Source organism: Candidatus Babeliales bacterium (assembly GCA_035944115.1).
In the GTDB taxonomy this organism is placed as follows: domain Bacteria; phylum Babelota; class Babeliae; order Babelales; family Vermiphilaceae; genus DASZBJ01.
Window position 1 is genome coordinate 1 of the sequence record DASZBJ010000012.1, and the last position, 57,671, is coordinate 57,671.

A 57,671-nucleotide genomic window follows, 5' to 3' on the forward strand; every position below is an offset into this window, starting at 1 on the left:
GGTCCACTGCACGCTTTGCTTCCTGTGCCTGAGCCTGCTGACGCGCTACTATCCCTTGTTTATTTGCTTTGGCAGCTTCAGCTCTCTCTACTTTTATAAGAGAATCAACTGCTGGCGATTCTTGTAATATCGTTGGCGATATATCTGACGCTTCTAGCTTTGGTGCCTCTGGAGCCACCATTACAGGTTCTACATACTCAGGGCTTCCCAATCGAGCCTCTTGTATACGTGTGTGTCGCGCTTGCGTTATATCTGCCAAATATTTTTCTCCAGCAGCATCAACTACTGTAGAATCACTTTCAGTTCGTTTTCTATATATTTGCTGTTGCCTCATCGCCGCTTCTTGCTCATGTGCAGCTTTACGGGCAAGCGCTTGTCTATCATCTTGATCAGCTTGCATTTCTGCCAATTGAGCTGCTAATTCAAACTCGGATAATGATTTCTCTTGCACTTTACGTGCATCTAAAATTGCGACTTGCTCCTGCCTAGCTTTACGTGCGGCAACAAATTCTTCAAACTCCGCTGCTAGTTCTGCATCTCGCGCATAGAGTGCTCGTCTACGATCTGCTGCTATTTGATCATCTGTCAATTGTTGATCGCCCTCTACCACAGCATCCCATAAGAGATCATCGCCTTTACGTTCTACTTTTAATTGCTCTACTTTAACACCAGATTTTGCATGTCCAAGCAGCACTTCATCTCGTTTCAATTGAGCCGTTAAATCACTTTCATCTTGTGCCAAATTCTTTTCAGAGTTCACTAGCTCTACATAAGCGTCTGCTAACTTGCCAACATTCTCTAATGCAGTACGCTCTTGAGTTGCTGCTTGAGCCTGTTGACGCGTTATTACCGCTTGTTTATTCGCATTGCTCGCCGCTATTCGTTCTGTTTTTATAAGAGAGTCAACTGCTGGCAATTCTTGCAACATCGTTGGCGATAGATCTGGCGCTTCTAGCTTTGGTGCTTCTGGAGCAACCATTACAGGTTCTACATACTCAGAGCTTCCCAATCGCGCCTCTTGTATACGTGAGTGTCGCGCTTGCGCTATATCTGCCAAATATTTTTCCCCTGCAACATCAACTACCGCAAGATCATTTTCAGTTCGCTTTCTATATATTTGCTGTTGCCTCATCGCCGCTTCTTGCTCATGTGCAGCTTTACGTGCCGCAACAAATTCTTCAAACTCCGCAGCACTCTTCGCTTCTTGCTCATACAACGCGAATCTACGATCTGCTGTTATTTGATCATCTGTTAATTGTTGATCGCCCTCTACCACAGCATCCCATAAGAGATCATCGTCTTTACGTTCTACTTTTAATTGCTCTACTTTAACACCAGATTTTGCATGCCCAAGAAGCACTTCATTCCGTTTCAATTGAGCTGTTAAATCACTTTCATCTTGTGCTAATTTCTTTTCAGAGTCCACTAGCTCTACATAAGCGTCTGCTAACTTGCCAACATTCTCTAATGCAGTACGCTCTTGAGTTGCTGCTTGAGCCTGCTGACGTGTTATTGCTGCTTGTTTATTAGCATTGCTCGCCGCTGTTCGTTCTGTTTTTACAAAAGAATCAACTGCTGGCGATTCTTGTAATATCGTTGGCGATATATCTGGCGCTACAGGCTGAACGGCTTCTGGAGCAACCATTGCTGATTCTACATACTCAGAGCTTCCCAATCGAGCTTCTTGTATACGTGTGTGTCGCGCTTGCGCAATGCGGGCTCTTTCTTCTGTTGCCCATTCTTGTTCTGCTTTTAAACGAGCTCCTTCTGCAGCAAAAGTCTCCCCTGCCACTTTTTCTCTTTGTTCTTGTTCTTGTGCAGTTTTACGCGCAAGCAACTCTTGCAGTTGATCTCCCCATTGCGTCCCATCTTCATGAAAAGACACTGAATCTCCAGCAGGGTAATCCTGAAGGCTTTCAAGTACTTGCACTCTCGCTCGTTCTTCTTCTGCTTTACGCTCTGCAATGCGGGCTCTTTCTTCTGTCGCCCATTCTTGCTCTGCTTTTACACGAGCACCTTCTGCAGCAAAAGTCTCCTCTGCTACTTTTTCTCTTTGTTCTTGTGCCAAGCGTGTCTCTTGCGCAACTCCTGTCGTCCATGCTTGTTCTGTTTTTAGACGAGAAGTTACAAACCCATCACCAAATAAAGAATTTTCTGAAAACAATGCGCTTATTATGAAAAGCGCCGTCACCATTAATTTTTTTAATATCTGATTCATAAGCAACACCTGCATAATAGAATAAAAAAAATAAATTTAAGATTTAATAAAAAGTATACCCCATCCGACAATAATAACAACTGGCACAACAGCAAAACTATTCAATATCACCATTGCATCAAAATCACATTTTTTGACAACCTGAATCTATATTTTATCACCACAAACCCCCTATTTAACCCCTCACCCTCGCTCAGGATATATGAGGCTACGCTATCGCGCCCACATTGAGCAAACCGCAAAAAAAAGACGTGGGTTTTACGCCACGTCTTTATATTTTGCTTAATCAAAAATGCTAATTAGCAAGCTGCTTCTGCAAGCCACTGAGTGATTCTTGGTAATACATATTTGTTACCACCAACTGCCGCTGCTGCCACAACCACTGCACCAACTAAAGCTTTTTTATTAGTTTGTACAAAATTTGCTACTGCTTTATATTTTGGAGAGTTTGCGATTTGTGCACGAACTTTTTGTCCACGCTGAGTATTTGCTGCCGCATATACAGCTGCTACTACTGCAGTCCCTGCAACTACTTTTGATGCTCTTGGGTACTTAGTAACTGTTGCTTCTACATATTGTACTGGTCTAGTTGCGCGTACTGCTTCTACTGCGTTACCACAAGCAGCTTTAAAACGTTCAAAACGAGTTAAAGTAACTGGCATTAAAGAAACTGGCATTAAGGCTTTCGTCCATTCAACATCAGCTGCCATATCTGGTGAAAGTTGCTCGCTACCTACTACGAATCTAACAGCCGTAGACATTGGTGCTGGAGCAAAGTTTTCTCCTGCACAGTTAACAACCCCTGCAGTTGCCAACATTAACATTGATAACAATGCTTTTTTAGAAATTGAGTTCATATCGAACCTCCTCATAATTGAATTAAAAATAAATTTAATATTCATACCACCAGTATAAATGGAATGTTGGGGATCGCAACAGCCCCCCTGGCTAGGCACAAAAACCGGCATTTGCGTCCCCATAGAAAAGGCGCAGTCTTTACACCACGCCTCTTATTTACTCAAATCTAGTTAGGCACAAAAAAAGTGGCGTCGTTTGCCTAAAAATAAAAATGACGTGGTTTTTACGCCACGTCATTGTATATAACTATCTTTAAAAGATCGTAATTAATTACGCCTTTTTAGCAAAATACTGCCAAGCCTTTTTACCACCAAAAGCTGCTGCCAAAACCGCTGCTGTACCAAGCGCTACTTTTTTAAGAGTATCTTGGTGTTCTTTTACAAAAACTTTAGCCGATTGTATTTTTGCAGACTGCGCTAGACGCGTACGTACTGCTTGAACAGTTGCAGTGACTCCAACTTGCTCACGAAGCTCATCAGAAGCCATTACCGCTCCAATTGCTGCTACTGCAACAACTGCTGCTACTGATTTCTTACGGTGGTTACCTAATGTAGCCCAGATAGATGCTAATTGATTTTTTGCGCGATCTTTGTAACCAAGCCCAAAATCTGATTCTACAAAATCATTAAACGATGTAGTATCTAAAGCCATCTCAGGAGTGTCGCCTGAAGTAACTTCTCCAGCAAATCTAGAAGTGTAATACTCGTCGCTTAAACCGTGCCCTTTCTCTATCTTCTCTAAATCTGATCGCTCAGCAACATCAGCACCTGCAGAAGAAGATGACCCTGCTTGAAGGCTATCGCCACTTACAGGACCTGTTCCCGTTAGCTCTCTTCCAGAATCTACAAGCGCAGGTTTGTCTGTGTTTCTGAATGTGTAACCTGCATTTATCATACCGTCCACTTTTTCTGGCAGTGCTGTGGTTTGGCGATCACACTCAGAAAGTGCACTCGCTGCTGCAGATCTTGCGTTTTCAAAATTCTTGGTTGATTGTATCACGTTAAAACGAGCTCTTATAGAACTCTCCTTTGTCCGCTCTGCTTGCGACATCCCTTCAGCAGCTTCCCAAAACTTAACCTGTGCCTGCTCCTGCTCATTAATCCCAAAAGCAACATTTGTCTGCATAGCTGCAAACGCAAGCATCGATAACAATGCTTTTTTAGACATTAAGTTCATAATTGAACCTCCTATAATTGAATTAATCATTCTACATTAATACATTCAATCAGTATAAATTAAATGAACCATTAAGCAAGTGCCGCGCCTCTATCAATAAAAAAAACAACGCCAGTTGATACAATCTGAAAACCTTGCTTCTAGCAAACCATAAAAACGCTTGCCTGTCACTATCAGCAACTATGCTTTCACGTTGATATTATTACCATTTCTTTGTTATAGTACCTACAATCTATACCAGAACTCTCACAAACAAGGAGAAAGTCATGAAACAGATCCTACATACAACCCGCATAAGTATTCCAGAAAGAGAGCGCATTGAGCTGATAGAACTGCTCAATAATACATTGGCATCCACTGCCGATCTTTACGCACAGTGCAAACATGCGCACTGGAACGTCAAAGGAATGAACTTTATTGCTCTGCATAAACTATTTGACGAACTGGCCCATGATCTTGAAGAGCAGGTAGATGTGGTCGCCGAACGGGTAACAAGCTTAGGTGGTACCGCACTTGGCACTATTCAATCAACCGTACAAAATACCGGCCTACGCCCCTATCCAACAGGAACATTAACCGCAGAAAAACATCTTGAGCACCTTGCTCATAATTTTGCTATTTTAGGTGAACTATCACGAAATGGTATGAAAAAGTCTGAACAACTTGAGGATATGGCAACCAATGATCTGTATATCGATCTTGCCCGAATGCTTGATAAAAATCTTTGGTTTATAGAAGCACACCTACAAAATTAATCCGTCTACGCTTATAGTTCTACCCTACTTCGCACAAGGCTTCGTCGGGCAAGCTGCCGGACCCTACTACGCTCTTTTAGGACTACGAAGAGGGCTAAGGCTGCGCCCATCCATATCCGTCTACACCCTTTTGGGGCTACGCCGGACTGCGCACGCTGCCTTTAGGCAGCATGCTTGAAATACTGCTGAGAGCGCTGCAAAATGCGATCAAATTCATGATCATTATTCATGTATGCCTTGCGGCCACGTAGAAAGCTAATACCCAAAATGCCTTCATCTTTGGGAGCATAATAAATCAGTTCATAGCGAGGCAGGCCATCTAAATCAGTAGTAAGTACTTTGACATTAATCATGTATTGCAATTCCTGTGTCGGCGGTTGATCTTTTAAGGTAATCAGATGCCCTTGCACAGGAATTACCGTTTGGTCATCCGTTAAATCTCGCGCGCCTAATCCAGCACAATTAAAAATGATACGTTCTGGAATTTCATTAAAATCGGTTATCGATGCGCTTATAATCAGTATGTTTAGTTCCCTAATCAAACGGCGCAGTTCAGCCATAATTTCAGATGGATTTACAAATACCGTATGATACTCCATAGCTCTATGCTGCGTACCATTACCAAAATCGATAATAACCTGTTCGGGTTTCTGCATAAGCCCATGCGCTACATAAGGCGCAAAACCGGGATCAATATCAAGCCCATAATAAGCTGGTACTATTTGGGGACCCTGTTTAATAAACGGATGCACCCCTTGTATGATCTGCTGGTATAGTGCATATGACTCCATTCCGACCGATTCAAAAAGCTCTTGCTCTTCAGGCGTCGCTCGTTTACGCACTCGCGAGAAGAAAAATCCAGCAGCATTATCAGACGGCAAACCGCTCGTTTCACGCGCAAGAATACGCACATTGCGTCCAGCGCGCGCTAACGTTATAGCAGTGAGCAATCCATAACATCCTGCACCAATGACAACAACTGGTTGATCTTTGCCGACCGCTGATGATGACACAATTGCTTGCTGAAATTGCTTAATTGACCGCTCAACCGAACCAAACAGAAACGTCCATCCCGCACCACCTTGGCCATAATTATGGAAAATCAACTTGTCTTCCCGTTGATCCATGGCTATCAAAAATTGACGCTCACGATGCCCACGAATGCAGACAATTTTTTGCTTAACATGCTCAGGAGAAATGCGCGGAGGAGTAAGAGATACAACACGTAATGAATTCATACAGATACAGGCTCGTTATATATGAAAATAGAGTAACCAACAGATTCATTCTACTACCAATATAGATAAAATGTCGATTTTTACGCCCAAAAACAACCCCCGTTGTTCAAATAGAAAATTAATATAAACTGTTTACATACACTGCAAATAAGGATTTATTAAAAATAGAATGGGGATGTTATCATGCATACATCTATGGGAAAAAAATTATTATCTATACTTTTGTTTATAACTGCCCTGCAAACAGGAACCAGTTACTGCACTAGCCTAGAGCAGACAATGGCTAGCGTAGGTAAAAGTCTTGACGAGCTAAACCTTTCTACAAACAATTCTCTACGCAAAAACATATCAAACGGGGCAAGGCTAAGCGCGATAGCTGGATTCGGCTTTTATCTATTATATGAATACGAAAGATTAGGCGAATCTAAAAAAGATGTTGCAGATATTGGCATGGCCTACATCTTTTATCCCAAAAAAACCGCGATGACAATCATAGCCCTTATAGCTGCTAAATTAGGATATAGACATTGGCCCAGTCCAAACCTAGGATATGAAATACCGCCATCACATAGCCAATACGATGAAATAATGAAAAGACCTGACATAAAAAAAACAGTAACCGGTTGTTTATCTGTATCAAGCAGTATTTTATCAATAATAAATTCGTATCACTTTGCTAAATCATTGAAAAGTAATAATTTCAACATCTTGAAAGCGACTATTCCTTATGGATATTTAGCATTCATTATCAATTGTGCAATACGACAACTTACCTGTATTTAAAAAAAGATTACTATTGCCCTATACCAGGCCCACCAAAACATCGATTTTTATGCCTAGCGATAGAGCCTTTTGCACAAATAGAAAACCATTATAAACTGATTATAGAATGGAAAACGGTATTAATTAATAAAACCATGGAGGTTATTATGAAATTATTTAAACTAATCACACTTTTAACAGCCGGGTCGCTTGCGCTCCCTGCTCATTTACAAGCGAATATGTTCTCGGAACTTCAAACAAATGTATCAAAAGCATGGGGTACAACACGCGCTACTACCGCTAAAGCATATGAAACTGTTACTAAAAAATTCACGTGGACTGATACAGAAAAGACAGATGCTGAAAAAACTGAAGATCAACCAACACCATGGTATATCAGACACAAAGGCAAACTGATTGCCACTGGTGCAACTGCAGCTACTATGGCTGCCGTATATGCGTATGTTCGGTTAAACCCTACATCTAATACATCCATCCGCATAAAAGAAGCGTACAAAAACAGCATGCGGTTTCTTAAACGAACGTTAGGATTGTATGGAAAAGAGCAACCATTGCCAGATCATTTAAAAAGCCTCAATGAAGCGCTTATCAAACGAAGTATTTCCAGAGAAGATCGAGAACTTATTTTACAAGGCGCGCAGTATTATAACGCGACTCCAGAACAAATAAAAAAATACTGTCTAAAAACTCCTGGTCACCTTCTTTTTTACGGTCCGCCAGGAACAGGAAAAACATCGATTGTTGCAGAATTGGCCAAAATTATCAGCCCTGATCAAAAGTTTGAAGCGGTTCTTCCTGCCGACTTAGATAGCACGAGCAAAATTGCAGACTTGTTTGCACACTGGAGAGAGCAGGCGAAAAAGGCAAGAAAATTCATATTATTCGATGAGGGAGATGCTGTATTTACTCGAACGGAAGCAAATGCAACATTGTTTAACACTTTATTACAAGAAATAGCCAGCAAGCAAAACACAAATATTACCTTTGTTGCTGCTACGAACTTTAAGGATGCATTCCCAGAATCCATACTCCGTGCAGAAAGAATGGAAAGTCATATTCTAATTCCTAATCCAAACGGACGATCTCGCATGATGTTGCTGCAAGAAAATCTTGGGAAACTACCTGCTGCGAGCTTAGCTTTATCATGGATTGATAAAATAAGACTTGCAATATTAACGCGCGGCTTTAATATCGCAGATATAAATGCGTTAATACAAAAAGCTGGATTTAGCGCTCTAAAACATAACCGAGCAATATCTATGGCAGACTTCAATTTTGCAATCAACATGATTCGCAAAAGTAAGGGATTATAATTTCACAATAATGCACTTTGCCTATACAGGAGCTACCAATTGGTGGCTCCTGTTTTATTTACGCGCTAGACATAGCGCTGATGCAAGTCTGCAGTAGAAAAGTGATAAAACCACAACGCCTATTATTGACTTTCTGAATTTGCAATTGTTATTTTGATATCAGATTGCGATCTGTTTATAAAATAAAAAAGGGGTAATGATGAACGTTTATACATGGTATCGAACATTATTAGCAATCATAATTAACCTTAGTTTCGGCTTGTCTGTACAAGCTGGCTCGCCAAAACAGCACGCAAACAAGCGTGTACAGCGAATAGTTGGACACATGCAGTCAGAAAAACAGCGCCCAATTGTTGAGCCAAGCGACGTTGGAGCGAGTCTGGGCTTGATGAATATACGCTGTAAAAATATTAAACAAGGCCGATTTGATCAGATCGTGGCCCATCGTGAAATAGCTGAGGCTATGCTAGAGAATGAAGCAAAATATGGAGATACCTACTTTGTAGTATTTCACGCACAATGGCAGGAATATAAATTGTTAGCTGAATTTCTCAGACATGTATATGGCTTTGTTCATAAAAGGCCATTACGTTCAGATTTTGAATATCTTCGCTTTTGGGGCGATGGATCAGACGTTTCCACTGTTAATGATTATTTAGATAGTTTTGGCATTCCCAATCCATTTGTTAGCGGCGAAGGGCAGCTCAATGATAATAGGCCAGATATTGCACAACTTCTTTTATCAACAAACTCAACATTGTTTAGCAACTATCGATGGTCAGGCGAATGCACTTGGGATTATTTTATGAAAAATCGCAGTGGAGTGGATTATATTAGAAGCGTGTTTAGTAAAATTTTTGAGCGGTATGAATTTAATCCAGAGTACATTCAAAAGCTACTTGATGTTGCCAAAGAACTTCGCGCAAATACAGGAGACCTTTTACAAATTTTTATACCAAAAGATTTAGTGAATACATGTGCATATCTTTCAAAAGCGTGGGGCGTTCCAGTAAAAGAGCATATTCTTGATACAAATAATAATCCAATTTTGGATGGCTATGATAACAAACGCATGCGGTACACAGAAAGCAGACCAATTTTAGAGATTTTGCAGACACAGATCAATAAGATTAAGGCTCCAGAAGATATCCAGTTAAGACTCTTCTTTTCAAAAACAGGACCACTCTTAAATCCGAGCATGGGACTGAGAGTGTTTAGATTTACTACACTATCGGCAGAGCAGTTACAGCAATACAAGAATCGTGTTAAAAAAATAGCAGAGGCTATATTTGCAGAGAAGGTTCTTGAAGGTTCTCTTTCTCACTATGTTGTGGAAGCACCACCGAGGAAAAAAAATATCTCTATTGAGACTGTTGTACCGCCAATCCCACCAGTGCGAGCTATTGACCCTACAGAGCAGCAAGAAATACAATACACTATTGAAAAAATGGTTACACCATTGGATATATTTGAAGCAATTGATCATGCTGATGCAGTTACCTGGATTAAGAAATTTTTAGTGAATACAGAGATTCTTGATGAAAGTAACGATTATGGACAAACTCCATTATTATATGCAGTTTCTCGTGGCAAAATGGACGTTGTACTATTTCTGATACAACATGGTGCTCGGGTGGACGCTAAAGAAGCGCGAAAAGGACTAATGATTGCGATTCAAAATGGAAATTTTGATTTCGTACGGTTTTTTGTAGAAAAATATGGTGCAGATGTAAATGAGGGATATATGAGAGAAGGAGAGCCAATATTGGCTGCCGCAGCTCTTAGAGATCTGAGGATCATAGAATACTTGGTAAAGCACGGAGCAAGAATTAATGTTGCCGCTGGTTATTCTGAAACAACTCCGCTGATGGAAGCAGCTAAATTAGGATTGTTAAACGTTGTACAATTTTTGGTGCGTCATGGCGCGGATGTGCATGCGTATGATGACAAACACAGAACAGCATTGATGTATGCAGTGATAGGTTCAGAGCATGGATTTAGAGAATCAGAATACATAGCAGTTATAAAGCTTCTAAAAGAGGCTGGGCTTAGCATCGAAGATCCAGATAAATACGAAGTGACACCATTAATGATCGCTGCTATGGATGGCAACTTAAACATGGTACAATTTTTGTTGCAAGAAGGAGCAACATTTGATGTTGAAAAAATTATGACTGAAAAAAAGATAGCCCATTCTATGCGCATAACTGAGATAGGGTTGGATTTACCATTTAACCCAGGAAAAGCATTTATGGGTGTTATTGCATATTTACAAGAATTGCAGAGAAAACAAGGTAAACCGGCTAAAAAAAGTAAATTATAAAAGTTTAGATTTTTAATTTTGTATGAAATAAGAGGCTATATTTTGTAGTCTCTTATTTCATATGCACCATGAAAGGAAGACGATTGCTGATTATATGAAAAAATAAAACCTACACCTTTCTCACATGTATCATCTGTGATGGCCCCGCTGCATAAAACGGCGCTTCATATATGTTCACGATTTCAAATCCTGAAAACTGTTGATTAATAATCAAATGCCATCATACAATACACCTATTGATCACTTCTTTATATAGTAGTACACTAGGAAAGAGTGGGTTGATTTTTTAAAGGATGTAATTAACGATGCAGTGGCAGATAGAGTACTGGGATGCTGAAGCTGGTAAAAGTCCTGTTGAAAAATGGTTGGATAAGTTGACCGACGAACAACTTAAATCTGTTTCTAAAGAAATTCACATGCTTTGCTGGCTGGCAATATGCTAAAACTGCCACACAGCAAAGCCCTGGGAAAGGGGCTATTTGAACTAAGAGAACGCAAATACGGATACCGTGTTTATTATGGCTTTCTGAAAAAATATATAATAATTTTACTTGCCGCTGGGGACAAAAACAGTCAAGAAAAGGACATTTTAATCGCTCGTGGACGATTGGCAGAGTATAAAAAGGAATAAACAATGAAAACAAAAAGCTTTCAAACATATCTTGAAAAACGGCTTGATAAAAATGAGATTGCAGATATCAAACAGCAAGCGCAACGTGAAATAAAAATACTTGAATCTTTTCAACGCATGCTTGCAGATATGACTGCTGATTATATGAAAAAAAATAAAATAGGTTTTAATGAATTGGTTCGATTATTAGATATCAGCCCTTCTCAAGTTGCAAAAATACAACGTGGTGAAGCGAATTTAAGGCTTTCAAGCTTAGCGCATTTATTTGCATTAATGGGAAAAGATCCTAAAGATATCTTTTAAAAAAGACCAAACCCTATCATTGAACTACACCGCTTTGGCATGTATCACCTGTGATGGCCCCGCTGCATAAAACGGCGTTTCGTGTATGTTCACGATTTCAAATCCTGCGTGCCGCAACAGCCCCCTCCATTGTTCATCATTGTACCAAACCAACTGAATCAACTCATCTTCTCGCTCTTGAACCACACCATCAACCGTAAGCTCATATACGCGAAATGAATCTACTGATTGATTCTGATCATCAAAAACAGACCGCGTTATCAAAGAAATGATAGTGTGATCATCAAGACGAATCGACCGTTTTCTCGGAACGACACTGGCACGGTCAGGAATAAAACAATCAATCAATACATCGCCGAATGGCTCCATATGCGCATGTATTTTTTTAAGTGCCTGCAAAATAACCGCACGATCCGCAATCAATTGCAAGGATCCAAAAGCAATGATAGCAACCGCATATCGATGAGTAAGTGATAAATCTTGTAATAACTGTGAATGCAGCTCCGGTTGCAACCCTAATACCACCGCTCGCTGACGACAACGGCCCAACATATGCTCAGAAGCATCAACCCCATCCACAACATATCCACGCTGCATTAGCGGCAACTGCAGCCGTCCTGATCCAGACATCGCCTCCAGTACCCTACCTGGATGCCCATCAAGAAAGTCCGCATAAAAATCAACTTCTTGCTCGGATGCATAGTGCTGCGTTACGTCGTAATAGAGCGCTGATAATTTTCCATATGATGCATGAGTCATAATACAAACATACCTCTTATCGAGAATCTACAAACTAAAAATAACAACTTTATACAGTAGTAATGGAAAAATAGTAATATAAAAACAATTATGCCATAGCAACTACAAAAACCAATATTAAAAAAGGAAATAGTATGAAAGACGATTTATCAGTTAAAGATGGCATTATCATTCCTGCGCACGAACTGGATATCGCCAGCAGCAAGTCCGGTGGTCCGGGGGGACAACATGTTAATAAAACAGAAAGTCGCATCACTGTCCGCTGGAATATCCGCACCACAACAGCACTGACCTATGAGCAAAAGCAAGTTGTTTTACAAAAGCTACAGTCGCAGGTTACCACCGAAGGAGAAATTGTAATTCACAACAGCTCATCCCGCAGTCAGCAGCATAATAAACAGGCAGCGCTCCTTGAACTTGCGCATAGAATACGCAAAGCGCTCCATGTACCCAAAAAACGCCATAAAACAAAAATCCCACAATCAATTGTAGAATCTCGACTGCGCGCCAAAAAAGTACGCAGCTCGGTAAAAAAGACACGAAAAAAAGATATTGATTTTGATTAAAAATTTATCCGACTTAAAGAAAGAGGCGTGAGAACAATCCCACGCCCTTCTGCCTTTACTCGTTCTAAGATTTAGAACTGCTTAGGGAACTGTGCCACAATGCCATCAGCCAGATCTTTACCCATCATAAGCGCTTGTGTGATAACAGCATCATAATTTCCAACATCTGCCTTCCAATCACCCTTTATGCGCAAAAACAACTCTTGTGTTGTTAGGGTCAAATGTTCATTAAGCATGCTCGTAAGCGCCTCAGTGGTCCAATATGGATTCGCTTTGCTTAAGAATGCTGCAATATCAGATGCATTGGTATGCCATTTTGCATCCAACTCTTTTACCGTTGCATCATCTTTAGCAAGTGCTGCTTTTACAATTTCAGCCGCAATATTAATATGGTCTTTTAACAATGTCGCTAGCTGATTACCTGCATCTGCTCCATAAAATGGCACAATCGCAGCTCCAATATCATCCTGATTTTTCAGTAACCGCTCAGCTGCCACACCAGCATCAGCAAGACCTGCAACAGACGAAACGATAAATTGACGGGTCCAAACCACATGCTCCATCCATAATTTATCCATTCCCCGACGTAAGGCACAATGTTGCTCATTCATAACACAATGCGGCTTTTTAAAATAACACAGCCCAAAAGCACCAAGAGCTACTCCCAACGCCAAGTACAACATATACTTCATACTACTCCTTTGAAAAAATGGGTTAAAACGACAAATGATACACAACCGCGTATCACCTATTATCTTCTACAAAAATTATTTGAAAGGTGCCAGTTTTATATAAAATCTTATGATAACTTTCCTACCCCACCCAGGCACAAACCCACAAATATTATATTCTTTTTGTCGTTTTATGAAAAAGCGCCTTAATTCTTTAAATCTACAGCTCATAATGCACAATCAAAAATATCAGGCATAGATAACACATACCCCTTGCAATCAAGAAAAAATAGCATACATTATTACAAATTATGCATACAGAACTGCACCAACAATGATTACAAGATGAATTATTGCCGCATCACGTGACAATCAAATGGCAAGCATCTGAAGCATAACGAGGTATAAAAACATTCTATGTCCATATTAGGGGAACCGATGAATTTACGCGCACGAGCACATCAACACAAAATAAAAGGCATTCTCACAATCAATGTCCTTTCTCTATTTTTAAACAGCTTTGCATGCGCACTAACTCCTGGAGAAATCGCACTGCAAAAAGCACAAGCTCCCATTACCTATGCAGAAATTGGCGAACAACTTCTTGCATCATATGGTATTGTGAGTAACGCACCAACAACACCACAAGAACTGAGCCTTGATCAAAAGCTTAACCCAACAGTCAAAGAAATATCTGATCAAGAAAAGCTGCAGAAGCTATACGACATCCTGAGACAACAAGAAATCCAAAACCCATCTGCAATCCCAATGTTACCAAAAAACAATCGAGCAACACGAACTGTTATAAAAGATTTGGAAGTGTATCATTCATCAGACGCAGCAAACCATGCAAACCACACATTTTCTCGTATTAATCGCACACAAACCTGCTTTGGCCAAGCAGAACTTGCTGCCTGGCTAACCCAGCCAACAACCGACATCACTGTGTTACAAAACCGCCAACAAGCTATTCAAGCCTTAATTAATGATGAAAGTCTCATGAACGAATGTTCAGCACTGGTTGCACAAGCAGAACGGGCAACATCTATAATGTTCAGTAATTGGATTGCCGAAAATGAAACCACAAAATTTCTGATCGATAGCTTTTACATTAAAAAGTACGAAAAAAATCCTGCCGCATTAGAGGCATACACCCGATTGAGCAATCTCGGACTAGCTACTGCAATGTTCTTCAATTTACCTGCAATACCCCAACTTTTTGGATATTGGGCAGGATCTAACGTCGCCGCTGCTATAGCGGAAGCCTTTGGGCAAAAGGCAGATGCCCCATCTTTATCAGAACTGGGGAAAGAAATTAAGCAGCTTCCGAAAGAATATGTCGCATTCATGAAACAACTACGCTCTGTTGATACGCCCAAAGCAAAATATATTGCAGTCGCTGCAGCACATGCTTTAGCAGCAGCTTACATACTCTACAGCCTCTCCCAAATCAAAGCGATATTTCAAGCCACACAAATATACAATAACATTGCAAACTATGTACACACAAAACTGATTGGAATGGGAACACTGGTACGCAATACCCATAAAATACATTCCATTGCAGAAAAACATCCTGCCTTAGCAGATAGTTTGATGTACAAAGACTTCAATACTGGCTCAGCTGACTATATGCGTCTTAATAAGATGCTTCAAACCAATACCTTCAAAGGCCAAGCTTCGTTCTTTTCTCTCACCGGAAAAGTTTTTGCTGCACACGCCCTGATGAATGAATGCAGAAATGAGTTCACGAAATACATGAAAGCGATTGGAGAAATTGATGCATTGCTTTCATTGGCAATACTCATGAAAGAATTTGAAGGCAAACCAAACGGATTAACATTTGTACGATACGTGCAACAAGATACACCATACATCAACCTGACTGGCTTCTGGAACCCATTAGTAAATCCAGAAACTGCGGTAGCCAATAACTTAGAACTTGGCTCACTCGATGGCAACCCAGGCTATACATGCAATATCATTTTGACTGGTGCAAATACCGGTGGTAAATCAACTGCATTAAAAGCCATTCTGACTGATATCTTTCTTGCTCAAACATGCGGTATAGCATTCGCAAAAGATCTGGTAATGACTCCATTTGCATACGTAAACTCATCGCTTAATATTGTTGATAACACCGCCGGCGGTAAATCACAGGGGCAAGCGGAAGCCGATCGTGTTGCAATGCTTATTAATGATGCTCATACACTTAAAACTGATGAAAAGGCTTTAATCGTTGGAGACGAACTATTTAGAGGCCTTTCAGCAGAAGCTGCAAATGAAGAAACATACAAATGCATCCAACGGCTCATTGATTGCCCAAATACAGTAAGTTTAATTGCAACCCATACAAAACGAGCAACCAACCTTGAGCAAGAAACAAACGGAATGAGCAAGAACTATCGCATGGAAGCAATCATTCACGAAGATAGCAGCATCACGACACCATACATTCTTGAACCGGGCATCAACCGATACGATATCGCAAGCAATATTGTAGGTAACGCAATAGCACAAGCAGCATAATAAAGAACAACAGGGAGCGATTTAAAACCGCTCCCTGGCAGTATAAAAAATGTTAGTTTCCTGATTTGAAAACTGTTATCTTAGCTAACAAGAACTACTATCGTGAACACTATATATTTCTAAAGACCATCATATATAGAGAAATTTATGAAAAAAAACATTCTACGAACAGTATTAAAATTAAACCTTGTTAGCCTAATTTTTAGCAACGTTGCATTTGCTATCAAGCCATCCTCCTACGCTGAAGGAGCAAAGGGCACAACAGAACAAATAACATTAGATATACAATCACCCATAACCTACGCAGAAATTGGCGAACAGTTGCTTGCTTCGTACGGCATTATCAACAACACCGCTTCATCCACAGAAACAGAAAATAATGACCCCAAAGATCAAACAATTGATTTTAATATCCCTCAGCTTTGTGACAAAGAAGCATTGCAACAACTATACTCTCTCATTGGAGAAGAAACGCTCTCTCCTACAATAAACTATCAAACAGTGCGCACCCTTATTAAAGATTTAGAACTGTTTTACGCAACTGATAGCAATGATCACACAAATCATCTTTTCTCTTGCATAGACCGCACACAAACAGTGTTTGGTCGTGCAGAGCTTGCGGCTTGGCTTGCACAACCTACTAATAACATTGAGCTATTGCAAAAACGTCAAAATGCGGTTAGAACAATTGCAGAAAATCCCGCTTTGATGGACGAATTATCAACATTCATTGCTCACGTAAAAAAATCAACATCCGCTCTATTTAATAACTGGAACAAAGAGCATGATGTTATTACATCATTAATCAAAAATTTGTATCCAAAAGCTTTTTCAAAATTTTTTAGTACACGCACTGCGCCACTTGAAGTTTACACTCGCTTAGGGAACCTAAACACTGCCTATTCTATGTTTTCATCATGCAAACTACTCAGTTACCCGATTTATATTTGGTTAGGACTGAAAGCTACTAATGCTGCCACGCAATATGCTGTTGAAACCGATTTATGCCCAACTCCGCCAATTTCAAAAATTATGGAAGTGGCAAAACTCCTTACATCAAAATATGCCGGCACTATGAGATCGCTCACCGATGTACAAAAGCATTCAAAACTGTTTTACCTCATGGTAGCTGGTGCACACGGCGCCGCTGCACTGTATGTCTACTTGACTGCAAAAGCACAAGCAGAACTACTCAAAGTGCCTCGGTTGGATGCACACCTTACTAATTATATGCAAACAAACCTAATCGGCATGGGATCAATCGTACAAGCAGTAGAAAAAACACACGCGTTAGAAAAAAAACATCCAGAACTAACAAAAGGTTTAACACAAAAAAGCTTCCGAAAAGGATCTAAAAACTTCTTGCACCTCGCTACAATGTTACAAAAAAACACCTTTACTGGATCAGCATCATTCTTTTCTTGTTCAGGAAGAGTACTGGCAGCACACACATTACTCCAAAGCTGCAAGCAAGAATTTACTAAATACATGCACGCTGTGGGAGAAATTGATGCACTGGTATCTCTTGCAAAGCTCGTGAATGAATCAAAAAACAAACCAGTACAGTATTGTTTCGTTACTTACATGGATCAAGACACACCGTACCTACAACTTACTAATTTTTGGAATCCACTCGTTGGTGCAGATCATGCAGTACCTAACAGCCTCACCATGGGTAATACCGAAAATGCTAACGGCCCGCGTGGGATTGTGCTTACCGGCACAAATACTGGTGGTAAATCAACTGCATTAAAAGCGATTCTCTTTTCTACGCTACTTGCACACACCTGTGGTATCGCCGCTGCGCAGCAGGTGGCTTTAACACCATTTGCATACATTGGCTCATCGCTCAACATTATAGATAGCATTACCGCTGGAAAATCACTTTCTCAGGCAGAAGCAGAACGAATTGCATTCTTGATAAAGCATGCACGCGCATTAAAAAATAAAGAGTTCGGAATCGTGATTAATGATGAACTATTCCATGGCCTTGCAGCACGTACAGCGGATGAAGAAACCTATAAATGTATTCAATATCTTCTGGAATGCCTAAACCTACTTCATATGACCGCAACACATACTGACCGTGCGACCAACTTAGAAAAAGAAACAAACGGGTTGAGTCAAAACTATCGCATGGAAGCATACATCAATGAGCAAGAGGAAGTGGTGCGACCATTCATTCTAGAACCGGGCATTAACCGATACCATATTGGCAGTCATATTGTACAAACAGCCATAAAGAATGCATAGAATCGATAAAGTAAAACAAAAAAGAGCAGAGCGATAAACACACAGTCGCTCTCTTTTTTTTATAAACTGTACTCATTTTTCACGCGAGAGCATGATGAAGCAACAAACAAATCACTTCTTTTTTATTTTACATCTTATTATCTGCACATTCTTTAATAGTATTGTGTTTACCCTTGCCCCAACTGCAGCAGAACAAGGACAACAACTGGAACAAGCCCCTATCACCCATCAAACTATTGCCGAGCTCCTTCTTACATCATACGGAGTCACTACCACCGAAAAACCTAAAGAAAAAGATCCTGATAAAAAAACAGAACCATCTGATCGTGAAAAATTACAAAAATTTTATACGCTTCTTATAGCAGAAGAACCGCTCTATAACGTTACGCCTGCAAAAAACAGAGAAATGCGTACCTTCATAAAAAATTTAGAACTATTTTTCACGCAAGGAAATGAAGATCACTCGAAACATTTTTTCTCTGCTATTGATCGTACACAAACCGTTTTTGGCCGTGCAGCATTGGCTGCCATGCTCGTACAACCAAGCAGTGATATTGCCATACTAAAAAAACAACAAGATACAATCCGATTACTTGTGGAAAATGAAGCGTTAATGAACGAGCTTTTGGCTCTCGTTGATCAAATAAAACAGGTAGAGACCGCCATACTAAATAATTATGAACATCAAGATACTGCCTCCAAACAACTGTACCCTGATATTGGCCGTCAGAATGTCGTTTTTTTAGAACTATTTACCCGTTATGTTCAATGCCATACAGCGCTAACAGGCCTAGTAAGTCTTACTCTTATACCTGGAAGGGCTGCTCACAACATTATTCAATCTTTAAGACGCTCACGTTCCATCACAATACATCACGCATATGAAGGGATACAAGCGCTATTTGGCTTACTTGGTGGTACATTGTTCATAAGCCTTGCTAAAGCAAGTGCAGACAAAATTAAAGAGTTACAAACTAATGTAATGGGCGTGAGAACCCTACTAGATATTGTTCAAAAAATAAAAAACATTACTCATAGTAATACAAAACTTAATCTTATAATTGCCCCTGCCACTTCTGCTCAGAAATCTAAAAATTATAAACAACTACTACAATTACTCAGTAGCAATACGTTTACAGGAAAAGCATCATATTTTTCATCAGCCGGAAGAATACTTGCTGCTGGTCATTTAATGGTAGGTTGCAGAGAAGATTTTATTCCGTTCATGAAAACCATTGGAGAACTGGATGCGTTACTTTCGCTTGCAAGACTCATAAAAGGATCAAAAAACAAATCGGTCGGCTATTCGTTTGTTACCTACACACAACAGGATTATCCATATCTAGAACTCAATGGTTTTTGGAATCCAATTGTAACCGCTGAGCATGCAATACCAAACAATATCACTTTTGGGGGAGTAGATGATTGCCGCAATGCCACCAATATCGTTTTAACTGGTGCAAATACGGGCGGAAAATCCACTGCATTAAAAGCAATATTATGTGCAATTCTTCTTGCACAAACCTGTTGTATTGCACCCGCTGCCAGCCTTACCATCACACCATTTACATCAATCAATGCCTCTTTAAAAACCATCGATAACACCGCAAAGGGTGTTTCGCAATTTCAAGCAGAAGCAGATCGCATTGTCGATTTAATGTTTGAGGCGGATGCGCTCAAAGATAATGAATGTATGTTTATTGCAACTGATGAACTGCCTAATGGAACCTCTGGCGATCAAGCAGAAGAAGTGATGTATACTTTTGTTAAATATCTTGCAGCAAATCCACACGTCCTCAGCGCGGTTGCCACACACTTTCCTAAACTTGTCACACAACTTGAACAAGAAACAAATGGCCTGTGCAAAAATTATCGCATGGAAGCGTATGTCAATGAGCACGGAGAACTCATACGGCCATTTATATTAGAACCTGGCATTAGTGAGTCCAAAATCGCTCAAATAATTTTAGAAAAAACATTCGAAAGAAGAAAAGCTGAACGAGAAAAACAAAAAGTGCAAACAGCGTCAGTCGATTAAAAAACACACGGCGTGCTAAATACTCAGGGAACAATGAATCGCTCCCAATCTCTTCACCTACACCACAATGGCAATAATGCCGCTGTAGTCATCAAAAAAAACGTTACAATGCCCAAAAAGTTAATCCCATATCCATTGCTAAATTCCCCCATTAACTCTTTTTTATTTGCCAAAATCAGTAAAAACAGAATAAACGGTACCGCTGCGAAACAGTTAACAATCGCTGCATACAACAAGGCCTGAATCGGATTAATCCCCATAAAGTTAATACACAATCCCAACAATGTTGAAATTGCAATAACGCCGTAAAAAAATTTAGCTTGATGAAATTTGTGTGCCAAGCTTCTTGGATAATCAAAAATTTCGGCTAACGCATATGCTGATGCACCTGCAAGAATTGGAATCCCTAAAAGCCCTGCTCCTATGATGCCGACAGAAAAAATAATATACGCAAATTTTCCTGCAAATGGCTGCAAGGCAATTGCTGCATCATATGCTGAATCAATAGTAGTAATGCCATTTTTATGCAACGCACTATAACAAGTAAGTACAATAAACAACGCAACAAACTGAGAAAAAAACATACCAATCCAAGTATCTTTTGGCATTTTCTCTATCAACTCCTTAATTTCATCTTCTGTTTTGTGGTCAAGTTTTTCTTCTATTTCTTGCGATGCTTGCCAGAAAAAAAGATAGGGAGAAATGGTGGTACCGACAAAACCCGCTGCTATCAATAAAAATTCTTTATCACATTGGATATAAGGCGTAAACGTATGCTGAATCACCTTCCCCCAATCATCGGTGGTCAATAAACCAGTGATAATATACGCAATTAAAAAACTAGAAAGAAACAAAAGTAATCTTGAATAGGTACGATACGAAACAAAAATCTCTAATGCAATCATAATCAGGGTGGTAAAAATAGCCCAAAAATAGATCTGGTATCCAAAGACTAGTTGCATTGACGCTGCCATAATAGAAATATCTGCACCAATATTAATGGTGTTGGCAATCACTAAAATTGCAATCGCGCTATATAAAATCGGTTTTGGAAAATAATCTTTCATGTTTGCAGCAAGCCCTTTGCCCGTTACCAATCCAATACGCGCGCTCATAATCTGCACTGCATACATCAGTGGCAATTGAAACGGCAATAACCATAACATGAGGGGTCCGTATTTTGCTCCTGCAAGTGAATAGGTTCCTATACCCGATGGATCATTATCAGCAGATCCTGTTATAAACCCAGGCCCTAATGCTCTGAATTCTTTTTTTATCCCATCATACAGTCGTTGTAACAGCGAGCGTTTTTTAATCGTATTTTTTACGTGCATAACATCTACCTACTTTTTTAAAATTTTTAATCCACTATAAACACGAATACAGTTATGCCCCCGTTTGCAATCGCCATAACTTTGCATATGTACCGTTCTTTTGCACCAGATCACTATGTGTGCCAGATTCTAGTATTGCACCTTTTTCCAGTACGAATATGGTATCTGCGTTACGTATTGTTGAAAGCTTATGAGCGATGATAATAATCGTTTTTTTATTAGCAAGCGTTTCAAGAGAATCCCGAATTGCCGCTTCAGTTTCATTATCCAGTGCTGATGTTGCTTCATCAAATATTAAAATTGACGGATTTTTAAGCAGAGCTCTTGCTATAGCAATTCTTTGTCGCTGACCCCCAGATAAATTTTTACCATTTTCACCAACTATAAAATCATAATCGCCGGGCACACTCATTATAAATTCATGCACTTCTGCCATTTTGGCAACTCGTATAATCTCTGCATCTGACACGTGTGTCATACCATATGCTATATTTTCTCTTACTGATCCATTGATAAGATACAAATCCTGGCTTACAAGACCAATATGCGCACGCAAATCATGCAGTTTTATATCACTAATGCTCACATTTTCAATACGTATAGCTCCTCCGGTCATCTCATAAAATCGTAATAATAGTTTGACAATAGAACTTTTACCGGATCCCGTTGTACCAACAAATGCCACCGTTTTATTTTTTGGTATAACAAATGAAAGATTATGATACAGCTGGGTTCCATTTGGATACACAAATGCCACTTCATCAAATACAATATACGGTTCTATCAATTTACTCTGTGGATAGGTATGCATAGCATCTTTAATACCAATCGGATGATGCAAGATGTCTTTAATTTTACGCAAAGACGCCATTGCCCGTTCATACATATCAGTAATCGTAGTTAATGTGGTAAATGGCCATAAAAAACGCTGGGTTAAAAATACGAGAATACTATATTCGCTCAAGGATATTGATCCTTGCAAAGCGGCAGTTCCTCCAATAACAAGCGACGCTACAAAGCCACATAATATCCCCATCCGGACGATTGGTATATACAATGCGCTAATATTACTCGCCGCATGATTAGCGTTTGTATAGGCAACACTTTCTCTGCTCAAAGCAGCAAGCTCATATTCTTCGGCTGTATAACTTTTAATGGTAGTCATACCAAACAACCGATTACTAATATGACTGTTTAACTTTTCAATATGATCTCGCACAATTGCATATCGACGCGCCAATACTTTTTGAAAGAAAAATGCCATTACAACCACAAATGGAATCGGTATTATTGTCACTACTGCCAGCGATGGAGAGATATAAAAAAATATACCCCCCATTGCAATAACATTTACACACAATTGTATGAATGCGTTAGGCCCTTCACTTAAACACTGTTCCAATTGATTAATATCGGCATTAAGAATTGCGGTAAGACCTCCCGTTGTTTTATTTTCGAAATAAGACATTTCAAGTTGTTGTATATGATTGTACGTATCAAGCCGTAGTGAGTGCTGAATATCTTGGGCAATTTTCCGCCACAACACAAGATGTACATACTCAAATATCGATTCTAAAATCCAAAAAATTGAAACTAGAGCTCCCACCACATACAATTGTGTAAACGGATCAGATACGCCTAAATAGGCAATAATCGATGCATCTTGCTTAACAATAACATCGATTGCAACACCAATTAATACCTCAGGAACAATATCGCACAATTTATTTAATATCGAGCTAAAAGAAGCAATAAGGATTGCCCATCGATGCGGCTTTATATACTGACTAAAAAAAGAATTTTTCATAATTATTCTCTGATACATGACTTGTTTTATTTCAATCAAAAAACAATAACGTAATACATAGTATATAAACTATATAAATCTATTTTTTCAAGAAAAAACAATGATTAACACAGAACCATTTTGTTTTTTTGTCACGATCAACCAGCAGACAACTTGCAGCTGGTTCTTATAAAAAAAAGAATTCTCCTTAATCTGTATTGACTCTCTTCTTGTAACGTGTTAATTCATGATCATGATAAAAATTATATATTTTTAAAAAATCGATAAGGCGGAGTGAGATATGAAGCACCAGTTTTTAATACATAGTTTATTTATTGTACTGTCTATTACAGGCAATCTACTATGCAACACAACGATACATGATATAAAACAAGAAACCTACACCCATATTGAATGCACAGTACATCCAATAACTGAAAAATTAGCACGAGACTCTCATATACATATACCTGGTCCAAAGATCAGTTCACGTATGCGATCAGGAACCGTTGTAGAATCAAGTACAAACTGGAGTGGTTATGTAGCAGTATCAAACATAAATAATCCCGCAAAAAATTCTGTTTCTGCAGTGACCGGATCATGGGTAGTCCCTTCAATCATTGCATCTAGAAATAATAGTTACTCAGCTTTCTGGATAGGTATAGATGGTTATACAAGTCCAACGGTTGAGCAACTCGGCACTGCACATGATTGGTCAAGTGGAGCGCTAGAAAGTTATGCATGGTTTGAAATGTATCCAGGAGGTAGTTACAGCATTGGAGGATTCCCTCTGCGTGCAGGAGATATAATTAGTGCAACAATTGTATACTCGGGAAATGGCATTTTCACTATGCATTTATATAATGATACTGAGCAGAAATATGTTTCGATACCAACTCAATACACAACATTAAGAACTGCTTTAAGAAGTTCCGCTGAATGGATTGTAGAAGCTCCGTATTATAATGGCATCCTACCACTCGCAAATTTCGGTGTAGGCCATCTTAACAACTGCACGGCAACCATTAATGGCGTTACTAATGGCATAGGATTATTCCCTAATATTGCTTTAACAATGGTAACACCTAAAGGTGGACTCAAAGCGGTTACTTCTCCGTTATTACCAGACAAAAAATCTTTTTTTGTAACCTGGAAAGGCCAGTAAATTTTTTATATCAGCATGCGCTCATTTTTAAAATAAGCGCATGCTGATATAACGTAGAGATTTTAGTTATCTCTTGCACATCATTCTCCATGACTTTTTCAAAAAAATTGAGTAGTGTTGGTTGTAAGTAGAAACAATCAAAACTACTTTAATGTAAAGGGAATTGGATGAAATTATATCAAACAACAATATCCGCCTATTTGCTACTCAGCGCACTCCTGGCAACAAGCATGATTACCTATGCAGGTTCTCCTGAAAATGAAGATCCTCAACCACGATTTGCAATAATTATCGATCCTATCGCAGAAATGCATAACAGCTTTCCTCCTCCATTACATCCTTCTGCTGCACCTCAAACCAAAAAATGTCGGCGCGCTCATCAGGGGCTTTACAATGAAATTATCTTCTGCAGCGCACAAGCGTTGAGCTTTGCTCAAGTCTATTGCCCGAATGCAATATATGGATTTGATGAAACCACGGGAGAATCACGGAACAGCTTTTGGCTCTATCAAAATCAGATACAACTATTTACTGATATTGATAAACACCTTCTGCAAGCAATTCCTAATCCTGCATATGGCGCAGAACCAACAGTGGTACTCATCTATCCATGGAACAATTTTTCAATCGGTACGCGCTTTAACTATCTTCCAGAACAAGACACGCATAACGCATATGCAATTGTGTATGCTGATTACCATAACAATGAGCTGCTCTTTGATTTTATTCCAAAACATGATGCGATTATTGAAAAAAACCAAGATGAAGATGCGACACGCAATCTCATGGTCACTATTGCACAAAATCTTATCGATCGCGTAGCACTGAGTGCAGAACATGCGGTAATTCCATTCGTGTGGGGTGGTAGTAGTTTTATCCGTTTCGCCACTGATTATGATTTTTACCAAGAGAATGGCGTATGGCATAGAAATGACATTGAACAACCATACACCGGATACGACAATTCAGAATTTGTTATGCGCATGGCACAAATGGCTGGCGTATCATTTCCGTATAAAACAACTACTGCTATTGGCTTAGGCTTAGCACAACAAGCACTACAAACGCATGATACACTCAAAGAAGGTGATCTCATTTGGGCACCTGGATATGTTGCAATAATCAGCAATATTGAACGAAATGAAATTATCCAAGCGCGTGGATATTCAAGCGGATATGGATGCATACACCGTTGCACATTGAGCGAATGCTTTACCAATATCACTACCTATGATGAACTCCTTGACGCATATTTTTCCGAAACACCAATTCAATTTAGAGATAGACAGGGCAATCCTATTGGACAAAGCATCAATTTCAAAATACTAAAACTTATAGATTAAAATTCATACGAAATAGGTTTTATAGTGTTATCTGACCTATTTCGTTTACATAAAGCACAGATTTAAAAGAATCCACAATGATAGCCCTACAGTCATTTTATTTCCTCCGTCACGGTCAAACAGATCACAACCTACAACAAATTTATATGGGACACCAAGATATTGCCTTGAATCATCTTGGTAAGGAACAAGCATTAAACGCGCGGCAACTCGTTGAGCAATACAACATTGCAACAGTATGTTATAGCCCATTAGCCAGAACATATGAAACAATGTTACTTGCCACAGCAAATCTTTCTTGTGACAAAACGCCGCTGCACGCACTACAAGCAATCAACGGACAAACAGAAACAGAACAAGACTTTTGTCATCGAATACAAACCGGCATAAACCAAGCACTTGTCTATCCTGCACCTGTACTGATTGTTTCTCATGGAGATGTGTATAAACGGTTATGCCATTTATTAGGTCTTGCCTATCATGCAATCGAGAATGGAGAAATCGTATATTTTAAACTAAACAATAATAACTCCTGGGAAATCAAAAGAGATTTAATATGAACAATCTACATGGGATACTAATTATTATCGTTATAGTAGGCGTCGCCATTATAACAATAGAAAAATCACTCAACAAATTTATACAACTGAAAAATGCTAAAAATAACGACATTACCCCTTTGATTCTCGCAGTCTGGAATGAGAACTTAACAGCCGTACGATCCCTCATAAATGCTAATGCCGATGTTAATGCCCGCAATGCACAAGGCGAAACTGCATTAATAGTCGCCGCTTCAACAGGGAACACCAATATTATAGCATCACTAATCAAAGCTGGCGCCGATATCAATGCTCAAGATACAGGCGGATTTACCCCTTTGATGACTGCAGCTTCCAATGGATGCTTAACAGCGGTACATTCACTAATCGATGCCAATGCCACTATTGATGCGCGCAATGAAGACGGTCGAACCGCATTAATACTTGCCGCCTCAATAGGAAATCTCCCTATTATGTCATCGCTGATCAAGGCTCACGCCGATATTAATGCTCAAGATTCAACCGGATTTACCGCTCTAATAACCGCTGCTGAATGTGGACATCTAAATGTAGTAAGGCTTTTAATAGAAAAACAAGCTAATATACATGCTAGAGTTGATGATGGACAGACTATACTTATGTGTTGCGCCTCCATATCAGGAAATATAGATATTTTAAAACTTTTAATTAATTTAAATGTTAGCCTAGAAGATAAAAACTTAAACGGCCAAACTGCTTTAGCAATGGCGGTCAGATATAAAAAATTAGAAGCCGTAAAATTTCTTATAGAACAACATGCCAATATAGAAACCACAGATCAATGGGGCCAAACACCACTAATACACGCAGTCAAATCAAAAAATATAGATATCATAACGCTACTGATCAATTCTGGCGCCAATGTTCATGCTCAAGATGAGGATAGACGTACACCACTTATGATCGCATCTGATATTGGTATCGTAGAGATCATACAACTTTTAATCAATACACAATAAAGCCGCAAGCTCTGAAGAAATAGTATGCAACTACACACATCGATCCATCCTGATCTTCTGACCGCTGAAAGCCTTGCTTACAAAACAATCGGGCTATCATACAGTAACTACAAACAAGAAACTGAAAGCCAAGAATATGGTGCATGCGGTTTTGAACTCAACAACAAACATATAAAGTTTAGAGTTGCAAAAATCACTCCTACAAAAATTGGTCAATTTGTTACATTCTGGAAACGCATTAATAATGGCCCTATCATGCCATACGATATGAGCGACTCCTTCGATTTACTCATCATAAGCGTTCGCAATCAACAACATTTTGGACAGTTTATTTTTCCAAAAAATATACTTCGGCAAAAAGGACTTCTCTCTCAAAATAATAGTGGCGGCAAACGAGCTATGCGAGTCTATCCACCATGGGATATAACTGATAATCCACAAGCTAAAAAAACACAGGCATGGCAACTGCACTATTTTGTCGAAATACAACCAAACTTTGATATAATCCTAATGCAGCAGTTAGTATCTAACGAGTAGACCTTTTATTGCAGCCGAAAGGAATAAAAATGCATGTTAAGCACAGAAATATCTATGTAATGATACTGCTTTCTGTAATAACCGGTTTTTTATACACTATTTATTGGGTCTTCCAAACAAAAAAAGAGATAAACGATAGAGGTGGAAATATCCCTACCATCTTCTTGTATCTCATTCCGTATATCTCTTTTATCATTCAAATAACAATCTCTCATTTTTTTGAAAACACTTGGAAAATCATGGATCATTCTTGGGCTATACGCGCTGTGAGTTTGATATTTCCTATTTTATTTTGGTATATATATATAACCAATTTTGTAATGCATGTTTTAAAACAAAACTCACTATCTACTACATTAAAATGGTTTTTTTTAACGATCGTAACACCAATAACACTATCAATGTTTGTACCAATTTTGATGCTCGCTATGACATATTTTATTCTTCATAGGCAAGATGCTTTTTTAGAAGTGGCTCAATACTTACAACATCTCATCGTTGGTCCCGTTACTGAAACTAAAGTTATTATATTCTTACTATTTCAGTGGCTTGTTTTTTCAACATTTCTATTAATTTTCTGCATTCCCCAGTTTGCAATACAATATTATTTAAACAAAACAATACATAAAGGTCGTATATGAAAAATATGCAAATAATACTCGTTGTTAGTGCTATAGTAATCGCTATCGTCAGCTTTTGGTTTTATTGTAAACCAATTAAATCAACGGGCACCGTAATCATTTTAAATGGTCCATCAGCTGCTGGAAAAAGCTCTATTCAAAAAGAATTTCAACATCTTATGATGCCCAATTTGTGGTTAAAACTTGGTATCGACAATCTCTTTGATCAGCCAATGCCAGACATTACATTAGAAAATATCTCATTCTGGCAAACTGAAAACCCAATTCGCTGGGTAGACACAAGCAAAGATTCTGCAGATAATGCCATCATAACATTGTTTACTGGTGAACAAGGAGACAAAGTAGCATATGCAATGAACAGCGCAATCGCTGCATACGCACACAATGGATGCAACATTATCGTTGATTACATTGCGTATAAAAAAGAATGGATAGAAGATCTGCAATGCAAACTCAAAGATATAAAAACCTGCTGGGTAAAAGTTGCCATTCCGCTCGACCGGCTTGAAGAACGTGAAACTGCACGCGCAACATCTCCAAAAGGACATGCACGCAGCCACTATGACACTGTATATTGGAATTTGCCATATAACTTAGAAGTTAACTCGGATACAAATTCAGCCCATGCAATTGCACAACAAATTAAACATTTTCTAAATTTATAAAACAGGAGTTCACATGTCACGCTTATTATCTTTTTCCCTTGTTCTCATGATCAGCACATTTTCATCTTCCATCGAGTGTATTTCAGCACGACAACTTCTGCGGCGAAAAAAACCAAAAGTTATTGTTGTTCAACAAACACCTGAAAAACAAGATAAGCCTGAAGAGAAGAGAACAGATAAAAAACAATCAGATAAGACAATAAATTCTAAAGCCACAACCGTCAATGTTATTCTTGTTATCGGCGCTACAACGCTCTTGCATGCTGGCTTTTGGCATCTCGCACCACAATACATCATTCTAGCAGGAATCAATAAAGATACAGCAAAAGCAGCCCGAAACGTTATGTTTAAAATTGGAGCCCCAATTACAGCTCTGGGCGCAGGAATTACTTATTTACAAAGAAAAGATACCGATACAGGTAATGAAAAAAAACAACGTCGTCTCTCATAACGTTTTATCGTGTATAAAACATAGAAAAAGCGATAATATGACACAGCAAATAATTTATTTAATTAAGGCCAACACTAAAACAACTGCAAACCAGATACAATGAAACATCGTATGGGCAACCATTGCAGCGATTAAGCCGAACCGTTTGAAAATCCATCCAAAAAATATTCCTGGTATCATATTCGCTTTAATAATCAAAAGCATCTGAGAAACGGTTGGATCGTTCGTTGTGGCAAGATAATTCGGCAAATGGCCGCCACCAAAAACAAAGGCTGCAATAATTATTGCAGCCCACCATGCAGCTTGTCGATCAGATGCAAAAATTTTAAAACCTATCGCAACAAACAAACTCAAGATTGCCCAACGCAACATAATTTCTTCAACTATCCCACCGTAAAAAATACGGGTCATTAATATGGGTAGAGAAAAATCGTTAATCTGTGCAAGCACATTAGCATCAAGCCAAGGGAACAGAAAAAGATGTATCATCACAATAAAAAGAAGCGCTGCCGGAATGATATACTGCAGACTAGGAATAACCGATGTCACTATCCCTTGTTTTATTTGCTGCATATTATTATTTTCAATGCCATCTAAAATAGGATCATACCATCCAATTTTTTGAGTTGCCCAACTTCCTAAAAAAACAGATCCTAGAACAAGCAACGCTGTCTGCACCAAAGCTGCTATGATAAATTTTTCATATGAAAGGTTTTGATACTCAGCAAGCGCAATGATTCCCTCATATGCTTGCGTTAATTTAGGCAATAAAGAAATAATTCCTGGAATGGAAATCAACATCAAAAATAGTTTTTTATTCATACCAAATCCATGTTATAAATTTTGATGATTACTTTTACTTAAAATCAACTGTACGCACTCTTGCGATGAAAGATTGCCTGTATTAACAAACATGTCAAAAGCAAATCGCGATGCGATCTGAACTTCATGCATGTCATCAGGAAAAAAGGTTTTAAAATAGAGATCTCGTACTTCTGCAACTTGTTGTTCCACTTGTGCTTGCGATTTACCCATTTCAGGCAAACTATCATGTACAAACCGTAACGCGTACTCCACGTCCTGCTTAGTTACTGTCTCAACAACCACATCTTCTAGAGTTGCTGGTGCATACATAGCTTCAAACCCGCGCATATGCACAAGCATGTCACGCATTTCCTCTTTTTTTGCACCGGCGTTCCGCGCTACAATATGATGCGCAAGATGTAATGGATCACAGTACACGAGTACGACAAGCGATGTAAGCCCCTGCATTTGCTGCACAAAATAGTCATAATCTTTACGATCCACAATACCAAAAACTGTATCTAAAATAACGTATTGATGTGTACGTGCTAAGAATCTTGCCTGATCATATAACTGCTGCAATACCATCAACCACTGAACCTTAGGAGATAGCACATTAACATTTTCGATAATGATCTGCTCTATCTGTTCCTTGCTCATTTGCGGATTAATCAATGCAAGATCTTGCGCTTCTTTCTTAAATGCTGGCCATAAGATATCATCAATTGAAAGTGTAACCGAATCCTGTAACTGCTTTTGCAACAACTTACTAATTGATGTTTTTCCCGATGATCCCGTTCCATTTAGAACAATCACAGTCCCGGTTTTTGAACTTTTTTTGCAAAAAATAAAAATAGCGATACTGACTATTATTACTGAAGTAAGCAAAAATAATGTATATATATTTTTCATAAAAATATCTTTTAATGTGATTAAACTAATAATAAGAGCTTATCAGAAAATTAGTTGGTGGATTAATGTATTGCAAAATATTGCAATGATTGGGGATTATAGGAAGCTGTTGACTCCCGATCGTCTTCACGAGCGAATGCGTGGTGATCCAGAAAATTGTGCGCTCAGTTTGAGCGCTGCAAAATAGATCATTCTTAATTGTATTCATCTAAATATTTCTTTATTAATCTGGATCGCCACGCACGCCAATGGCGGCTCGCGACGACGATCGTGAGGTTCTTGTTCTGGTTGGCTTTTCCGTCTTCGTTTTACTTCGCCGTGGCCAATCACGACGAAGCGCGCGCGTAGGCGGGATGGCGAGAATCTTCAGAAAAGCTCTAATATGATATCTAATTCAATTAGTTTTCACAATGCCAATTACCCTATAAAAAGCGCATATCAACAGTTTCATTTTCATCAAAAACAAGTACGCTAAAAAAATATAAAAAAAAACAACGATCATTTTCAAAATTAAGCAAATACCATGAAACAATTATCACACGACGAGCTAATACAACTACAAGAAGCATTAGCATACTTGCATGTTGAAGAACTCAAAGTACAACTGGAGCAACTACAACTATCTCCGCGCGGATTTAACAAACATGAACTAATCTGCAGACTTATGCATTATGCTACCACTGGTCAAGAGCTACCACCTCTGCAAATTCCAACCGTTTCTAAGGCAGTACGCGGTATTGTATATCCCCTTACGCCTAACACACGCATGCTCTACGGCACTTATAAAAATGATTTAGCAACACGTAATTTTTTTAAACAGTTAATCGGTCCACACTTTAATTTCACCGCTCAAGGAATTGATTGGTTACGAGAACAATGGCTTGCTGGAAATCCACCAACGTACGCTGAATTTACACAAGAATGGCAAGCAGAATATGAGCGCAATAAAAAAGAAAAACGCCCGCCAAAACAGGAGTGGGCGTATATTCGTTTTGTGCAACGGTATATGGAGCAATGCCTAACCGCTTCTAAAAAAGAAGTTCTCAATGCATGGAATGAAAAACGACAAGAATATGTACAAGCAGTGCACACAATATTTAAGAAAATTAAGTAAAGCAAGTTCTATACACAAAAAACTTTACATATATATGTTGGCATGCTATAAAATCTGCGGTCATATTTATTATTCAATGTAAGCACTGGGAGCCTTCAACATGTTTGTTAGCCGATTATTACCAATTATGAGTGTATTTGTATTATGCAACTTTCAAATGCATGCAATGCTCAGTAGCAACTTAAAACAAGCTCCACGCGCCGCACGTCTTGCTACACAGATTGTACGTACACCAAATACCTCAAGCCGATTAGGCAACCCACGATTTTTTTCTGACCACTCCAAAGAAGATCGCCCATTTTTAAGCTTTGGACAAATAGTAGCTCTGGCAATTCCATTCAGTTGGTGTCTTGATGGATATCAAAAAGAACAACGAAGACAACAGCATCTCCGCTGGTGCTCAAGAAAGAAAAAAAGCATAGGTAACAGTAATTATCCTCCTGCTAGCGAACGATAAAGATCATTTTTTCTGCATTTTGTATTCTTCATACAAAGCACGCGCAAATTCATCAAACAACTGTATCATATCGATGGGCTCTTCAATTGCCTTGCCGGCGCCATCCACAGGAAACCGCGTTTGATCTAAAATGCGTTGGGCTACTTTTGTTTGACGAATAATGTGTGGATTTTCAGAAATTACTAAACAAGAGCCATCAACGCAAGCAGTCTGTGCAAAATATGCAAGCGTGCTATCAGTTGTTGGACGAGTTACTGTACCATCTTCATAGTGAATCATCGGTGCATCAACCAAAACAATTTCATCATCTTTAAAACCCCCATGCCGACTACAAAGATACAGCATCATCTCTGCTTCAGTAACAACATCGACAGGTAATCCTGTTTTCTCAAAATCTTCTAGTAAACGCTTGCCGCTCAGCAAAATAATTTTTTCAAAGGAAAGCCCTTTGCGTTTCAGCTCTGCCAAAAAATCAAAACATTGTTCGGCATTATTTTTTAATGTTCCCATCACCAAAATGTATGTATACATATTTTGCCGAGGTAGTACGGCATCGATCATACCCAAGGATCTAAACGCTTGCAGCAATGTTTCTTTATTTTGATGCATCAGATCATGCCAAGATCTTTTCTCCTGCCCATTCCACCGCTCACTGCTGCGTAAAAAATGTTTTTGAGCAAACTCGTTTGCATGCTCAATTGAGGTAACAGAAACTTGTAAACAACTAAATATGATTTTTACTGCAATGGTAAGCACACCATGCTTATCAACAAATGCTTCATAACCAAACATAATTTTTTCCTCAATAATCCCAGAACTCGACCAATTAATGCTATACCAATTAACATATTCTTCAAAATACCGATTGATAGACATAATTACGAAATTACTTATCCTATAGGGCGGTAATTCTTCTGCGCTCTTTCAATTCAGCATAAGGAGCTATAATGTTTTTACGCCTACTGATCATCGCTATCAGCGTCACTTCAATACTAAAAGGAGCATGTATGATTAATGATTTAGAACTATCCGATTACGTCACTCTTATTACCACTGTTCCAGAAACACACGCCGACCTTGTACGAACCGCAATAGGCAAAGCTGGTGGTGGCAAAATTGGAAACTACTCATTTTGCAGTTTTTCAACCAAAGGAATCGGTCGATTTATGCCCAACGAGCAAGCACATCAGTTCATTGGCACATCGCATGTGCTGGAAGCCGTTGCTGAAGAACGGATTGAAACCGTATGTGAAAAGCAGTATCTACAAGCCGTAATTGCTGCGATTAAAAGCGCACATCCGTATGAAACCACCATTATCGATATCTACCCCATCTATAAACTCGGCATTAAAAAATAAACCATTGCTTTCTCGGCCTGTTTTTACGAGCCTATTACCCGTCCTCCACACCCTTGACCTACTATATTATAATATAGTATCCTGATAGGAGTATGATGGTCGCTACTTAGAGAAAGGTCCCGTGCCTATGGCTATTGAGTGGAAGATAAAATATTGGCCGCCGAAGGATAAGAACGATATTGAGCGATGGTTTAAGAAATTAACCAATGAACAACAAAAATCCATCGTAAAAGTACTTACAATGCTCAGAATTGGCGGTAACGAAATTAAACTACCTCACAGCCGAAGTTTAGGAAAGAAGCTTTTTGAACTACGGGAAGGAAGATTTGGCTACCGCATCTATTATATGTTCTACGAGGAGTACATCATAGTATTACTGACCGCTGGGGACAAAACAACTCAGCAAAATGATATAAAAACAGCACGCACTCGATTGATTGAGGTTACAAAATATGGAAGGGAATTATTATGAAATTAAAAAACTTTAAAGACCTTGTTAATGAATGCCTTACCAAAAAAGAGATCGCCGAAGCTGAAAAGCAGGCACGATTAGAATTAAAAGCTTTACATAGATTGCAAACATGTATGAAAGAAGCAATCGACGATTACATGAAAAAAAATGATGTAGGCTTCAACGAACTGGTTAAAAAACTCAATTCCAACCCGCGACAAATAGCAAAAATACAAAGCGGCAAAGCCAACTTAACATTCACTAGTATAGCTCATATCGCTACCTTACTTGGGCAAGAACCCATCATAGTTTTTAAAAAAAGTAAAAAATAAACTATTGCTTTCTTTCTTTACTCTTTATTAGGTTGTGTTGTAAAGATCACCATAAATATTAAGGAAAGAAAGCATGCGTATAGTACGTTTTTTGTTGATGCTATTATTATGCTTCAATTCACATAACAGCTTTTCAGCTGCCGAACCGGCTCCTGTTGATATAGATCCAACAATACAACAATTGCTCATATTTTTAGACGACAGCGAACCATACTATTATAATACATCAGAGCCAAAATATGATCATCACCTACGCGCTGTAACAAAAACTGCCGCAAAAGCTATCAAGGATCTCGCCGGTTCCATTCTTATTTCTGGATCTCTCTTATACAACTTACTGCGCGAACCAAAAAAATATGACCGCGAGAAGCATATATTTAACAATTTTTACAAAGATTTTAACTCAAATGATTGGATAATAAGAAAAGTAAACAGTACTGAAGACCAAAAAACTCAACTCTATCTCATGATCCCTACGGGATACCTTGGTATACTACCGGATGACTTACGCCAATTAAATATAAAAAATCCAATTACCGAATTGGAATATGGTCTCGGTTTAAAAATTGAACATATGGACACGATTCCATCAAACACCAACCAAGAACTCCGTGATTATTTTACAGCACAATATAACAGTTATACAATGGCAAACTTTAGTGAATTGCAAAATGCAGCTGGTGGTGATTTTATAAAAAATTGTATAAATGAGAAAAAGCTATTTGTCTCGCAATCTGATTATCTTAAAAGAGGCCAAGACCCAGCGAAATGGATCATCTATTTAATGGGGCATGGTGGCTATAATACCCATATCGCCTATCTCTCTCTTAAGAATTTTGACCTGTTATTAAGGTTCCTCGAAAAAGATATTCTAACCATTTTTTTCGCCTATAATTCATGTTATGGTGCAGGATTTAATACACAGCAAGTCTTTGGTGAACTGATGGCAAAAGGAGGCGCTAGAACACTGCCGTTTCCGATTGTAACACAAGCGCTCACTGATGCGCCTGTGGTAGCTCCTGATACCATAAACTTTAATTCTTTTATAAACACCTTATTATATGATCCCAGCGATTACCGTAAAGCCATTGCATATATAATGCCAACCACATCATCAATTAAAAGTACTCCACAAATTAAATTGCCAAACGTACCCGCCTGGTTCCCTATTACTAAACTAGACAATGCACTGATACGCATCACAAAAATAAAAAGCGCAACACGGAAAAAATCTTTAACCGTAAATGAAAAGCCTGTTTTATTATATACCAACTATGTTCCATTTTTAATCAACTTTCCCTCAGACGCTCCAGAATTATTAATCTCAATGATCCCAGGAAACGCAGTACACATCATTGATAAAGTTGCGTTCGTAGATCGTCTCACCATACAAAATTTTTTTTCAAAAATGGATAATATAGAATATGGATCTTCCAAACTTTTTTTCATCAAAACTGTACAGATCGGTAATCTTTCCAATATCACTAATATGATTATTGATTACAAGCCAAACAAAAAACCTGTATTTTTTTTCACGGAAAACGGACAACAAAAAAACTCTTTTTGGGATGAGGAGTCAGCATTAAAAAATGATTATATGAAAGCCTACGAACAGGTATTACAAAATACTTCTCCAGAACCAATTGCAATCGGGGCAAAAAAAGTTGAAGAAGTGTTAGAAAAAAAATTGCGTCGAAAAAATATTCCACAAAAGAAAAATGTACCGCAAAAAGCAAAACTTTAATTTTTAAAATTAGTACACATAAAAAGCGTAGAATAAGGCCAAGATCTAAAGAGGAAAAGTAACATGCGCACGTTCCATTTCTTATTATTTGCAATACTACTATGTTTCAACACGCACATCACCTTTTCAGCTGCCGAATTCGAGCGAAAAGAAGCTGCTGCTTATATCGACCCAATCATCCGATCTTTACTGATTTTTTTAGATGATAGTGAGGCATACTCTTACAACGCTGATGAACATTTTCGCCATCTTGGCTCTCTAACAGGCACTGCATTACGTGCTATCAATAATCTGGTCAGCCCGATTCTAATTTCAGGATCTCTTTTATATAACCTACTGCGACAACCTCAGGAATACGAATCGGACGCACATAAACGTGCGTTTAATGACTTTTACAAAAACTTTGATCCGAGTAAATGGATAATACGAAAAATAAATGATGCCAAAAGCCAAAGTACAGGCTTATATTGCATGATCCCTAATGGCTACCAGGGCATATCACAGGACTCATTACAACAACTACATGCAGCGGATGAACTTACCGAATCAGAGTATAATCTCGGTCTGAAAATTGAACATATGGATCCCATTCCGCCCCAAAACAAGCAGGATCTTCGTGATTACTTTATAAAACAATGTGAGCGCGAGACGATTGCAGTTTTTTCTAACACAGACTATCAAGCTGACGACGCTCAAGCAACTGAAGACGATTATGCAACGGGCGATTATTTTATAAAAAACTGCATCAAAGAAAAAAAGGTATTCGTTTCACAATCCGATTATAGTAAAGCAAAAAGAGAGCCTGTACGATGGATTATATATTTAGATGGACATGGCAGATATGGCAGCCATATCGCACAGCTATCATTTCAGGGCTTTAATACATTATTAACATTCCTTGAGAAAGACATCCTCACCGTTTTTTTCGTTTATTTTTCTTGCTATAGCGCGGGTTTTAATGCTCAGCACATATTTGGTGAACTTATGGCACAAGAAGGCGCTAAAACCTTACCATTCCCGATCGCAACAAACATACTCACGGATGCTCCTGCAACCAGCGCAAATCTTAACTTCAGTGCATTCATAGAGACGTTACTGCATGATCCAAGTAATTATCGCCAAGCAATTGCTCATATAACGAGCTCTGCACTTGATAGTATGGCGCAAATCAGACTTCCTAATGTACCTGCATGGTTCCCCGTCACCAAAATTAATGACGCAGTAGTACGTATCACAAAAATAGATGCAGCAACACGCAAAACGCCACTAAATATAAGTGAAAAGCCTCTTTTGTTGTATACCAACTATGTACCATTTTTAATTAATTTTTCTTCAGTAAACCCAGAACTACTAATTCCAATGATTGCAGGGCCCGCAGTACACACAATTGACGCAGTAACATTCTCAACCGATAACGCCATGAAAAAATTTTTTAATAAAATGAAAAACATTGAATATGGAACTTCAAAATTGTTTTTTATAAAAACAGTCCACCGTGAAGGCCTTTCAGCTATCACCAATCTGATCATTGACTATAGACCGAGAAAGAAGCCATTATTCTTTTTCACTCAAGATGGTCAACAACAAGCGTATATATTTGATGATACGCTTTTTGGCAAAACGCAATCGTATGAACAAGGGGATTATATGAAAAACTACGAAGAACGTTTACTAAAAAATGATACTCCCGAACCAATCACCGCACATGTCAAAAATATTGAGCACATGTTAGAAAAAAAGGCACAACAAAATATCCGTGGGGGCGCAGAAAATCAATTATTCGATTTGGTGCGCAGCGGAGATATAGCAGAAGTTCAAAACTTGATACGTACGGGAATAGATCTTGATTTCCAAAATCAACAAAGGCAAACAGCGTTAATGATTGCTGCAGAAAAAGGATATAAAGAAATCGTAGAATTACTGTTAATTGCTGGTGCCAATACAGATCGGCGCAATCCTCGCAACCAAACAGCTGCAGATATTGCTCGCAAAACAGGCCATGCAGAGGTCGCTGTCTTGATTAAAAATGCCAACAACATAAAATTGCGACAGATTATTAAACTGCACCTTCTTCCTTATCTTGATAGATCGCAAATGAACACCGTGCGACTTATATTAGAACAAGCAGCAAAGAAAACTCCCAAGGCTTTGCAACTCATTAAAGATATCATTGCTCAGCTTCTTGATAACAATGAACAAGAAGCCGTTGAGCTCGTCGATGCAGCGTATAAAGGTGTTATGCGCTTTGGTGGCTTTTCAATACAAGAATTTGAACAAGCGAAATGGCAAGAAATTTTAACTGATCTCATGAATGATACCGATATTGCAGTGCTGCTCGAGCGATATACACCAACACTATCGCCGCAAAAAGCGTCCGAAGATGAGCGAAAAGAATAAAAAAAAGGAAAATAGCATGCGCACACCTCATTTTCTATTACTTGCAGTACTCTTATGCCTCACCTCTCGTAACAGTTTTTCTGCTGCGGAATTAGAGCGAAAAGAAGCTGCCGAAATCGATCCCTTAACACGTTCTTTACTTATGTTTTTAGATGATAGTGAAGCATACAGGCAGAATGAAGAAGACAAATCTCATCTGGGCCCTTTAGCTAACACTGCATTGCACGCCATCGATGACCAGGTCTGTCCAATCCTTATTTCAGGGTCTCTTCTTTATAATCTATTACGAGAACCAAAAGAATATGATAAACGTAAAAAAGAATTCGATCTTTTTTATAGAAACTTTGATCCACAAAAATGGATAATAAGAAAGGTTAGGACGACTGAAGACCAAGTAACAACCCGCTATTGCATGATTCCTATAGGTTACCAAGGCATATCAGAAAATAATCTTCAAGAACTGAAGACAGACGCTCCTCTGACCGAGCTAGAATACAATCTTGGCTTGAAAATTGAACACATGGATGTTATACCGATTATTCCAGTCGATGAGCAAGCCCCCCTTAACGATAAACAAAATCTTCGCAACTATTTTAGGGCACAGTATGATACATATAACAGTAAAAACTATCGCAATGCCTTAAAGAATAAATCAGGGCATGATTTTATAAAAAATTGTGTTGAAGAAAAATCAATATTCGTTGAGCACGCTGATTATAATAAAATCAAACGAGAGCCAATAAGATGGATTTTCTACTTAAATGGCCATGGCGGCTACGGTGCTACCATAGCACAACTTTCATTTAAAGAGTTTGATACGCTCCTGACATTTCTTGAAAAGAATATTGTAACAATTTTTTTTGCCTACTGCACGTGCTTTGCTGCAGGGTTTAACGCCACACAGCTGTTTGGTGAGATCACCAGTAAGACGGGCATGCGATCATTGCCATTTCCAATCGTAGTACAGGGACTCGTTGATTTATCCGTAAACAAAGTGCTTGGCGAAAGCTTTAAATTTGATTTTTTTATACAAACCTTAATCAGTAACCCAAGCAATTATCGTGAAGCAATGTCGTATGTAATGCCTTCATTATCAGTCAGCGACATTCCACAAATTAAACTCCCTCACGTGCCGGCATGGTTCCCGATCACCAAAGTTGATAATGCAGTAGCTCGTATCACGAAAATAGAAATCGCAACTCGAAAAAGCCCTTTAGTGGTAGGCGATAAACCTCTGCTGCTATATACCAATCACGTGCCGTTTCCCATTAATTTTTCTTCATCAAAACCAATAATTTCCATGATCCCTGGTAATGCAGTGCACATCATTGACACAGCGACTTTCTCGAACGCCCAAGCCTTAGACGACTTTTTTGACAACATGGATGATGTTGGAAAATATGGCCCATCAAAACTGTTTTTTATAAAAACTATACGATTCGCACAACCCGCAACAGGACATAACGACCATTCTGATGTAACGAATGTAATTATTGATTATAAGCCTATAGAAAAGCCTTTAAGATTTTTCACCCAGAGTGGTCAACAGCAGACCTATACATCTCATTGGACCGTTGAACCATATGAGGATGGCGATTATATGGCGATGTATGAAGCGGAGTTACTAAAAAACTATATCCCTGAACCAGCAATTGCCAGTGCAAGAACTATTGAACAAGCTCTAGAAAAAAAATTGTACCAACACCAAGCAGACGATCTATTTTTAGATATGGTGCGCACAGGAGATATAAAGAAGGTGCAAGATCTGATGAATACTGGAATTGCGATCAACAGTACAAGTCAACAGAATGCATTGATCATTGCAGCGCAAAATGGTGACAAACGCATGGTCGAATTATTGTTAATTGCAGGAATGCACAGCACAATTGCTGCGCACGTTGCACGCAAGGCCGATTATAGAGATATAGCGGTATTAATTGAAAATGCAGATAACATTAAACTGCGGCAGTTAATTAAACTACAATTGTATCCAAAGCTTAACTCATCAACGAGAGAGAACTTACGTGACATCTTAGAGGAAGCATCAAAAAAGAAGCCCGACGCTTTGCGCCTTATTAAAGATATTATTACGCAGCTTCTTTCTCATAATGCACGCAAAGCTGTTGTTCTCATCAAAAAAGCATACCAAGATGCCATGAGCTTCGATGAGGATTTTTCAATACAAGAATTTGAACAAGACAAGTGGCAAAAGATTTTGACTGGCCTCATGAATGATAAGGAAATTGCAACGCTCCTTGATCAATACACACCAACAATATCGCCAATAGAAAAATCGGAAGAAGAACGAAAAGAACAAAGCAAGTAGGAACACTATCTCGAAAAATTAAGAGAGGTAATATGCGCATATTATATATTTTGCTTGCTCTGCTGATAGGTTCGTCGGCACAAAACAGTTTTTCCGCTGCAGAACTTGAGCAAAAAGAAGCTGCTGCTGACATTGACCCAACAATACGATCTTTACTGATTTTTTTGGATGATAGTGAAGCGTATTATTATGATGCTTCAAACCCATCCTATGATCATCACTTTCGTGCTACAACACGGGATTCAAGAGATGCTATTGAAAGTGCTGCTGGGCCAATTCTTATTTCTGGATCTCTTTTATATAATTTATTGCGAAAACCAAAGGAGTATGACAACAATATAACTCCACTACATACTTTTTACGCCAACTTTAACCCAAATAATTGGATAATAAGAGAGATTAAAGCTCCCCAAAATCAAGCAACTACCTTGTATTGCATGATTCCCAGGGGATATCTTGGTATATCGCATACTGCTTTACAACAATTAGGTACAAACGATCCAATCACTGAACTAGAATATACTCTTGGTCTACAAATTGAACACATGAGCACAATCTCAGCAAATAACAAACAAGAACTTCGTAGCCATTTTATGACACAATATGATGGCTATACAGTTGCAAATTATCATTCTCTAGAAGATAGAACTGGTAATGACTTTATAAAAAGCTGCATACAAGAGAAAACGCTATTTGTTTCGCAATCTGATTATATTAAAATCAATCGAGAACCAACAAAATGGATCATCTATCTAGGTGGTCACGGAATGTATGGAAGCATTATTGCACAGCTTTCATTTAAAGAGTTTGATACATTCTTAAGATTTCTCGAAAAAACTATCATAACAATTTTTTTCGTTTATTCCTCTTGCTATGCAGCAGGATTTAATGCAAAGCAAGTATTTGGTGAGCTGATGGCAAAGGGAGGAGCTCGAACATTGCCATTTCCTATCGTGACACAAGCATTAACTGATGCAGAAACGTTTCCAAGCAAAGTATATTTTAAAGCATTTATAGAATATCTATTAAAGAATCCCAGTAATTACGAAAAAGCAATTCTATCTCTAATACCCCTCCAATCAGAAATTTTCACTATCCCCCAAATTCGATTCCCCCATGTTCCTGCATGGTTTCCCGTTACTGAATATCATGATGAAATCGTTCGCATCACAAAAATAAAAGCTGCTGCACAGAAAAATTCTCTAGAGATAATGCATCATCATAAGGCTATTTTATTATATACTAACCACGTTCCATTCTTAATTGACTTTTCTTCACAAAAACCATTAATTTCAATGATTCCGGGAAGTGCATTACATGTAATTGACGCTACAAAGTTCGACAGGAAATCCAGTCTAGATTCCTTTTTTATATATATGAGTGCTATTCAATATGGATCCTCCAAAATATTTTTCATAAAAAATATAGCTCTCAGCGCAGATAATACAAATCTAACCAATGTAGTTATTCATTATAATCCAAACACAAAACCTTTATTTTTTTTCACCGAAAATACACAATACAAAACATATCTCAATGGAAAATTTACAAATTCTCCCACTGGCGACTATATGAAAACGTATAAACCATTGTTGGCTTATTCTCCAGAGCAGGTGACCATAACAATAAAAAAAATTGAACAAGCGTTACCTTCACTTCAAAAAGTCGCTACTCCCATCAAACTACGACTGCTCATTGAACTAGAACTATACCCACTTCTTGACTTTGCAGATAGGAGAAACCTGCGCTATATATTAGAACAAATTGCAAAACAATCTCCTGAGGCGCTAGAAATATTTAAGAATATTATCTCTCGCCTTATTAACAACTATGCACAACAAGCAGCCAAACTGACCCGTAAAGCATATGGAGGCAGCAGTTATTGGGGAAATGATTTTTCCATACAAGAATTTGGACAACAAAAATGGCAAAAAATTTTGACCGACCTAATACATGATAAAGACATTGCAACACTGCTTGACCACTATACACCTGAACTATCCCCACCAAAAAAACCTGTTAACGAAAAAAATGAAAAAACATATGAGCCCGAAGTCCCCGCTGGACTCATGCTATAAACAAAATAATTTGGAGAAAAAATGAATCGCACAGTACATATCTTATGCGCAATGCTCCTATCTCTGAGTACCCACACCAACCATTCCGCTGCAGAACTTGAGCAAAAAGAAGCTGCTGCTGAGATCGACCCCCTAACTCGCTCTTTACTGATTTTTTTGGATGATAGTGAACCCTATTATTATGATGCGTCAAATTCACAATATGACCATCATCTCCGCGCTGTAACACATAAATCGATGCAGGCAATCAACGATGCAGCAAGCCCCATTCTTATCTCCGGATCACTGCTCTATAACTTATTCCGAAAACCCAAAGAATATGACAGGGATAAAGAACGCTTTGCACAGTTCTATACAACATTCAACGTTGCACATTGGATCATCAAAAAAATCGCCGCTCCATCTAATCAAATCACCAATCTTTATTGCATGATCCCCGCTGGGTACTTCGGGATATCAGAAAAAAGCATTCAACAATTAACCGCTCGAAATCCTATCACCGATTTAGAATATGATTTAGGCTTAAAATGTGATCATATGGAAAACATTCCTGCACTCAGCAACCAAGAGCTACGCGATTTTTTTACCACGCAATACTATACCTATACCAATGATAACTATAAAGATTTAAGCAGAAAAACAGGCGCTGGATTTATACAAAATTGCGTTACAGATAAAGCATTATTTGTTTCTCAAGCAGATTACATCAAAGCCCACAAAGAGCCAACAAAATGGATTGTCTATTTAAATGGTCATGGCGGATACGGTGAAACCATAGCACAACTTTCATTTAAAGAATTTGATACATTACTGAAATTTTTAGAAAAAGAAATTCTCACCATTTTCTTCGTCTACATTTCATGTTATGCAGCTGGATTTAACGCAAAGCAGGTGTTTGGTGAGCTCATGGCAGAGGGGGGAGCTCAAACGCATACTTTTCCAATCGTAACGCAAGCACTCACCGATTCAGCGGTAACTACTCCTTTTGGCGCTTCACATTTCAATGGATTTATACAAACTTTATTGCGTGAACCGAGTAATTATCAAAAGGCGATTGCATACATAATACCAACGCCAACGAGCATGAAACGATTAACCAGTATCCCACAAATCAGATTGCCTCATGTACCGGCATGGTTTCCTATTACAACAATTAATAACGCAGTAGTATCTATCACGAAAATAGAAAGCGTAACCCGCAAAAATAGTTTAACCGTCGGTACAAAACCTCTCTTGCTATATACAGATCATGTGCCATTTTTGGTTAATTTTTCCTCGTATCAACCACTGCCAGTCATTTCTATGAGTCCCGGCATTGGAATACACATCATCGATAGGGCAATATTTCAAGATTATACAGCCCTCAAGCAATTTTTTTTCAATATGCAACAAATCACCTATGGTCCTTCTAAAGCATTTTTGATAAAAACCATAACATTGGTCAATTCTGATAAGAAGCTCTCTGATATCATCATTGATTACAACATCTATAACAAACCTCCATTAATTTTCTTTACCGATGAAGGAAAGCAAAAAACTTATGAAAATGGCACTGATAAAGATCATACAAAAGACAATTATCTTGAATCGTATCAACTTATAATAAATGACTATATTCCGTTACAACAAAAAGACACCACGCAAAAAGTAGAGCAGTCCCTGGTCAAAAAGTTACGTAAGCAATATGCAACGCCGGAAAAATTACTCCATTTTTTAGAGCTAGTAAGCACAGGCAATATAGACGAAGTACGACGCATACTACCGCTGATAGTCGCTGTCGATTTTGCCCCCAACCAACAGACCGCTCTGATGATTGCCGCAGAAAAAGGATATAAAGAAATAGTAGAACTATTATTGCTTGCCGGCGCTAGTGGCGATAAACGTAACATACAAGGCCTTAGTTCTGCAGACATTGCACGCGACGCACACCATGAAGATATAGCACTGCTCATTGAAAATAGAGATAACATCAAGCTACGTCAACTGCTTAAACTAAGACTGTTTCCTCATCTTGATTTTTCAGGCAGAAGAAACTTACGCTACATTTTCGAGCAGATCGAAAAAAAATCTTCTCCCGCGTTAGAACTCCTGAAAGACATTATTGCCCAGCTGATTGATAACCAGATAGAACGAGCGGCATATATGACCAAAAACGCATTTGGTGGAAGCAGATATTGGGGAAAGGACTTTTCAGAGCAAGAGTTTGAGCAAAAACAATGGCAAGAATTATTAACACATCTCGTTAAGGATTCCGACATTGCTGCTTTGTTAGAAAAATATACACGATCGATAGCGCTGAGAGATAGACCTGTAAAGAAAAAACAAAAAATATATGAGCCGAAAGTCCCGGCTGGGCTTATGCTATAACCTGAATGAAACATCTTGTGTAACATTAACCCCTGTAAAAACATAGAGGGCCGATCGTTGCAGTATATGCAATGAATCGGCCCTTTTATATGCTGTAAAATCAAATCAAAAAATACTATTTGCGGCTCGCCTTAAACTCTTCATAAATAGCTCGTGCTAATTCATCAAACAAACGAATCATATTTGTTGTATTACTGTCCAATGCCTCGCCAGCACCATCAGTTGGAAAACGGTTTTGATCCAAAATACGTTGCGCTGCTTTAATGTGACGCAAAATGTAGGGACTATTTGAAGCAACTAAGCAAGAGCCATCAGCAGGCGCTATTTGTGCAAAATATGCCAAGGTACCATCTACGCTTGGGCGAACCATTGTTCCATCTTCACGTTGCACCATTGGCGCATTAACCAACAAATGTGTAATATCTTTAAATGCTGGATGCTGTGCGCACACATACTGCATCATTTCTGCTTCTGTAGTAATATCAGTTGGCAGCCCTTCTTTTTCAAATTCTTGTAATGGTCGCTCTCCGCCCAACAACACAATTGTTTCAAAAGAAATGCCTTTTTTTCTCAACTCTGCCAAATAATCGAGACGCATGATAATTCTCGCTTTCGTAGCGCCTACTAATAAAACATATTTATACATAGTTTTACTTGGATGCAGTTCATCAACCATGCCTAAAGCTCTAAAATTCTCCAAAAGAGCGCCTTTATTACTTTCTACTACACCATGCCATGCTTTTTCTGGCTGCAAATCCCACCAGTCACCAGTAATTAAAAAGTTCTTTTGAGCAAACTCATTCGCCTCTTCAATAGAAGCAATCGAAACTCCCAATTGCCCAAAAATCTCTTTCACATTCTTAACAGGCACTCCATTTTTATCAAATAATGAATGCGTTGCAGTGGTCTTTGTTAATGATGGAAACCCAACAAATAAACATAGAATAGCTACTAATACAACAGGTAAGCCATAAGGCAATAGTTTTTTCATAAGTAACACCTCATAAATTAGGATTAAATTAGAGTATAAATTTTAGCAGAGATATACGGTTTTTTTAAGCTATAATTTCATTATATCCCTTTTTAATCTGCTGTTACTTATGGTAACATACCCTATATCAGCTCAATTTTGAGCCCCCGATTTAAACTTAATAACGATTACCCTAAAAGGAAAAATATGTTGAAAGCAATTTCTCACGTAACTATGCTCGTTAACGATCAAGACGCAACGGTTAATTTTTATAAAAAACTCGGATTTATCATCCATACTGATGCAAACTTTGGCGATATGCGTTGGTTAACGCTTTGCTTGGAAGAAAGAAGAGACTTTGAATTAGTAATCTTACAAGCAACAAGCGATGCTGAAAAAGCGTTGGTTGGTAAACAAGCGGGAAATCATCCTTTTATCACTCTTGAAAGCACCGACTGTTTTAAAGATTATGAAACATTACAAGCGCAAGAGATTGCAATTGTAGATAAGCCTGAAAAACAACCGTGGGGTACCGCAATGAGTATTAAAGATAACTCAGGCAATATCGTGTACATCTGTCAGCATGCATAAAAATATGACACCTCGACAACAACAATTTTTCGCCGCAATTCCGACGTCATGGAAAAAGCCATTAGAGTACGTTTGTGAACGTCCTGAAATTGAAGACCTGGTGCGGTTTCTACAAGAGCGAGAAGCCGCTGGTGCAACGATATACCCACAAAAGCAGAATGTCTTTGCTGCATTACGAGCAACACCATTTGATACAGTAAGTGTGGTTATTGTAGGACAAGATCCATATCATGGACCCGGGCAAGCGCACGGGCTCAGCTTTAGTGTCCCACCGGGCATTGCGCAACCACCATCGCTCCGTAATATCTTTAAAGAGCTGCATACTGATATTGGCATGCCTATGCCGCGTAGCGGCACGTTAACAAACTGGGCAGATCAAGGTGTTTTATTACTTAACGCAATTTTAAGCGTAGAAGAAAATACTCCTGCAAGTCATGCAGGCAAAGGATGGGAATTTTTTACTGATGCAGTTATCACCGCACTTATTCAACGTGAACATCAAACGGTCTTCCTGCTGTGGGGTGCTTATGCACAAAAAAAGGTTGCTCATTTACAGCTACATATTGATCTCACGCGTCATTTGATTTTAAAAGCAGCACATCCTTCACCATTTTCTGTAACGGGCTTTTTAGGTTGCCGTCATTTTTCGCAAGCAAATAATTTTCTTAAGCAACATAATTTACCTGAAATTGATTGGACGATTAAATAAATAGAGGTGACCATGCAAAGGATTATTCTATTGTTACCAATTTTTTTTATAAGTTTTTTATCACACAATGTTGCATCGAGTGCCGAGCAAAATCAGCGTTTTGATGTTAAAACAATTAACAGAAACTTTCTTACCACTACCAAAAAAATAACCTACTATGATGGCGATCAGCAAATCGGATTTTTGTTTTATGAACACCTTCCTTTATCCTTATTTGTTTTGCACACCGGTTTTATTGAACACCAACATCGCAATCAAAGACACGGAACTGCATTACTTCAGTTTACTTGTAATGAGCTAAAACGCGCTGGTGCAAGAAAAATTATTATACAACCGGGACCATTTGAACAAAGAGACAACAAGCTCATTAACATCCCAGCTCATGAACGATCTGAAAAATTACAACGACTGGTTCAGGGATATCAGAGGGCTGGATTCTCACCTGCACCACGATACGTCTGCTGCTTAGCAAGATACTTGTATAAGATAATAGGAATCGATGAAGATGCAGATTATTTGATGATGCTTTAAAACTATCTCAGGCCATGGTTACAATAAACTCTCGCCGCTTTCATGGTTATTCATAATCTTTTTTTAGGATATTCAATTGCTTTTTAAACTCTTGCAAGAATCCTGATAAGAGTCTGGATTTTTTAGGACACGAATTAATTATTTGTTCTATTGTGGTAGCAGAAAAATCATTAGGATTTCTATATCTCGTTGCTATGGTTAAGTGCAATGAATCCTCATCTTTAACGGCAAGCGTGTAATCAACTTCCTCCTTAGCTTTATTGACCAATATATTCAATGCCTTTTTAACTTTCGGCGCTTGTAATTTAGCAACAACTACTTCCTCAAAAGGAGAATAATCTTCTGAATATATAGAATCAAGTTGGGTAAATTCAATTGCGTGATTCTCTTTACTCAATTCGCTATTAGCTTCATCTATCCATGAATTCATAAAAGAGCTGAACCTCGTTTGCCCTGCTGCCCCATATTTTTCGCTAAACTTATCTTTGACCGCTGCTACTACATTGGAATTAATTAAGGTTATATGAGGATGCTCTTTATTAGGTTCTAAGCCACGATAGCCTTGCTTTTTTAATAACGTTGCAAAATCACTTGCCCATAATTCCGTGAAAATACTATGTTCGCCTTTTTGCCCAATGTGCAAATAACATTTACCTTCATATAAAGAAAATTGTGCGGAGTGCTTCTTCAGCGCTGTATTTAGTAAAGCTATTGGTTTAGTAATATGGACCCTCCGCCAAGGCAAATATTTTCCTTGATGCGGATACATCATCATATTTTTTGCCTGCTCTCTTACGTTCACCACCATAAATGGATTTGTTTTATTCCTGCCTTTTTCAACTGCTGTATCTATATTTTCATCTATCACATTACTAAATTCAGCATTTATCTTATGCTTCTTTAGGGCAACAAGAGCTCCAATAATTTGACCCCAGCCATTGATAAAAAACTGTTCTGCTCCTTTACTATCTCCTAATTGCTCTAAAGACTTTTTAATGCCCAAATCATTTTTTCGTAACGCTTCTTGAAATGAGTATTCTGGAGTATAAGCATGAGGTCCGATATAGCAACTTGCATGTGCCAAATCGGTTTCAACCTCTTTAGTTTTAGGGTCTGTTTCGATGCTGTAAACGACAGATGAAAATTGCATAATCAACGAAAAAAATATCACTTTTTTGATATTCATAATAATTCCAAAAGAATGCACTGTAATTTCAGTCCGCGATAAAATGTCGCGGACTCACTTCCCAAGATGTTTGTTAACACAATCAATTTCAGTCCGTGACAAAATGTCACGATTTCACTGTTTCCCTAATTAATGGCATTAAATATTTAATTTCTTAATAAAGTACAGCTGTTGCTCAGGGGTCATGATTGTTTTAATGCCATTCCATGCCTCTGTGAACTTTACCGGCACTGCGTCCTTTATATCTATAAGAAAAGCTTCCCAATCGCTTGGATTCATTTGGGGAAATAGTTCTTGCATCATCTGAATAAGATCTTGTGCCGTCATTATATTATACGTTGCTGCTTCAACTTTTTTTAATTCTTCGTCAGAATAGAGCCGCTGTAGTTCTGGTAAGATAATCGTCTCTTCTTCGTGTAAATGTAGCAAATTGTCGCCGCTGAACTTTCTGAACCATAAATAAAATTGATAGCCAGCTTCTATCTTGTCTTCTTGCGTGCCCGCTTGATCAATTGTTGTAAGTAATGTTCGCAGAGATATTATTTGTTCGTCTAGATGTTCATGATCTTGCTCAATATGCTTATACACATCTGAATTTTTTTGTTTAAGGAGTACATGCAAAGAGGTGTCTTCATAGTGGGCATGTGCTTCAAGTAGCTCAATTAGCTCTTCAAAGGCCTGCTTAACTGTATTAAGTTCTTCGTCACTTCTGAAATCTGTTCTGGCTACCAATCTTTCTAATTCATCAAATCTGAAACTAACGTATTTATGCTCTCTATAAAATTTATAACGCATAATTTTCCTAATTTATCTTAATTCTATCGATTATTGATTTCATAACAGTGGAATAAGCAGGAATATGGTTTTGAATCTTTATAGCAAGCTCTTCATTGTATGAGTGCGAGGTGAGGTTACGATCTGCAAGAGCTTTGGTTAGTATCGTATGTTCTTCAGGAGTAATTATACCATTGAGAGCTTTTTTTAAAATTTCTCTTGGCGTTGTTGATTCCATTGAGACTTTTTGTATTTCTTCTAAATATAATTTTATGAATTTCCAAAAAGTATCTATACAATATTCAAATCGTTGAATCAAGCCATCGCGCATCATGAAGTATTCTTCTTGATGTTCTTTCTGTTGATGTTCTTTAAAAGTATGAAGGCCATTATGTAATGATAACAATGCTTTTTGTAATGCTTTATAACGAAGCGTTATTATTTCCATACCACTTTCTCCCGTAAAATTTCATTGCGCATAATATCGGTCATCCAGTGCAAATCAACAACATCAATCGTATACATTATATTGCTTTCTCTCAGCATACTTTTAATTTCATCTACATCTTCTGCTGGTAATCTTTTGCCACCATCAAGAGCAATATCAATATCCGCTGTTGGGCTATTTGTTCCTCGAGCACGTGATCCGAACAGATATATTTTCACATCAGGCATCAGCGCTGATATTACCGCGATAATTTTATGTTTTGTTTTTACATCGATTATTTGCATTGGATGTTGCATAGCACACCTTATTGTCAATGGAGTTTTGTGATAGGTATCATTGTAAAGAATTTAGTGAAGATGGCAATGAAGGTGCTAGCAGGCGGCTACGTACTTAATAAAATCGTGCTCTACGCGCACAGTCTTGACAGCATGTAAGTTGAATAACTACGCTATGTCCATGTTTGAAAAAGTACAAAAAAGGAAAAGCCATGAATAAAAAGATCTTTAGCTTCAGCGTAATTCTGATCCCTGTCGTGCTTGCGAGTATTTACTACTACTATCGATCGCAAAAAATTGCTCCGGCACAAGAATTCACAGCGCAAGAAATTGCTCAAGCGAAAGAGCTCATGACACAAGATATAGCAGTATTTTTTAACTACGCTCAGGAAAAAATACCTCAATTTTTAACCGATATTGAAATGGCAGAAAAAGAAACTCCTCAAGATGAGTCAAAAATTAATTACCTCAAAGAAGAACTTAAAACCTATAAAATCGCACAAACCATTGCCCAGCACGATCTTAAAACACTCGAAGAAGCAACGCCAGAACAGTTATCATTTAAGAATGGAGACATATCGGTGGAAGGGGACCGATTCAAATATACCGGGAACGGTAGACTCACATCTCGTATGTTAGCAGGAGAGAATGCTCTCGCATTTGTCTTATTCCATTCTGCAATGGACAAAACACAAGAAGACCAAGATAAAACAATGGCCATGTTAAAAATACTTTTTAATAAAAAGCTTGATCCAAACACTAAGGCTGGAGAAGTATACTGGGTTAAAGATAAGCCAACAGATAAAAGTGGGTACGATTATGTGAGCACATTTTCATTATCTCAAGCCGCATCCATCTATAGTTTTCCGCAAGCCCAGCAATTGCTACACGATTACATAAAAAACTTTAAATCTGCTCAATAAAGGATGGTTGATATGGAAAAAAAATATACTGATTTTTTAACACCGCAAAATTGTGCACTCGCACTTATTGATTATCAACCGGCTATGTACTTTGGTGTTCAAAGCCATGATCGCATAACAATCATGCATAACTCATTAATGTTGGCAAAAACAGCGAAACTGTTTAATGTTCCCACTGTTTTATCTGCTATCGCGCAAAATAGTTTTAGTGGTCCAATGAATTCTGATCTGCAAGCAGTTTTTCCAAATCAAGAAGTTATTGATCGCACCGCAATCAACGCGTGGCTTGATGCAAGTTTTCGTAAAGCAGTAGAAGGCACAAATCGCAAAAAAATAGTTGTTGCAGGATTATGGACAGAAGCGTGCGTGCTATTTCCAACCTTAGAGTTACTTAAAGCCGGTTATGATGTGTATATTCCTACCGATGCCTGCGGCGACATCTCTTTAGAAGCGCATGAACGCAGCGTCCAACGCATGATCCAAGCAGGCGCTACCCCAATAAATGCTTTACAATTTATTTGTGAATTACAGCAAGATTGGGCGCGCAGTGAAACATATAATGGGGTTATGGACATTTTAAAGGCTCACTCTCCATATGGCATTCAAGTTACGTTTTCAAAATGGGCTTTAGGCAAACATAGTTCTTAAACCTATTAGGGGCACCTTTTATGCATACTCAATATCCAGAAATGATTTTATATAACGGCAAAATTACTACGCTCGATACGCAACGTCCTGAAGTTTCTGCAATTGCCATTGCAAATGGGTGCGTACTTGCAATTGGGTCAGATGATGAAATTAAAAGTTTGGCTGGCACAGACACAAAAATTATTGACTTAAAACAACGTCGTACCATCCCGGGGCTTAATGATTCTCATTTGCATGCAATTAGAGGTGGCCTGAATTATACCATGGAATTACGATGGGATGGCGTTCCATCTCTTGCCCAAGCGATGAATATGCTCAAAGAACAAGTTGCTCGTACACCTGCAGGACAATGGGTGAGAGTAGTCGGAGGTTGGTCTGAATTTCAGTTTAGTGAAAAACGAATGCCCACACTTGCAGAGATAAACGCTATCACTACCGACATCCCTATTTTTATTCTTCATCTGTATGACAGAGCATTTTTAAATACTGCAGCGCTCAAAGCGGTAGGATACACCAAAGATACACCTGATCCCGCTGGAGCTCTTATTGAACGTGACACGGATGGAAACCCTACTGGATTAATTATTGCTCAACCAAATGCAGGAATTCTGTATGCAACGCTCGCCAAAGGGCCCAAATTATCAACGGTTGATCAAATTAATTCAACGCAAAACTTTATGAGAGAGCTGAATAGATTTGGACTTACCAGTTGCATAGATGCAGGCGGTGGCTCTCAAAATTACCCTGAAGATTACCATGTTATCGAAACGTTACATAAAAACAAACAACTGACGCTGCGTATCGCCTACAACTTATTTACCCAAAAACCACTCCATGAATTAGCTGATTTTGAGCAGTGGTCTACAACGATAACTCCGTATAGTGGAGACAGCATGTACCGCCTGAATGGTGCTGGCGAGATGCTTTTATTTTCTGCAGCAGATTTTGAAGATTTTTTATATGAAAAGCCTACGCTTGCTGTAGATATGGAACAGCATTTAAAAGAAATTATTCGTCTTTTGGTCAAACATCGTTGGCCATTTCGTGTACATGCAACATACAATGAAACCATTGAAAGAATGTTATCTGTCCTTGAAGAAGTTAATCAAGAAATGTCCTTTAATAATCTTCGTTGGTTCTTAGATCACGTAGAAACTATTACCGAACATAATCTAAAAAGAATAAAAACTCTTGGTGGTGCGATTGCAATACAAAATCGAATGGCCTATCAGGGAGAATATTTTATTGAGCGGTATGGCAAGCAAGCTGCCGCCACAACACCTCCAATCCGCACCATGATCGACCTTGGTATCACCGTTGGTGCAGGAACTGATGGGACCCGTGTCGCAAGTTATAATCCTTGGATATCTCTCTATTGGCTCGTAACGGGAAAAACGGTTGGCGGAACATCTTTATATGATAAAGATAATATAGTAAGCCGCTTGCAAGCATTGCAACTCTATACCATCGGCAGCGCTCATTTATCAGCAGAAGAAACATGCAAAGGCTCTCTTTCTGTGGGCATGTATGCAGATATGGCTGTTTTATCGCAAGACTATTTTGCTGTTGCGCAGGAGGATATTAAAAATATGTATTCGGTGTTAACTATTGTAGATGGTAAAGCTGTCTACGCTACACAAGAATTTGCCAGTCTTGATCACAACCGTGATTTACCGGTAAGCCCGGATTGGTCACCGGTAAAGTATTATGGCGGTTACTATAAATTATAATGTTAAGAATGGCTTGATAAAACTATTGTTATCTCTCTCTGCTATCTATTACGATATAAAACAAAAATCATAATACCGTGATGGGGAAAAAATAATGCGCCTATTACATCTCTTCTTAACAGCGCTGTTACTATGCACAGCCACACACAATAGCTTTCCTGCTGCCGCTGCACAACCAGCCGCCGCTGAGATAGATCCAACGGTACGATCATTACTGATTTTCCTAGATGATAGCGAGCCATACTACTATGATGCTTCAGATCCCTTACATGATTCCCACTTGCGCGCTATGACCACTCAGTCGATGGGTGCTCTCGCAGATATAGCTGGACCTATCCTTATTTCGGGATCTCTTTTATATAATTTATTTCGAGAGCCAAAAGCATATGACAAAAATAAAAATAAATTTGATGAATTTTACAATAACTTTAATCTCGATAATTGGATAATAAAAAAAATAAAAACTACTAAAATCCAAAAAACCACCCTGTATTGCATGATTCCTAATAACTATCTGGGTGTATCACATGATTCTTTACAACAACTAAACAACTTGGCTCCACTAACCGAATTAGAATATAAACTAGGTCTAAAAATTGATCATATGGATCCAATTCCAGCCAAAAATAAGCAAGAAATTCGTGATTATTTAACAGCACACTATGATAATTACACAACTAAAAATTATTACATCCTAAATGATGAAACCGGAAACGATTTTAAAAAAAACTGTATCGATGAAAAAAAAATATTTGTTTCAAAAAACGACCATATCAAAAACGAAAAAACGCCCGTACGATGGATTATATACTCAAATGGGCATGGTATTTATAATCACAATATCGCGCAATTATCTTTTAAACAATTTGATACCTTCTTAAATTTCCTTGAAAAGGACATTCTAACAATATTTTTCGCAGTCACCTCTTGCTACGCAGCAGGATTTAATATGCAGAAAATATTTGGCGAACTTACCACAAAAGGAGGCGCCAAAACATTGCCATTTCCTATCGTAACACATGCACTAACTGATGCAGTCGTGCATAAACTTTCTCAACCATACGACTTTAAATTATTTATAGATATTTTATCGCAAAACTCACCCAATTATAAAAAAGCAATTGCGACCATAATGCCAATAGGGCAAAAGATTATAAACACTCCGCAAATTAGATTTCCTCATGTCCCTGCATGGTTTCCTATTACGCAAAGCGATGATGCCATAATACGCATTACAAAAATACAAAGTGTAACACGCAAAAAACCGTTAACGGTAAATGATAAACCTGTCCTACTATATACCAACTATGTGCCCTTTTTAATAAACTTCTCTTCATCCAATCCCAAGCCATTAATTTCAATGATTGCAGGAGATACACTACACACAATTGATTCGGCAACGCTTTTAGCTCATGATTCTGTTACAAACTTATTTGAAAATATGCATATTATTAAATATGGATCCTCTAAAACGTTTTTCATAAAAAAGGCAACACTTAAAATTTTGAATACAAACATCACCGATATACTTATTCAATATTTGCCACACAAAAAACCTTTGTGCTTCTTCACCGAGCAAGGACAACAAAAAACATATATAAACGGAAAAATTGAAAACTATAAAAAAAACAATTACATGCGAATGTATAATAAAGTATATTCATTTAAAAATGATTTCCTCGAACCAATCAGAACCAATACAAAAAAAATCGAACATGCACTGTTGCACCAAAAAATAAAGCTCGATGTTTTTTCTACTCTATTGCACTCAGAAAATAGAGTAGAAGCTAAGAAACTGATACAGCACCTCATAGATAAAGGTATAAACATTGATTTTAGAAATCAACAACAGCAAACCCCATTAATCATTGCAGCTCAGAATGGAGATGAAGAAATAGTAGAATTATTGTTAATTGCTGGTGCCAACAAAGATAAATGTGATGCTAATGGTTTTAATGCGGCAGACGCTGCGCGAAATGCAGGATATGAAGACATAGCTATTTTAATTGAAAATGGAGACAACATAAAACTACGGCAACTTATTAAACTACAACTCTATCCACATCTCGATTTTTCAAGCAGGAGAAATCTGCGCTATATACTAGAACAGGTTGAAAAAAAATCGCCTAAAGCACTGGATATTCTTAAGAATATCGTCTTTCAACTTATTCACGGTCGAGAACAACAAGCTGCAAACACTACCAGTTCTGCATACCGAGGCAGCAGTTATTGGGGTAAAGATTTTCCAATACAAGAATTTGAACAAAAAAAATGGCAAGAAATTTTAACTAGCCTTATGGATGATAAGGACATTTCGGCACTACTTGATAACTACACACCAAAACTATCACCACAAGAACAACCCGAAGAGGAACGAAAGGAAGGCGAGCAAGAAGTTCCGGCTGGACTCATGCTATAATCAAAAATAAATTGGAGAGAAGAAAGTATGCGCAGATCACATTTCTTATTAACAGCATTGTAATAATAAAAAAATAGATAATTTATGAACAAAGCATTACGCATATTTACCGTCGGACATTCAACGAGACCGATAGAAGATTTTTTAAAGCTACTCAAACATTACAATATTACCGAACTCGTTGATATCCGCACAATTCCAAAATCACGCCACAACCCACAGTTTAATGGTCAAGAATTAGCACATGTTTTAAG

Annotated in this window: 53 protein-coding genes (1 of these 53 running past the window's edge); 37 read left to right on the forward strand and 16 right to left on the reverse strand. The window is 38.4% G+C overall.

The window, feature by feature from the left end; genetic code table 11:
- The 3 genes from VGT41_00710 to VGT41_00720 form a co-directional block, all read right to left on the reverse strand.
- Positions 1–2,218, reverse strand: a 2,218-nt coding sequence (locus VGT41_00710; GenBank protein ID HEV2600793.1) for a hypothetical protein, incomplete at its 3' end; no start/stop codon positions are given.
- A gap of 299 nt (positions 2,219–2,517) precedes the next feature.
- Complete coding sequence (locus VGT41_00715; protein HEV2600794.1) at positions 2,518–3,075, reverse strand: hypothetical protein; 558 nt, start codon at positions 3,073–3,075, stop codon at positions 2,518–2,520.
- Between the two features lie 271 nt (positions 3,076–3,346).
- Complete coding sequence (locus tag VGT41_00720; GenBank protein HEV2600795.1) at positions 3,347–4,252, reverse strand: hypothetical protein; 906 nt, start codon at positions 4,250–4,252, stop codon at positions 3,347–3,349.
- A 266-nt stretch (positions 4,253–4,518) separates the two neighbouring features.
- Here VGT41_00720 and dps point away from each other — a divergent pair, with 266 nt between their 5' ends.
- Entirely contained in the window at positions 4,519–5,007 is a 489-nt protein-coding gene (gene dps / locus VGT41_00725; GenBank protein ID HEV2600796.1) for a DNA starvation/stationary phase protection protein Dps, read from the forward strand.
- Positions 5,008–5,168: 161 nt separating this feature from the next.
- Here dps and VGT41_00730 read toward each other — a convergent pair whose 3' ends face one another.
- The gene (locus VGT41_00730) at positions 5,169–6,245 is read right to left on the reverse strand and encodes an FAD-dependent oxidoreductase (protein ID HEV2600797.1); all 1,077 of its coding nucleotides are present in this window, start codon (positions 6,243–6,245) and stop codon (positions 5,169–5,171) included.
- A 183-nt stretch (positions 6,246–6,428) separates the two neighbouring features.
- Here VGT41_00730 and VGT41_00735 point away from each other — a divergent pair, with 183 nt between their 5' ends.
- The 5 genes from VGT41_00735 (at position 6,429) to VGT41_00755 (ending at position 11,598) form a co-directional block, all read left to right on the forward strand.
- Positions 6,429–7,028: a hypothetical protein gene (locus tag VGT41_00735; GenBank protein HEV2600798.1), complete on the forward strand. Its 600-nt coding sequence runs from the start codon at positions 6,429–6,431 to the stop codon at positions 7,026–7,028.
- Positions 7,029–7,174: 146 nt separating this feature from the next.
- Entirely contained in the window at positions 7,175–8,341 is a 1,167-nt protein-coding gene (locus VGT41_00740) for an ATP-binding protein (GenBank protein ID HEV2600799.1), read from the forward strand.
- Positions 8,342–8,540: 199 nt separating this feature from the next.
- Positions 8,541–10,664, forward strand: coding sequence for an ankyrin repeat domain-containing protein (locus VGT41_00745; GenBank protein ID HEV2600800.1), 2,124 nt, complete (start codon positions 8,541–8,543; stop codon positions 10,662–10,664).
- A 305-nt stretch (positions 10,665–10,969) separates the two neighbouring features.
- Entirely contained in the window at positions 10,970–11,107 is a 138-nt protein-coding gene (locus VGT41_00750) for a hypothetical protein (protein ID HEV2600801.1), read from the forward strand.
- Positions 11,108–11,298: 191 nt separating this feature from the next.
- Positions 11,299–11,598, forward strand: a complete 300-nt coding sequence (locus tag VGT41_00755; protein HEV2600802.1) for a helix-turn-helix domain-containing protein — start codon at positions 11,299–11,301, stop codon at positions 11,596–11,598.
- Positions 11,599–11,622: 24 nt separating this feature from the next.
- On the opposite strand, the gene VGT41_00760 is transcribed toward VGT41_00755, so the two are convergent.
- Entirely contained in the window at positions 11,623–12,357 is a 735-nt protein-coding gene (locus VGT41_00760) for a class I SAM-dependent methyltransferase (GenBank protein ID HEV2600803.1), read from the reverse strand.
- A gap of 134 nt (positions 12,358–12,491) precedes the next feature.
- Here VGT41_00760 and arfB point away from each other — a divergent pair, with 134 nt between their 5' ends.
- Complete coding sequence (gene arfB, locus VGT41_00765; GenBank protein HEV2600804.1) at positions 12,492–12,923, forward strand: alternative ribosome rescue aminoacyl-tRNA hydrolase ArfB; 432 nt, start codon at positions 12,492–12,494, stop codon at positions 12,921–12,923.
- A gap of 71 nt (positions 12,924–12,994) precedes the next feature.
- On the opposite strand, the gene VGT41_00770 is transcribed toward arfB, so the two are convergent.
- Positions 12,995–13,615 (reverse strand): hypothetical protein, encoded by a 621-nt coding sequence (locus VGT41_00770; protein ID HEV2600805.1) that lies wholly within the window; start codon positions 13,613–13,615, stop codon positions 12,995–12,997.
- A 417-nt stretch (positions 13,616–14,032) separates the two neighbouring features.
- Here VGT41_00770 and VGT41_00775 point away from each other — a divergent pair, with 417 nt between their 5' ends.
- The 3 genes from VGT41_00775 (at position 14,033) to VGT41_00785 (ending at position 20,414) form a co-directional block, all read left to right on the forward strand.
- Positions 14,033–16,123 (forward strand): hypothetical protein, encoded by a 2,091-nt coding sequence (locus VGT41_00775; GenBank protein ID HEV2600806.1) that lies wholly within the window; start codon positions 14,033–14,035, stop codon positions 16,121–16,123.
- 147 nt (positions 16,124–16,270) lie between these two features.
- A complete protein-coding gene (locus VGT41_00780; protein HEV2600807.1) occupies positions 16,271–18,376 on the forward strand; it encodes a hypothetical protein in 2,106 nt (701 codons plus the stop codon).
- A gap of 94 nt (positions 18,377–18,470) precedes the next feature.
- Positions 18,471–20,414 carry a hypothetical protein gene (locus VGT41_00785; protein HEV2600808.1) on the forward strand — a complete coding sequence of 648 codons (1,944 nt, stop codon included), beginning with the start codon at positions 18,471–18,473 and terminating at the stop codon, positions 20,412–20,414.
- Between the two features lie 53 nt (positions 20,415–20,467).
- On the opposite strand, the gene VGT41_00790 is transcribed toward VGT41_00785, so the two are convergent.
- Both VGT41_00790 and VGT41_00795 read right to left on the reverse strand, forming a co-directional pair.
- The gene (locus VGT41_00790) at positions 20,468–21,748 is read right to left on the reverse strand and encodes an Nramp family divalent metal transporter (GenBank protein HEV2600809.1); all 1,281 of its coding nucleotides are present in this window, start codon (positions 21,746–21,748) and stop codon (positions 20,468–20,470) included.
- A 52-nt stretch (positions 21,749–21,800) separates the two neighbouring features.
- Entirely contained in the window at positions 21,801–23,555 is a 1,755-nt protein-coding gene (locus VGT41_00795) for an ABC transporter ATP-binding protein (protein HEV2600810.1), read from the reverse strand.
- Positions 23,556–23,835: 280 nt separating this feature from the next.
- Between VGT41_00795 and VGT41_00800 the strand changes: the two genes are divergently transcribed.
- The 8 genes from VGT41_00800 to VGT41_00835 all read left to right on the forward strand — a co-directional run bounded on the left by VGT41_00800 (position 23,836) and on the right by VGT41_00835 (position 29,873).
- The gene (locus VGT41_00800) at positions 23,836–24,699 is read left to right on the forward strand and encodes a G1 family glutamic endopeptidase (GenBank protein HEV2600811.1); all 864 of its coding nucleotides are present in this window, start codon (positions 23,836–23,838) and stop codon (positions 24,697–24,699) included.
- 167 nt (positions 24,700–24,866) lie between these two features.
- Positions 24,867–26,042, forward strand: coding sequence for a hypothetical protein (locus tag VGT41_00805; protein ID HEV2600812.1), 1,176 nt, complete (start codon positions 24,867–24,869; stop codon positions 26,040–26,042).
- Between the two features lie 77 nt (positions 26,043–26,119).
- Positions 26,120–26,602 (forward strand): histidine phosphatase family protein, encoded by a 483-nt coding sequence (locus VGT41_00810; protein ID HEV2600813.1) that lies wholly within the window; start codon positions 26,120–26,122, stop codon positions 26,600–26,602.
- Positions 26,599–27,579: an ankyrin repeat domain-containing protein gene (locus VGT41_00815; protein ID HEV2600814.1), complete on the forward strand. Its 981-nt coding sequence runs from the start codon at positions 26,599–26,601 to the stop codon at positions 27,577–27,579. Before VGT41_00810 ends, VGT41_00815 begins: the two co-directional genes overlap by 4 nt.
- A 24-nt stretch (positions 27,580–27,603) precedes the next feature.
- Positions 27,604–28,116 carry a MepB family protein gene (locus VGT41_00820; GenBank protein HEV2600815.1) on the forward strand — a complete coding sequence of 171 codons (513 nt, stop codon included), beginning with the start codon at positions 27,604–27,606 and terminating at the stop codon, positions 28,114–28,116.
- Positions 28,117–28,145: 29 nt separating this feature from the next.
- Positions 28,146–28,757, forward strand: a complete 612-nt coding sequence (locus VGT41_00825; protein ID HEV2600816.1) for a hypothetical protein — start codon at positions 28,146–28,148, stop codon at positions 28,755–28,757.
- A complete protein-coding gene (locus VGT41_00830) occupies positions 28,754–29,422 on the forward strand; it encodes a hypothetical protein (protein ID HEV2600817.1) in 669 nt (222 codons plus the stop codon). Before VGT41_00825 ends, VGT41_00830 begins: the two co-directional genes overlap by 4 nt.
- A gap of 13 nt (positions 29,423–29,435) precedes the next feature.
- The gene (locus VGT41_00835) at positions 29,436–29,873 is read left to right on the forward strand and encodes a hypothetical protein (protein HEV2600818.1); all 438 of its coding nucleotides are present in this window, start codon (positions 29,436–29,438) and stop codon (positions 29,871–29,873) included.
- Between the two features lie 54 nt (positions 29,874–29,927).
- Here VGT41_00835 and VGT41_00840 read toward each other — a convergent pair whose 3' ends face one another.
- Positions 29,928–30,695 carry a CPBP family glutamic-type intramembrane protease gene (locus tag VGT41_00840; GenBank protein HEV2600819.1) on the reverse strand — a complete coding sequence of 256 codons (768 nt, stop codon included), beginning with the start codon at positions 30,693–30,695 and terminating at the stop codon, positions 29,928–29,930.
- Between the two features lie 12 nt (positions 30,696–30,707).
- The gene (locus VGT41_00845) at positions 30,708–31,589 is read right to left on the reverse strand and encodes a hypothetical protein (protein HEV2600820.1); all 882 of its coding nucleotides are present in this window, start codon (positions 31,587–31,589) and stop codon (positions 30,708–30,710) included.
- Positions 31,590–31,605: 16 nt separating this feature from the next.
- Here VGT41_00845 and VGT41_00850 point away from each other — a divergent pair, with 16 nt between their 5' ends.
- The 3 genes from VGT41_00850 (at position 31,606) to VGT41_00860 (ending at position 33,160) form a co-directional block, all read left to right on the forward strand.
- Positions 31,606–31,776, forward strand: a complete 171-nt coding sequence (locus VGT41_00850; GenBank protein HEV2600821.1) for a hypothetical protein — start codon at positions 31,606–31,608, stop codon at positions 31,774–31,776.
- Positions 31,777–32,112: 336 nt separating this feature from the next.
- Entirely contained in the window at positions 32,113–32,703 is a 591-nt protein-coding gene (locus VGT41_00855; protein HEV2600822.1) for a hypothetical protein, read from the forward strand.
- Between the two features lie 100 nt (positions 32,704–32,803).
- A complete protein-coding gene (locus VGT41_00860; protein HEV2600823.1) occupies positions 32,804–33,160 on the forward strand; it encodes a hypothetical protein in 357 nt (118 codons plus the stop codon).
- A gap of 3 nt (positions 33,161–33,163) precedes the next feature.
- Here VGT41_00860 and VGT41_00865 read toward each other — a convergent pair whose 3' ends face one another.
- Positions 33,164–34,036 (reverse strand): hypothetical protein, encoded by an 873-nt coding sequence (locus tag VGT41_00865; GenBank protein HEV2600824.1) that lies wholly within the window; start codon positions 34,034–34,036, stop codon positions 33,164–33,166.
- Between the two features lie 71 nt (positions 34,037–34,107).
- On the opposite strand from VGT41_00865, the gene VGT41_00870 reads away from it, so the two are divergent.
- From VGT41_00870 to VGT41_00905, 8 genes are all read left to right on the forward strand, one after another.
- Positions 34,108–34,518 (forward strand): hypothetical protein, encoded by a 411-nt coding sequence (locus VGT41_00870; protein ID HEV2600825.1) that lies wholly within the window; start codon positions 34,108–34,110, stop codon positions 34,516–34,518.
- Positions 34,519–34,645: 127 nt separating this feature from the next.
- Entirely contained in the window at positions 34,646–34,990 is a 345-nt protein-coding gene (locus VGT41_00875) for a type II toxin-antitoxin system RelE/ParE family toxin (protein HEV2600826.1), read from the forward strand.
- The gene (locus VGT41_00880) at positions 34,987–35,301 is read left to right on the forward strand and encodes a hypothetical protein (protein HEV2600827.1); all 315 of its coding nucleotides are present in this window, start codon (positions 34,987–34,989) and stop codon (positions 35,299–35,301) included. Before VGT41_00875 ends, VGT41_00880 begins: the two co-directional genes overlap by 4 nt.
- A 73-nt stretch (positions 35,302–35,374) precedes the next feature.
- Complete coding sequence (locus VGT41_00885; protein HEV2600828.1) at positions 35,375–37,045, forward strand: hypothetical protein; 1,671 nt, start codon at positions 35,375–35,377, stop codon at positions 37,043–37,045.
- Positions 37,046–37,108: 63 nt separating this feature from the next.
- Positions 37,109–39,442, forward strand: a complete 2,334-nt coding sequence (locus tag VGT41_00890; GenBank protein HEV2600829.1) for an ankyrin repeat domain-containing protein — start codon at positions 37,109–37,111, stop codon at positions 39,440–39,442.
- A 16-nt stretch (positions 39,443–39,458) separates the two neighbouring features.
- Positions 39,459–41,768, forward strand: a complete 2,310-nt coding sequence (locus VGT41_00895; GenBank protein HEV2600830.1) for a hypothetical protein — start codon at positions 39,459–39,461, stop codon at positions 41,766–41,768.
- Between the two features lie 32 nt (positions 41,769–41,800).
- Positions 41,801–43,846, forward strand: a complete 2,046-nt coding sequence (locus tag VGT41_00900) for a hypothetical protein (GenBank protein ID HEV2600831.1) — start codon at positions 41,801–41,803, stop codon at positions 43,844–43,846.
- A 21-nt stretch (positions 43,847–43,867) separates the two neighbouring features.
- A complete protein-coding gene (locus tag VGT41_00905; GenBank protein HEV2600832.1) occupies positions 43,868–46,213 on the forward strand; it encodes an ankyrin repeat domain-containing protein in 2,346 nt (781 codons plus the stop codon).
- 115 nt (positions 46,214–46,328) lie between these two features.
- On the opposite strand, the gene VGT41_00910 is transcribed toward VGT41_00905, so the two are convergent.
- Entirely contained in the window at positions 46,329–47,204 is an 876-nt protein-coding gene (locus VGT41_00910) for a hypothetical protein (protein HEV2600833.1), read from the reverse strand.
- Positions 47,205–47,390: 186 nt separating this feature from the next.
- Between VGT41_00910 and VGT41_00915 the strand changes: the two genes are divergently transcribed.
- The 3 genes from VGT41_00915 to VGT41_00925 are packed head-to-tail and all read left to right on the forward strand — an operon-like array spanning position 47,391 to position 49,014.
- Entirely contained in the window at positions 47,391–47,774 is a 384-nt protein-coding gene (locus VGT41_00915) for a VOC family protein (GenBank protein ID HEV2600834.1), read from the forward strand.
- A gap of 4 nt (positions 47,775–47,778) precedes the next feature.
- On the forward strand, positions 47,779–48,483 hold the full coding sequence (gene ung / locus VGT41_00920) for a uracil-DNA glycosylase (GenBank protein ID HEV2600835.1): 705 nt from the start codon (positions 47,779–47,781) through the stop codon (positions 48,481–48,483).
- Positions 48,484–48,495: 12 nt separating this feature from the next.
- Complete coding sequence (locus tag VGT41_00925; protein ID HEV2600836.1) at positions 48,496–49,014, forward strand: GNAT family N-acetyltransferase; 519 nt, start codon at positions 48,496–48,498, stop codon at positions 49,012–49,014.
- A gap of 46 nt (positions 49,015–49,060) precedes the next feature.
- Here the strand turns inward: VGT41_00925 and VGT41_00930 are convergent, their stop codons facing one another.
- The 4 genes from VGT41_00930 to VGT41_00945 form a co-directional block, all read right to left on the reverse strand.
- Positions 49,061–50,200 carry a hypothetical protein gene (locus tag VGT41_00930; protein ID HEV2600837.1) on the reverse strand — a complete coding sequence of 380 codons (1,140 nt, stop codon included), beginning with the start codon at positions 50,198–50,200 and terminating at the stop codon, positions 49,061–49,063.
- 138 nt (positions 50,201–50,338) lie between these two features.
- Positions 50,339–50,995, reverse strand: a complete 657-nt coding sequence (locus VGT41_00935) for a hemerythrin domain-containing protein (GenBank protein ID HEV2600838.1) — start codon at positions 50,993–50,995, stop codon at positions 50,339–50,341.
- A gap of 7 nt (positions 50,996–51,002) precedes the next feature.
- Complete coding sequence (locus tag VGT41_00940; GenBank protein ID HEV2600839.1) at positions 51,003–51,422, reverse strand: HI0074 family nucleotidyltransferase substrate-binding subunit; 420 nt, start codon at positions 51,420–51,422, stop codon at positions 51,003–51,005.
- Positions 51,413–51,718, reverse strand: coding sequence for a nucleotidyltransferase domain-containing protein (locus VGT41_00945; GenBank protein HEV2600840.1), 306 nt, complete (start codon positions 51,716–51,718; stop codon positions 51,413–51,415). The genes VGT41_00940 and VGT41_00945 overlap by 10 nt, the downstream gene beginning before the upstream one ends.
- Before the next feature lie 191 nt (positions 51,719–51,909).
- Between VGT41_00945 and VGT41_00950 the strand changes: the two genes are divergently transcribed.
- The 5 genes from VGT41_00950 to VGT41_00970 all read left to right on the forward strand — a co-directional run.
- A complete protein-coding gene (locus VGT41_00950) occupies positions 51,910–52,620 on the forward strand; it encodes a hypothetical protein (GenBank protein ID HEV2600841.1) in 711 nt (236 codons plus the stop codon).
- Between the two features lie 12 nt (positions 52,621–52,632).
- Positions 52,633–53,268, forward strand: a complete 636-nt coding sequence (locus VGT41_00955) for a hydrolase (protein ID HEV2600842.1) — start codon at positions 52,633–52,635, stop codon at positions 53,266–53,268.
- 20 nt (positions 53,269–53,288) lie between these two features.
- Entirely contained in the window at positions 53,289–54,998 is a 1,710-nt protein-coding gene (locus tag VGT41_00960) for an amidohydrolase (protein HEV2600843.1), read from the forward strand.
- Between the two features lie 94 nt (positions 54,999–55,092).
- A complete protein-coding gene (locus tag VGT41_00965; GenBank protein HEV2600844.1) occupies positions 55,093–57,417 on the forward strand; it encodes an ankyrin repeat domain-containing protein in 2,325 nt (774 codons plus the stop codon).
- Between the two features lie 84 nt (positions 57,418–57,501).
- On the forward strand, positions 57,502–57,671 hold the start of the coding sequence (locus VGT41_00970) for a DUF488 domain-containing protein (protein HEV2600845.1). 376 nt of this gene lie beyond the right edge of the window; the window shows 170 of its 546 coding nt (coding positions 1–170); it begins with the start codon at positions 57,502–57,504; its stop codon lies beyond the right edge, outside the window.

Coding starts and splice junctions, on each gene's coding strand:
- VGT41_00715 (HEV2600794.1), bottom strand. CDS start 3,075: ATGAACTCAATTTCTAAAAAAGCATTGTTATCAATGTTAATGTTGGCA.
- VGT41_00720 (HEV2600795.1), bottom strand. CDS start 4,252: ATGAACTTAATGTCTAAAAAAGCATTGTTATCGATGCTTGCGTTTGCA.
- dps (HEV2600796.1), top strand. CDS start 4,519: ATGAAACAGATCCTACATACAACCCGCATAAGTATTCCAGAAAGAGAG.
- VGT41_00730 (HEV2600797.1), bottom strand. CDS start 6,245: ATGAATTCATTACGTGTTGTATCTCTTACTCCTCCGCGCATTTCTCCT.
- VGT41_00735 (HEV2600798.1), top strand. CDS start 6,429: ATGCATACATCTATGGGAAAAAAATTATTATCTATACTTTTGTTTATA.
- VGT41_00740 (HEV2600799.1), top strand. CDS start 7,175: ATGAAATTATTTAAACTAATCACACTTTTAACAGCCGGGTCGCTTGCG.
- VGT41_00745 (HEV2600800.1), top strand. CDS start 8,541: ATGAACGTTTATACATGGTATCGAACATTATTAGCAATCATAATTAAC.
- VGT41_00750 (HEV2600801.1), top strand. CDS start 10,970: ATGCAGTGGCAGATAGAGTACTGGGATGCTGAAGCTGGTAAAAGTCCT.
- VGT41_00755 (HEV2600802.1), top strand. CDS start 11,299: ATGAAAACAAAAAGCTTTCAAACATATCTTGAAAAACGGCTTGATAAA.
- VGT41_00760 (HEV2600803.1), bottom strand. CDS start 12,357: ATGACTCATGCATCATATGGAAAATTATCAGCGCTCTATTACGACGTA.
- arfB (HEV2600804.1), top strand. CDS start 12,492: ATGAAAGACGATTTATCAGTTAAAGATGGCATTATCATTCCTGCGCAC.
- VGT41_00770 (HEV2600805.1), bottom strand. CDS start 13,615: ATGAAGTATATGTTGTACTTGGCGTTGGGAGTAGCTCTTGGTGCTTTT.
- VGT41_00775 (HEV2600806.1), top strand. CDS start 14,033: ATGAATTTACGCGCACGAGCACATCAACACAAAATAAAAGGCATTCTC.
- VGT41_00780 (HEV2600807.1), top strand. CDS start 16,271: ATGAAAAAAAACATTCTACGAACAGTATTAAAATTAAACCTTGTTAGC.
- VGT41_00785 (HEV2600808.1), top strand. CDS start 18,471: ATGAAGCAACAAACAAATCACTTCTTTTTTATTTTACATCTTATTATC.
- VGT41_00790 (HEV2600809.1), bottom strand. CDS start 21,748: ATGCACGTAAAAAATACGATTAAAAAACGCTCGCTGTTACAACGACTG.
- VGT41_00795 (HEV2600810.1), bottom strand. CDS start 23,555: ATGAAAAATTCTTTTTTTAGTCAGTATATAAAGCCGCATCGATGGGCA.
- VGT41_00800 (HEV2600811.1), top strand. CDS start 23,836: ATGAAGCACCAGTTTTTAATACATAGTTTATTTATTGTACTGTCTATT.
- VGT41_00805 (HEV2600812.1), top strand. CDS start 24,867: ATGAAATTATATCAAACAACAATATCCGCCTATTTGCTACTCAGCGCA.
- VGT41_00810 (HEV2600813.1), top strand. CDS start 26,120: ATGATAGCCCTACAGTCATTTTATTTCCTCCGTCACGGTCAAACAGAT.
- VGT41_00815 (HEV2600814.1), top strand. CDS start 26,599: ATGAACAATCTACATGGGATACTAATTATTATCGTTATAGTAGGCGTC.
- VGT41_00820 (HEV2600815.1), top strand. CDS start 27,604: ATGCAACTACACACATCGATCCATCCTGATCTTCTGACCGCTGAAAGC.
- VGT41_00825 (HEV2600816.1), top strand. CDS start 28,146: ATGCATGTTAAGCACAGAAATATCTATGTAATGATACTGCTTTCTGTA.
- VGT41_00830 (HEV2600817.1), top strand. CDS start 28,754: ATGAAAAATATGCAAATAATACTCGTTGTTAGTGCTATAGTAATCGCT.
- VGT41_00835 (HEV2600818.1), top strand. CDS start 29,436: ATGTCACGCTTATTATCTTTTTCCCTTGTTCTCATGATCAGCACATTT.
- VGT41_00840 (HEV2600819.1), bottom strand. CDS start 30,695: ATGAATAAAAAACTATTTTTGATGTTGATTTCCATTCCAGGAATTATT.
- VGT41_00845 (HEV2600820.1), bottom strand. CDS start 31,589: ATGAAAAATATATATACATTATTTTTGCTTACTTCAGTAATAATAGTC.
- VGT41_00855 (HEV2600822.1), top strand. CDS start 32,113: ATGAAACAATTATCACACGACGAGCTAATACAACTACAAGAAGCATTA.
- VGT41_00860 (HEV2600823.1), top strand. CDS start 32,804: ATGTTTGTTAGCCGATTATTACCAATTATGAGTGTATTTGTATTATGC.
- VGT41_00865 (HEV2600824.1), bottom strand. CDS start 34,036: ATGTCTATCAATCGGTATTTTGAAGAATATGTTAATTGGTATAGCATT.
- VGT41_00870 (HEV2600825.1), top strand. CDS start 34,108: ATGTTTTTACGCCTACTGATCATCGCTATCAGCGTCACTTCAATACTA.
- VGT41_00875 (HEV2600826.1), top strand. CDS start 34,646: ATGGCTATTGAGTGGAAGATAAAATATTGGCCGCCGAAGGATAAGAAC.
- VGT41_00880 (HEV2600827.1), top strand. CDS start 34,987: ATGAAATTAAAAAACTTTAAAGACCTTGTTAATGAATGCCTTACCAAA.
- VGT41_00885 (HEV2600828.1), top strand. CDS start 35,375: ATGCGTATAGTACGTTTTTTGTTGATGCTATTATTATGCTTCAATTCA.
- VGT41_00890 (HEV2600829.1), top strand. CDS start 37,109: ATGCGCACGTTCCATTTCTTATTATTTGCAATACTACTATGTTTCAAC.
- VGT41_00895 (HEV2600830.1), top strand. CDS start 39,459: ATGCGCACACCTCATTTTCTATTACTTGCAGTACTCTTATGCCTCACC.
- VGT41_00900 (HEV2600831.1), top strand. CDS start 41,801: ATGCGCATATTATATATTTTGCTTGCTCTGCTGATAGGTTCGTCGGCA.
- VGT41_00905 (HEV2600832.1), top strand. CDS start 43,868: ATGAATCGCACAGTACATATCTTATGCGCAATGCTCCTATCTCTGAGT.
- VGT41_00910 (HEV2600833.1), bottom strand. CDS start 47,204: ATGAAAAAACTATTGCCTTATGGCTTACCTGTTGTATTAGTAGCTATT.
- VGT41_00915 (HEV2600834.1), top strand. CDS start 47,391: ATGTTGAAAGCAATTTCTCACGTAACTATGCTCGTTAACGATCAAGAC.
- ung (HEV2600835.1), top strand. CDS start 47,779: ATGACACCTCGACAACAACAATTTTTCGCCGCAATTCCGACGTCATGG.
- VGT41_00925 (HEV2600836.1), top strand. CDS start 48,496: ATGCAAAGGATTATTCTATTGTTACCAATTTTTTTTATAAGTTTTTTA.
- VGT41_00930 (HEV2600837.1), bottom strand. CDS start 50,200: ATGAATATCAAAAAAGTGATATTTTTTTCGTTGATTATGCAATTTTCA.
- VGT41_00935 (HEV2600838.1), bottom strand. CDS start 50,995: ATGCGTTATAAATTTTATAGAGAGCATAAATACGTTAGTTTCAGATTT.
- VGT41_00940 (HEV2600839.1), bottom strand. CDS start 51,422: ATGGAAATAATAACGCTTCGTTATAAAGCATTACAAAAAGCATTGTTA.
- VGT41_00945 (HEV2600840.1), bottom strand. CDS start 51,718: ATGCAACATCCAATGCAAATAATCGATGTAAAAACAAAACATAAAATT.
- VGT41_00950 (HEV2600841.1), top strand. CDS start 51,910: ATGAATAAAAAGATCTTTAGCTTCAGCGTAATTCTGATCCCTGTCGTG.
- VGT41_00955 (HEV2600842.1), top strand. CDS start 52,633: ATGGAAAAAAAATATACTGATTTTTTAACACCGCAAAATTGTGCACTC.
- VGT41_00960 (HEV2600843.1), top strand. CDS start 53,289: ATGCATACTCAATATCCAGAAATGATTTTATATAACGGCAAAATTACT.
- VGT41_00965 (HEV2600844.1), top strand. CDS start 55,093: ATGCGCCTATTACATCTCTTCTTAACAGCGCTGTTACTATGCACAGCC.